Source organism: Paenibacillus sp. OK003 (assembly GCF_900109515.1).
Lineage (GTDB): Bacteria > Bacillota > Bacilli > Paenibacillales > Paenibacillaceae > Paenibacillus > Paenibacillus marchantiae.
In genome coordinates, this window is sequence record NZ_FOBD01000003.1 from 230,687 (window position 1) to 288,357 (window position 57,671).

45 protein-coding genes and 1 pseudogene (1 of these 46 cut by a window edge) are annotated in these 57,671 nt (G+C 41.4%); 37 read left to right on the top strand and 9 right to left on the bottom strand.

Going from position 1 to position 57,671, the window contains the following annotated elements:
- Positions 1-2,241 (top strand): MMPL family transporter, encoded by a 2,241-nt coding sequence (locus BMW94_RS05905; protein ID WP_090995676.1) that lies wholly within the window; start codon positions 1-3, stop codon positions 2,239-2,241.
- Between the two features lie 13 nt (positions 2,242-2,254).
- Positions 2,255-3,130, top strand: coding sequence for a DegV family protein (locus BMW94_RS05910; protein WP_090995679.1), 876 nt, complete (start codon positions 2,255-2,257; stop codon positions 3,128-3,130).
- Here the strand turns inward: BMW94_RS05910 and BMW94_RS05915 are convergent.
- Both BMW94_RS05915 and BMW94_RS05920 read right to left on the bottom strand, forming a co-directional pair.
- Positions 3,115-3,720: a TetR/AcrR family transcriptional regulator gene (locus BMW94_RS05915; RefSeq protein ID WP_175480592.1), complete on the bottom strand. Its 606-nt coding sequence runs from the start codon at positions 3,718-3,720 to the stop codon at positions 3,115-3,117. The two genes, BMW94_RS05910 and BMW94_RS05915, sit on opposite strands and share 16 nt — an antisense overlap.
- A 176-nt stretch (positions 3,721-3,896) precedes the next feature.
- Positions 3,897-5,576, bottom strand: coding sequence for a sensor histidine kinase (locus BMW94_RS05920; RefSeq protein WP_175480593.1), 1,680 nt, complete (start codon positions 5,574-5,576; stop codon positions 3,897-3,899).
- A 190-nt stretch (positions 5,577-5,766) separates the two neighbouring features.
- On the opposite strand from BMW94_RS05920, the gene BMW94_RS05925 reads away from it, so the two are divergent.
- From BMW94_RS05925 to BMW94_RS05955, 7 genes are all read left to right on the top strand, one after another.
- Positions 5,767-7,410, top strand: a complete 1,644-nt coding sequence (locus BMW94_RS05925; protein ID WP_090995689.1) for a type 2 periplasmic-binding domain-containing protein — start codon at positions 5,767-5,769, stop codon at positions 7,408-7,410.
- 50 nt (positions 7,411-7,460) lie between these two features.
- Positions 7,461-10,304 carry an alpha-L-rhamnosidase gene (locus BMW94_RS05930; protein WP_090995692.1) on the top strand — a complete coding sequence of 948 codons (2,844 nt, stop codon included), beginning with the start codon at positions 7,461-7,463 and terminating at the stop codon, positions 10,302-10,304.
- Between the two features lie 106 nt (positions 10,305-10,410).
- Entirely contained in the window at positions 10,411-11,637 is a 1,227-nt protein-coding gene (locus tag BMW94_RS05935; protein WP_090995695.1) for a cytochrome P450 family protein, read from the top strand.
- A gap of 222 nt (positions 11,638-11,859) precedes the next feature.
- Positions 11,860-13,275 (top strand): MFS transporter, encoded by a 1,416-nt coding sequence (locus BMW94_RS05940; RefSeq protein ID WP_090995698.1) that lies wholly within the window; start codon positions 11,860-11,862, stop codon positions 13,273-13,275.
- 445 nt (positions 13,276-13,720) lie between these two features.
- Positions 13,721-14,473 carry an SDR family NAD(P)-dependent oxidoreductase gene (locus tag BMW94_RS05945; protein WP_254790147.1) on the top strand — a complete coding sequence of 251 codons (753 nt, stop codon included), beginning with the start codon at positions 13,721-13,723 and terminating at the stop codon, positions 14,471-14,473.
- Positions 14,474-15,023: 550 nt separating this feature from the next.
- A complete protein-coding gene (locus tag BMW94_RS05950; RefSeq protein WP_090995701.1) occupies positions 15,024-15,599 on the top strand; it encodes a TetR/AcrR family transcriptional regulator in 576 nt (191 codons plus the stop codon).
- Between the two features lie 202 nt (positions 15,600-15,801).
- Positions 15,802-16,842: an NADH:flavin oxidoreductase gene (locus tag BMW94_RS05955; protein ID WP_175480594.1), complete on the top strand. Its 1,041-nt coding sequence runs from the start codon at positions 15,802-15,804 to the stop codon at positions 16,840-16,842.
- Positions 16,843-17,128: 286 nt separating this feature from the next.
- Here the strand turns inward: BMW94_RS05955 and BMW94_RS05960 are convergent, their stop codons facing one another.
- The gene (locus BMW94_RS05960) at positions 17,129-18,886 is read right to left on the bottom strand and encodes a CocE/NonD family hydrolase (protein WP_090995705.1); all 1,758 of its coding nucleotides are present in this window, start codon (positions 18,884-18,886) and stop codon (positions 17,129-17,131) included.
- A gap of 1,233 nt (positions 18,887-20,119) precedes the next feature.
- Here BMW94_RS05960 and BMW94_RS30390 point away from each other — a divergent pair.
- Together BMW94_RS30390 and BMW94_RS05965 are read left to right on the top strand one after the other, a co-directional pair.
- The gene (locus BMW94_RS30390; protein WP_175480595.1) at positions 20,120-20,266 is read left to right on the top strand and encodes a hypothetical protein; all 147 of its coding nucleotides are present in this window, start codon (positions 20,120-20,122) and stop codon (positions 20,264-20,266) included.
- 391 nt (positions 20,267-20,657) lie between these two features.
- Positions 20,658-22,589: a fructose-1,6-bisphosphatase gene (locus BMW94_RS05965; RefSeq protein WP_090995708.1), complete on the top strand. Its 1,932-nt coding sequence runs from the start codon at positions 20,658-20,660 to the stop codon at positions 22,587-22,589.
- A 145-nt stretch (positions 22,590-22,734) separates the two neighbouring features.
- On the opposite strand, the pseudogene BMW94_RS31240 reads toward BMW94_RS05965, so the two are convergent.
- Positions 22,735-23,027: pseudogene (locus BMW94_RS31240) on the bottom strand (hypothetical protein); the annotation flags it as partial.
- Between BMW94_RS31240 and BMW94_RS05975 the strand changes: the two are divergent.
- Positions 23,014-23,379 carry a winged helix-turn-helix transcriptional regulator gene (locus BMW94_RS05975; RefSeq protein WP_090995711.1) on the top strand — a complete coding sequence of 122 codons (366 nt, stop codon included), beginning with the start codon at positions 23,014-23,016 and terminating at the stop codon, positions 23,377-23,379. The pseudogene BMW94_RS31240 and the gene BMW94_RS05975 overlap by 14 nt on opposite strands.
- A gap of 447 nt (positions 23,380-23,826) precedes the next feature.
- Positions 23,827-24,762, top strand: a complete 936-nt coding sequence (locus tag BMW94_RS05980; RefSeq protein ID WP_090995715.1) for an NADP-dependent oxidoreductase — start codon at positions 23,827-23,829, stop codon at positions 24,760-24,762.
- A 292-nt stretch (positions 24,763-25,054) separates the two neighbouring features.
- Here the strand turns inward: BMW94_RS05980 and BMW94_RS05985 are convergent, their stop codons facing one another.
- Together BMW94_RS05985 and BMW94_RS05990 are read right to left on the bottom strand one after the other, a co-directional pair.
- Entirely contained in the window at positions 25,055-25,480 is a 426-nt protein-coding gene (locus BMW94_RS05985) for a MarR family winged helix-turn-helix transcriptional regulator (protein ID WP_090995718.1), read from the bottom strand.
- Between the two features lie 144 nt (positions 25,481-25,624).
- Entirely contained in the window at positions 25,625-26,263 is a 639-nt protein-coding gene (locus BMW94_RS05990; protein WP_090995721.1) for a nitroreductase family protein, read from the bottom strand.
- A gap of 722 nt (positions 26,264-26,985) precedes the next feature.
- On the opposite strand from BMW94_RS05990, the gene BMW94_RS05995 reads away from it, so the two are divergent.
- The 4 genes from BMW94_RS05995 (at position 26,986) to aroE (ending at position 31,798) form a co-directional block, all read left to right on the top strand.
- Positions 26,986-28,005: a LacI family DNA-binding transcriptional regulator gene (locus BMW94_RS05995; RefSeq protein ID WP_090995724.1), complete on the top strand. Its 1,020-nt coding sequence runs from the start codon at positions 26,986-26,988 to the stop codon at positions 28,003-28,005.
- Between the two features lie 441 nt (positions 28,006-28,446).
- Complete coding sequence (locus BMW94_RS06000) at positions 28,447-29,634, top strand: MFS transporter (RefSeq protein WP_090995727.1); 1,188 nt, start codon at positions 28,447-28,449, stop codon at positions 29,632-29,634.
- Positions 29,635-29,677: 43 nt separating this feature from the next.
- Positions 29,678-30,865: an MFS transporter gene (locus BMW94_RS06005; RefSeq protein WP_090995730.1), complete on the top strand. Its 1,188-nt coding sequence runs from the start codon at positions 29,678-29,680 to the stop codon at positions 30,863-30,865.
- A gap of 27 nt (positions 30,866-30,892) precedes the next feature.
- On the top strand, positions 30,893-31,798 hold the full coding sequence (aroE, locus tag BMW94_RS06010) for a shikimate dehydrogenase (RefSeq protein WP_090995733.1): 906 nt from the start codon (positions 30,893-30,895) through the stop codon (positions 31,796-31,798).
- A gap of 163 nt (positions 31,799-31,961) precedes the next feature.
- On the opposite strand, the gene BMW94_RS06015 is transcribed toward aroE, so the two are convergent.
- On the bottom strand, positions 31,962-32,219 hold the full coding sequence (locus BMW94_RS06015; protein WP_090995736.1) for a GlsB/YeaQ/YmgE family stress response membrane protein: 258 nt from the start codon (positions 32,217-32,219) through the stop codon (positions 31,962-31,964).
- A gap of 158 nt (positions 32,220-32,377) precedes the next feature.
- Between BMW94_RS06015 and BMW94_RS06020 the strand changes: the two genes are divergently transcribed.
- The 7 genes from BMW94_RS06020 to BMW94_RS06050 all read left to right on the top strand — a co-directional run bounded on the left by BMW94_RS06020 (position 32,378) and on the right by BMW94_RS06050 (position 40,622).
- Positions 32,378-33,085 carry a response regulator transcription factor gene (locus BMW94_RS06020; RefSeq protein ID WP_090995738.1) on the top strand — a complete coding sequence of 236 codons (708 nt, stop codon included), beginning with the start codon at positions 32,378-32,380 and terminating at the stop codon, positions 33,083-33,085.
- 71 nt (positions 33,086-33,156) lie between these two features.
- Positions 33,157-34,509, top strand: coding sequence for a sensor histidine kinase (locus tag BMW94_RS06025; protein ID WP_254790134.1), 1,353 nt, complete (start codon positions 33,157-33,159; stop codon positions 34,507-34,509).
- A gap of 122 nt (positions 34,510-34,631) precedes the next feature.
- Complete coding sequence (locus BMW94_RS06030) at positions 34,632-35,291, top strand: hypothetical protein (RefSeq protein WP_254790135.1); 660 nt, start codon at positions 34,632-34,634, stop codon at positions 35,289-35,291.
- A gap of 452 nt (positions 35,292-35,743) precedes the next feature.
- Positions 35,744-36,934, top strand: a complete 1,191-nt coding sequence (locus BMW94_RS06035) for a glycine C-acetyltransferase (RefSeq protein WP_090995745.1) — start codon at positions 35,744-35,746, stop codon at positions 36,932-36,934.
- Between the two features lie 37 nt (positions 36,935-36,971).
- Complete coding sequence (locus BMW94_RS06040) at positions 36,972-37,931, top strand: L-threonine 3-dehydrogenase (RefSeq protein ID WP_090995748.1); 960 nt, start codon at positions 36,972-36,974, stop codon at positions 37,929-37,931.
- Positions 37,932-38,903: 972 nt separating this feature from the next.
- Positions 38,904-39,101, top strand: a complete 198-nt coding sequence (locus BMW94_RS06045; protein WP_090898719.1) for a transcription initiation factor TFIIIB — start codon at positions 38,904-38,906, stop codon at positions 39,099-39,101.
- A 687-nt stretch (positions 39,102-39,788) separates the two neighbouring features.
- Positions 39,789-40,622 (top strand): SPL family radical SAM protein, encoded by an 834-nt coding sequence (locus tag BMW94_RS06050; RefSeq protein ID WP_090995751.1) that lies wholly within the window; start codon positions 39,789-39,791, stop codon positions 40,620-40,622.
- Between the two features lie 226 nt (positions 40,623-40,848).
- Here the strand turns inward: BMW94_RS06050 and BMW94_RS06055 are convergent, their stop codons facing one another.
- Positions 40,849-41,205 (bottom strand): winged helix-turn-helix transcriptional regulator, encoded by a 357-nt coding sequence (locus BMW94_RS06055; protein WP_090898713.1) that lies wholly within the window; start codon positions 41,203-41,205, stop codon positions 40,849-40,851.
- 137 nt (positions 41,206-41,342) lie between these two features.
- On the opposite strand from BMW94_RS06055, the gene BMW94_RS06060 reads away from it, so the two are divergent.
- From BMW94_RS06060 to BMW94_RS06095, 8 genes are all read left to right on the top strand, one after another.
- Positions 41,343-41,999 carry an ABC transporter permease gene (locus BMW94_RS06060; RefSeq protein WP_090995754.1) on the top strand — a complete coding sequence of 219 codons (657 nt, stop codon included), beginning with the start codon at positions 41,343-41,345 and terminating at the stop codon, positions 41,997-41,999.
- Positions 42,000-42,010: 11 nt separating this feature from the next.
- Positions 42,011-42,916 (top strand): glycine betaine ABC transporter substrate-binding protein, encoded by a 906-nt coding sequence (locus BMW94_RS06065; protein ID WP_090995757.1) that lies wholly within the window; start codon positions 42,011-42,013, stop codon positions 42,914-42,916.
- Between the two features lie 13 nt (positions 42,917-42,929).
- Positions 42,930-43,700, top strand: a complete 771-nt coding sequence (locus BMW94_RS06070) for an ABC transporter ATP-binding protein (RefSeq protein ID WP_090996284.1) — start codon at positions 42,930-42,932, stop codon at positions 43,698-43,700.
- Positions 43,697-44,323 (top strand): ABC transporter permease, encoded by a 627-nt coding sequence (locus BMW94_RS06075; RefSeq protein WP_090995760.1) that lies wholly within the window; start codon positions 43,697-43,699, stop codon positions 44,321-44,323. Before BMW94_RS06070 ends, BMW94_RS06075 begins: the two co-directional genes overlap by 4 nt.
- A gap of 3 nt (positions 44,324-44,326) precedes the next feature.
- A complete protein-coding gene (locus BMW94_RS06080) occupies positions 44,327-45,325 on the top strand; it encodes a zinc-binding alcohol dehydrogenase family protein (protein WP_090995763.1) in 999 nt (332 codons plus the stop codon).
- Positions 45,326-45,449: 124 nt separating this feature from the next.
- The gene (locus BMW94_RS06085; protein WP_090995765.1) at positions 45,450-45,869 is read left to right on the top strand and encodes an ester cyclase; all 420 of its coding nucleotides are present in this window, start codon (positions 45,450-45,452) and stop codon (positions 45,867-45,869) included.
- 84 nt (positions 45,870-45,953) lie between these two features.
- A complete protein-coding gene (locus tag BMW94_RS06090) occupies positions 45,954-46,922 on the top strand; it encodes a hypothetical protein (protein ID WP_090995768.1) in 969 nt (322 codons plus the stop codon).
- A 627-nt stretch (positions 46,923-47,549) separates the two neighbouring features.
- Complete coding sequence (locus tag BMW94_RS06095) at positions 47,550-48,170, top strand: LysE family translocator (RefSeq protein WP_090995771.1); 621 nt, start codon at positions 47,550-47,552, stop codon at positions 48,168-48,170.
- Positions 48,171-48,473: 303 nt separating this feature from the next.
- Here BMW94_RS06095 and BMW94_RS06100 read toward each other — a convergent pair whose 3' ends face one another.
- Positions 48,474-49,550, bottom strand: a complete 1,077-nt coding sequence (locus BMW94_RS06100; RefSeq protein WP_090995773.1) for a helix-turn-helix domain-containing protein — start codon at positions 49,548-49,550, stop codon at positions 48,474-48,476.
- Between the two features lie 219 nt (positions 49,551-49,769).
- Between BMW94_RS06100 and BMW94_RS06105 the strand changes: the two genes are divergently transcribed.
- From BMW94_RS06105 to BMW94_RS06125, 5 genes are all read left to right on the top strand, one after another.
- The gene (locus BMW94_RS06105; RefSeq protein ID WP_090995776.1) at positions 49,770-51,260 is read left to right on the top strand and encodes a GH39 family glycosyl hydrolase; all 1,491 of its coding nucleotides are present in this window, start codon (positions 49,770-49,772) and stop codon (positions 51,258-51,260) included.
- A 1,208-nt stretch (positions 51,261-52,468) separates the two neighbouring features.
- Positions 52,469-53,878, top strand: coding sequence for an MFS transporter (locus tag BMW94_RS06115; RefSeq protein WP_090995783.1), 1,410 nt, complete (start codon positions 52,469-52,471; stop codon positions 53,876-53,878).
- Between the two features lie 145 nt (positions 53,879-54,023).
- Positions 54,024-56,489 (top strand): glycoside hydrolase family 2 TIM barrel-domain containing protein, encoded by a 2,466-nt coding sequence (locus BMW94_RS06120; RefSeq protein ID WP_090995786.1) that lies wholly within the window; start codon positions 54,024-54,026, stop codon positions 56,487-56,489.
- 131 nt (positions 56,490-56,620) lie between these two features.
- The gene (locus BMW94_RS30135) at positions 56,621-56,824 is read left to right on the top strand and encodes a hypothetical protein (protein WP_139209312.1); all 204 of its coding nucleotides are present in this window, start codon (positions 56,621-56,623) and stop codon (positions 56,822-56,824) included.
- Between the two features lie 20 nt (positions 56,825-56,844).
- On the top strand, positions 56,845-57,671 hold the 5' end (the start) of the coding sequence (locus BMW94_RS06125; protein ID WP_090995789.1) for an alpha-L-rhamnosidase. The gene runs 1,762 nt beyond the window's last position; the window shows 827 of its 2,589 coding nt (coding positions 1-827); the start codon lies at positions 56,845-56,847; the stop codon falls past the right edge of the window.

Consider the following 57,671-nt stretch of genomic DNA (forward strand, 5'->3'; position numbering starts at 1 on the left):
ATGGCAAAATTATTATTTCGACTCGGTGAGTGGTCGGTAAGAAAAAGGAAAATGGTGATCGCAGGAGGATTGATGCTTTTACTGCTTGTGGCCGCCTTGGGTCTTGGCTTGGGAACGTCCTTTACAGGAGAGATGACCATTCCGGGAACCAAATCGGAACAGGCTGGAATCATATTGAATGAAGAATTTCCATCCTCCGGTGATGGTGGACAGATCAGGTTAGTGTTCAAGTCTGAAAAGGCAACACTGGAATCGGAATCGAACAAAAAATGGATTACAGAAGCATTAAAAGTGGTTCAATCGGATTCATCGGTGACATCCATCGTCAGTCCGTATGACGCCGGTACGTTAAGCGCAGACAAGAAGATTGGTTATGCTGATGTTACATACAGTCAGCCAGCCAATGAAGTAACAGAGACTTCCAAAGAACATGTTCTTGGTGTCGTAGAGAGACTGCAGGATCGTGGAATTCAAACGGAACTTGCAGGGAGTGTAGCTTTTTCGGAGCTTGAGATAGGAGGTACTTCTGAAGTCATCGGGGTTCTGATTGCGTTCATGATCCTTGCTTTCACATTCACATCGTTTCTCGCAGCAGGATTACCGATCCTAACCGCAGTTGTAGGACTCGGTATAGGCATGATGATTATCGTTATTGGCTCAAATGTAGTTTCTATGGCTTCATTCTCCATTACACTGGCTGTTATGCTGGCCTTGGCTGTAGGGATCGATTATGCTCTGTTCATCATGTCAAGGTATCGTCAACAACTGGCAGCAGGATTTGAGCGAAATACAGCCATTGCTCAAGCCAATGCAACAGCAGGTAGCTCCGTCGTCTTTGCAGGAATAACCGTTATTATCGCCCTGGTTGGTTTGTCGGTCGTACAGATTCCATTCATAACCATGATGGGATTGGCGGCAGCTGTAAGTGTATTCGTAGCAGTATTAATTGCTGTCATTTTTGTTCCTGCCGTATTGGCAGTTGCAGGAGATCGAATTAGTCCGGCACGGGAGAACAAATGGCTGCGGAAATGGTCTGGTCCCAAAAAAGCAGAGGGAACAGAGAATCGTTGGGGCAAGATTGTAACACGCAAACCTTGGCTCACTGCCATCCTGTGTATCGTTTTATTGACGGTTTGTACTATCCCGTTCCTGCATATGCAACTCGGCCTGCCGGATAGCGGATTAAAATCCACGGAGACAACCGAGCGTCGAGGGTATGACCTGCTTGCAGAAGGCTTTGGAGAAGGATTTAATGGTCAACTGGTTGTAGTTGCTAGAACAGCAAAAACGGAAGATCCACAAGCGGATATTGCCAAAGCAACTTCATATATCAAAAATCTGCCTGATGTGGCAAGTGTCAATCCTTTAATTCCGAGTCCTTCCGGGAAGGCCGCAATCATTACGGTGTTACCGAAGACAGGCCCTCATGATATCAAAACGACCGAATTGGTCCAAACTATTCGTGCGGAAGCGGAACAGGTGATGAAAGATAATAACGTCGAAATTATGGTTACCGGGGGAACGGCAGTCAATATTGATATCTCCGAGAAACTCGACGAAGCATTGCCGAAATTTGCAATATTGATTGTAGGTCTCGCCTTCGTGTTGCTCATGCTGGTTTTCCGATCCATTCTGGTTCCAATCAAAGCCGTACTTGGATTCCTGTTCACCCTTGGGTCAACCCTGGGCGTCATCGTTTTGGTCATTCAAGATGGCTATCTGGCAAATTTCTTTGGCATCCCCGAACCAGGGCCGGTACTGAGCTTCCTGCCAATTCTGGTTACAGGTATTCTCTTCGGACTTGCTATGGACTACGAAGTATTTTTGGTAAGCCGCATGAGAGAGGATTATAACCATACGGGAGATGCAGTGAAATCAATACGAAGTGGTATTACTCATAGTGGTCCTGTTGTAACTGCCGCAGGATTGATTATGATCGCCGTCTTTGCGAGCTTTATCTTTGCCGGAGATGCCATGATCAAATCCATGGGACTCGCACTTGCCTTTGGTATTTTGGTAGATGCATTCATCGTTCGGATGACGCTTGTCCCGGCGGTGATGACCCTGTTAGGGCGAAGCGCCTGGTATTTGCCGAAGTGGCTGGATCGAATTCTTCCTAATATTGATGTGGAGGGAGAATCCGTGATGAAGGATACTCATTCTATCGATACCTCCATTTCATCGAAAAAAGATGAAGAATCGGAAAGTTCAACTTTGATGAGTAAAGAGAAATCAGGTTAGGGGGAGGCGTAGCATGTCGAAAGTACGCATTTTTGCAGATAGTATCTCGGATGTCCCACAGGATTGGATGGACCAATATAATATCGGAATTGTACCTTTATATATTGTTTTTCAGGACAAGTCCTATGTTGATCGAAAAGAAATCAATGCAAAAGACATGTACAATTTGGTTGAGATATACGACCAATTGCCGAAGACAGCTGCACCTCCGCCTGCAGATTTCATTCAAGTGTTCCGTCCGGTCATCGAGAACGGAGAGGATATACTGTTTATCAGTATGTCCTCTCATCTATCATCGACGTATCAGAACGCCATGGTGGCGGCAAGAGAGTTCCCCGCAGGACGGGTAACGGTTGTAGATTCACTGAATGTATCCGCCGGGACAGCCATGAATGTACTTTTAGCAGCGGAAATGGCTTCAGAAGGAAAAAGTGCCCTTGCGATCGCCGAATGGCTTGAGACAGCGCGGCATGAAATCCAGTTAAATGTGCTCGTTGATAATCTCGATTATCTTCACAAGGGAGGCAGGGTTAGCAGCATTCAACATATGCTAGGAAGTATGCTTCGAATTCGTCCCATTTTATATGTTAGACATGGAAAGGTGCTTTCCGGAGTGAAATACAGGGGAAGCAAGGAGAGAATTGTTAAGAAACTTTTACAGGATATTTTGAGCCATATCCATCGCATTGATCACGACCAGATTATTATTGCCCAGACACTGGAAGAGGAAACTGCGGAGTGGATACGTAACATGATTCTAGAAGAGACCTCTGTTCGCAATGTACACATCATCGAAGGCGGCTGCTCCATATGCTCTCACAGTGGTCCTCATAGTCTGGCAATCAGTTTTATCCTGAAGTCGGAGCCTCTTGTTCAGGCTCTCAAATGATCAAGGAACAGTTTTTTTAGGATATTGAACTGCTGCACTTCATTTACTTGGGTCTGGAATGCATCAATACCGTTCAACATCGCCATCTTTTTGGAAAAGTTTCCAAACACATTAATCATGGTATTAATGGTTTCACGAGTATTGCCATCCGTCCGCAAGGACCCGTCCTGTTCACCAAGTTCCGCAAGCTCGGTAAACAGGGTAATCAGTTTATTATAATTGGCCTGATAGATTTCCATATCATCCAGAGGAAGCTTCGACATGGAGACGTAACATTCGAATGCCTCAATTAATTTCGAGTTCCGTTGATGTTCCGCCTGTTGGAAGAAAATAAGTGTATCAAAGATTCTTTCCAGCTTGTCATAACAGGTTCCTTGATCGTGTAGAATACCCTTGAACACTTCGATCTCGGATTGAACAATTTCGGAAGCGACCGCAACAATTAACTGTTCTTTTTTGGGGAAATAACGGAATATGGTAGCGACGCCCAAGCTCGCCTCAGCGGCGATCTCCTGCATCGTTGCTTGTTCGAAACCTTTATTGAAAAAAACGATTTGAGCTGCTTCAATAATACTTGTGCGCCGCTTCAATTTTAGATCGCTGCGCTCGTTTTCAAGCCTTTGCCGGGGTTCTATTGGAAAAACCTCCTTGTTCGATTTAACTCAGACTATGCTAACAAACATGACACTTTTCTGTCAATTAAAAATCAATAATGCCTCATACATCAAAATTCAAGTGATGTATGAGGCATTTTGTATAGACTTTATTATTCAAGTTCTCGATCATTTGTGGGAAGGGACCAGTGAATTCTCACCCGCATACCGCCGAGTGGACTTTGATCCAATTGGATACCTGAATGAACAGGATCATGAATACGCAGACGTTCAGTGATGTTCCATAGGGCACAACCTATGGTATCTACAGGAGGTTCGGCAAGTCTAACCATAAGGGAGTTGATCTCGTCAAGTGTCATCCCTTTTCCATCATCTTCAACAGTAAGAAGGATACCTCGTTCGGTCCGTTCTACCTTAACCTGTATATAACCTGAATCACGCTTCATTTCAATTCCGTGGATAATACTGTTTTCCACCAGAGGCTGGACAAGCAGCTTTGGAATTGGAATAGAACTGAGATCATCGGGCAGGTCGATATGATAGGAGAGTCGTTCCATACGCAGACATTGAATTTCAAGATAATTCCGGACGATACCCAGTTCTTTTTCCAAACGGGTCATCGGTTCATTCAGGCGGGTCGTATATCTGAAATACTCCGCAAGATTCTGGGTCATGGCCGTAACGGCTTCCTCGTTGCCAAGTCGCGTCATGTTATTGATGAAAAACAGGCAATTATAAAGGAAATGCGGATTGATTTGAGCCTGCAACTGCTTGAGCACAGCTTCTCGTGCTATGATTTTTTCTTTATATACTTTCTCGATCAAGTCTTCGATCTGTTCGGCCATGTCATTGAACTGTCCATACAAATAATCAAATTCATTGCCGCTCTGCCTCTTAATCCGATAAGAGAATTCAGCATGCTTCAGCAGTCGAACTCCCTTCAGAAGAACCAGTATAGGAATCTGAACTTTCCGAAAGAGAACAATGATAATTGTCAACCCTGCCATAAATAGCATTACACAGGCGGAGTAGAACCAGATTTGGCTGGTTTTAATGGATTGCAACACCTTATCCAGAGGCATAAAGTCAATAAGATACCATTCAAGTTGTTGCGAATACACATAGTTGACGATATAGTCAGAACCGTTAACGGAGACTGTCTCGGTACCGGAAGCAGGCTTAAGATTAGTGACGACTTGGTCTAAAATAAGGGAGGTCAAGGGATTCGCGTTTTTGCGAGTAATGGATCCCTGATTCGGATGATAGAATACGGCCTCATTCTCTCCCTGATGTGAGTTTTCTACAAGTTCCTCCAGATTGCCCCGAGGGAACTCCATTCGCATAATTAGCTCGGAATTCGTCTTGTATTTATAAAATGCCCCTGAAACAGGATCGATTTTCCACCCTGACTGTGGTGAATCATTCTCAGGAGACCGCATCTGATTTTCCGAAGATACAATCCATTGATTGAGGAGGATGGAGTAGATGGATATTTTGTTACTCCATCCTTCCGAAAGACTTTGAAGTTTCACTCTGGCCTCAACATTCTGAATGAGCTGAACTTGCTCAAATGCACTCATGACGTCGATCGATTGAAGGAGAGCAATTGTATTATCCGTTTCCAGTGTAATGGCAAGCATATTTAACCGATCTATGTTCTGGTCGAGTGTATTTACTACAAATTGAACCCGATTAAGGTTGTTGGCCTCAATATCTTTTTTGACTGTATCCAAGCTGGACTGGACAGAGAAGGTGTACATGATTAATACTGCTGCAAGCATAATCAAAGTAATTGCCACCATGTTCAGGAATGTTCTGTACTTCTGCTTCACACCGTTATTCCCCCTGCCAATGATGTAAATATATCTCATTGTAGGGCGGCTAAAGGAGAAACACAAGTGAAACAAAGAGTAATAGAAGTGTAAGTTAAGATTGAAGTATGGAATGTTGAAATAGCGTTATTTCGATCCCATACTTGTCACGATATGATTAAGATGAAATAGATGAAGGAGAATTTTGAATATGAGCTGGAGGAAAAAATCCCTGCTTCTGTCCGTCCTTTGTTTGGCTCTATTGACGGCATGTGATGAAACAACTCCCCAACAGGAACCTGTTAAACATGAGGTTGTCCTAACCACCGTGAAGATGGATGAACCAACCACCGTATACAAAAACAGCGAAACGGCGTCCGATAACGTACATATACGTTGGGCCAAGAAGACATTGGGGGTGGATATTCGCACACAATGGAGTGCTCCGGTGGAGGATTACGATATGAAGCTTAGATTAATGTTGTCTTCCGATGACCCACTTCCTGATGTATTTTCATCTAAAGTCATGGATACGACGAATCAGTTCCTGACTTCAGGAAAGGTATTGGATGCAGGGGAAGCCTTTGATCAATACGCCTCTCCCACCTGGAAAGCGGCTGTGGCTGAAGTTCCTGAAGCCTGGCAACCGTTCACTGAAAATGGGAAAAGAATGGCAATCCCCATTATTACTGAACAAGCTTCACAAGCTGTACTATGGATCCGTAAAGATTGGCTGGATAAACTGGGACTTAAAGCCCCGCGTAATCTGGATGAACTTGAACAAATCATGAAAACCTTTACTTATGATGATCCGGATGGGAATGGGATAAAAGATACCTACGGCATTGATTTTGCCATCAAGGATCAGTATCTGGCTTCCCCAACAGGAGATATCTCATGGGTATTCGGGGCTTATGGAGCCCTTCCTGAAATATGGGGAAAAGACGATAAGGAACAGTTGATGTACGGCAGCATTCAACCGGAGATCAAAAAAGCACTGTTGAGACTGAAAACATGGCAAAGCAAAGGATATATGGGAAACAACGTTGCATTACAAGATTTCAGTCAAGTTAACGAAAACGTAATTGCCGGCAAGGTCGGAATTGTTGCAGGACCACGATGGTTTGCTGACTATCCGGTGAAGCAGCTCAAAGCCAGAGATTCTCAGGCAGAATTTATTCCTTATCCGATTCCGATGGGCCCGGATGGTACAGCTGGAAGACTGGCGGGCAATTCTTACAGTGCTGCTCTCCTTATTAGCAAAGACATTTCTGAAGAAGCGTTACAGGCATTTTTTAAATACCAGAACTATTTATATGAAGCAACTGTAACCGATGATCCGTTCTTTCTTAGCGCCTATCAAAACGGGTATGACTATGTTCTGAAGCAGGATGGATCTGTTAACAGTGAGAGCAGTACAATTCCGGGGGGGAAAGTAAATACCTCCAAATATACATTGTTTAGCCAATACGCAAGCTACCCCTCACGATTTAAAGACGCCATTTTAAAACTAGGCAAGGGTGAACAACTGAATGCTTATGATCGAGCCGTCTTTTTCAGCATGGGGGTAGACCCGAACAACCCGGATGAGTTGCCGGTTACACAGGCAGACGTTGTTGAGGCAACTCAGGAAAAAATAGACCAACGAAACCTGTTTCAAGGACCGGCGACGAAAATAATGCGATCAAGGAACACCTATCTGCAAAAGATGGAGTTGGATACCTTTAATTCTATTATTTATGGCGAGCAGCCTATAGAGGCTTTTGATGATTTTGTTAAGAAGTGGCTCAAATCTGGCGGAAAACAAATGACGGACGAAGTGAACGAGTGGTACAGGTCAATCCAATCTCAATAATGCAGAACAAAGTTGTGAGAACGTATTCAACGATAATGGAGGGTAAAGTCATGAAAATCACAAATTTAAAAACAAATCATGTATCCAATCCGTTAGGATTCGCAATAGAATATCCAAGCTTGTCTTATGTTGTTACGGAGACTACGGCAACTAAACAGATTGCTGCACAAATAGAAATAGCGCTGGACGAAGCCTTCATTAACATCGTTTTTGACAGTGATATAAAAGAGGACATTGATTCACTCGCATATATACCGTCTCTGACGTTAGCTCCAAGGACCCGATATTACTGGAGAGTTCGGGTATGGAACGAACGTGGTGAAGATGCCATCAGTGAGACAGCCTGGTTTGAAACCGCAAAGCAGGAAGAGGCGTGGACAGCTCAGTGGATTACCCCTGAACTGGACAGTTCAGTCCATCCTGTCTTGAAAAGAAGCTTCGAAATTGCGGGTTCAGTGGTACAAGCCCGTGCCTACGTATGTGGTCTGGGTGTATACGAGATGACGCTTAATGGCGCCAAGGTTGGAGATGAATATTTGGCTCCCCATTATAATGCCTATCACAAGTGGTTGCAGTATCAGACATACGATATTACAGATATGCTACAGCTTGGTACAAACACGGTTGATGTAGGCCTCGGGAACGGTTGGTACAAAGGTCGCTTTGGCTTTGAAGGCGATACAACAGGGGAGCTGTATGGAGACCATTTTGCACTGATTTCCGAAATCATTATTACCTATACAGATGGTACCGAAGTCGTATTTAAAACAGATACGTCCTGGCGAGCTACCCGCTCCCAGGTGTTGGATAGTAACATCTATGATGGAGAAATTTATGATGCTACTCTGGATGTTTCTGAGGAATACCCAGTCAAAGAAACGAATCTAGGCTACGAGCGTCTGATGGCTAGAAAGAGTCTCCCCGTTGTGATCAAGGAAACATTAAAACCGATCGAGGTCCTCACCACCCCAGCTGGGGAGACCGTCATTGATATGGGACAAAACATGGTCGGCTGGCTGCAATTTCGCATTCAGGCACCGCGTGGATCAGTCATCCATTTACAATATGGCGAAGTTCTTCAGGATGGTCATTTCTATCGGGAGAACCTCAGATCGGCCAAGGCGGAATACACCTATACATCAGATGGCAATGAGGCCATCGTTCGACCCTACTATACGTTCTACGGCTTCAGATATATCAAAGTAGAGGGTTGGGTTGGTGAGCTGGATCTGAACGATTTCACTGGATGTGTTGTTTATTCGGATATGGACCGCATCGGATATATGGAGACAAGCCATCCAGGGATCAACCGTTTATATGAGAATGCACTATGGGGTCAAAAAGGGAATTTCCTGGATACACCTACGGATTGTCCGCAACGGGATGAACGAATGGGCTGGACAGGTGACGCACAGGTCTTCTCAGGTACGGCTAATTTCAACATGGATACCTACGCTTTTTTCAATAAATATGGCTATGATCTATGGATGGAGCAGGAGGATCGGGACGGTATGGTCCCTATGGTTATTCCAGTTGGGAGAGTGCAGGGCGGTGGGTCTAGTGCCTGGGGCGATGCAGCCACCATTATTCCATGGAACAGTTACGTTCACTCTGGAGACAAGGGGATTCTTGAGCAACAGTTCGACAGCATGAAGGCATGGGTGGACTTCATCAAGCGTAACGATGACGAATCAGGCGGCAAACGACTGTGGACAGTAGGTTTCCATTTTGGTGACTGGCTTGCGCTGGACGGGGATAATCCCGATTCTCCAATGGGTGGAACGGATACTCATTTTGTGGCTTCAGCGTATTACGCATATTCAGCAGATATTGTAGCGAAGGCAGCCAAAGTTCTGGGGCATGGAGACATCGCGGAGACCTATGCGCAACTGGCACTAGAGGTTAGAGCAGCGATAAAGGATGAATTCTTTACTAGCAATGGACGTCTCGCTGTAGATACGCAGACGGCATATGCGGTAGCCTTGTTTATGAATCTGGTGCCTGAACAATACACTACGCGGATCGAGGAAGACATCCGCATGCGTCTGCGCAAGGACCAGAACCATCTGCGAACAGGCTTTGTGGGAACACCCTATCTGAACCGGGTTCTGTCCGAGCATGGAAGCAACGACATTGCATACACACTGCTGCTTAATGATGATTATCCAAGCTGGCTGTATGCGGTCAATATGGGGGCGACAACGATCTGGGAGCGCTGGAACTCTATTCTTCCGGACGGGAAAATCAGCGAAGATGGCATGAACTCCCTCAATCATTATGCTTATGGAGCAGTTGTGGAATGGATGTATCGGAATATGGCAGGAATCAACCCTGTTGAGGACAAGCCGGGATTCCGTCACGCATTATTGGCACCTCTGCCTGATTTTAGAATCCAATGGGTAAAAGCTCATGTAGATACAGCAGCGGGGCGGTACAAGAGTGAATGGCGATTCGACGAGCAAGGTCATCTGTTCTTCAGCTTCTCCATACCGTTCAATGCAACAGCTACGATAAAACTACCACATGCTCAAATGGAGAATGTGACCCTGAACGGTGTTATCCTTACCGATTCCGGATTACCTGTCACACAGGAAGAAGAGAATACCGTAATTGAAGTGAGTAGTGGTACGTATGAAGTAAGCTATGCTCCATCCAAAGCATACAAGAAAATTCTTAGCACACACACTCCACTCAATGACTTGCTTCGTAATGAGGGAGGCCGCGAAGCTTTAAGTGGATTTTCACCAGTTTTTGCTACGTTGAATCCAGAAACCATTGGGCCAATGGGAGAAGCGAGTATACGTGAATTGGCCAGTTATCCATCCTTCAGCGCACCTGAAGAACAGTTGGATGAACTTGATCGCAAGTTGGCGATGGTTCAGATTGACCAGTGAGTGTAGCAGGGTACGTCAGATTCCAAAATTTGAAAGTCGTATTCGATAATGATAGAATTGATATTGTATTGATATCAAAACTATCATATATTCGGGAGGCGTTGTAATGTTTACCAATGGCAACAAGGGACATTCGAAGTCGGGAGTTGATTTTCTTGATCAATCGTTTATAAATAATCCCTTTCCGGTCTACAAGGAGCTGCGAAACGAAGATCCAGTGCATCGGTTTCCTTTGCCCAGTGGTCACTTTGCATGGATGATTACTCGCTACGAAGACGCCGTAGGGATCTTGCAGGATAAACGCTTTGTGACGAACCCTCCGTTCATGGGAAATGTTGAGGGGTCAGCTCCGCCACATCAAGAGATCATTTCTCGTAATTTGCTTAGTGTGAATCCGGAGGATCACCGCCGTCTACGGAGATTGATACAGAAAGCTTTTACACCCCGTATGATTGAGCGCCTGCGCGGTAGAATTGTAGAAATAAGCGATGAATTGCTTGACAAGGTACTGGCGAGTGGAAAAAGGGAACTGGATCTGATCGAAGATTATGCTTTTCCCCTTCCGATCATGGTTATATGTGAAATGTTGGGGGTTCCTCTAGAGGATCAGGACAAATTCCAGGAGTGGTCCAATACCATCATGGAGGGATTCAACAATCCACATATGAACGAGAAGAGCGATGAGGTCATGAAGGCATTCGTAGACTATCTGCATGTGTTGATCACAGAAAGACGCCAACATCTTCAGGAAGACCTGATTAGCGACCTTATCAGCGTGGAGGAGGAGGGAGATGTTCTTTCGGAGCAGGAACTATATGCCCTTGTCTTCGTTCTAATCATTGCAGGCCATGAAACAACCGTGAATCTGATCGGGAACGGTATGCTGGCGTTGCTGGATAACCCGGAGCAGAAGCAATTGCTCTTAAATGATCCTGAATTGATTCATCCAGCCCTGGAAGAGATCCTTCGGTATAACGGACCGGCTGAAGTGAGCAACATACGCTGGGCCACTGAAGATGCAAAGTATGGCGGAAAACATATTCGACAAGGGGATATGCTTTTTGTTTCGTTTTCATCTGCAAATCGTGATCCACAGCAGTTCCCGGAGCCGGATACGTTTGATATTACACGTAAGGTGAATAATCATATTGCCTTTGGAAAGGGCATACATTTCTGTCTTGGAGCACCCTTAGCGAGACTGGAAGGGGAGATTGCTATTCATGCGTTACTGCGTAAAATGCCTGATATTCGTCTGAACACAACAGAGGAATCATTGGAATGGCGCCCAGGCATGATTATTCGCGGATTAAAAGACTTCCCGGTTTCATTCTGATTTACATTAAATGAGAAACGTACTTATTCATATTGAATGAAGAGAAGCCACGATAATTGTGGCTTCTTTTTTTATAAGGTACTCAACTCCGATATTGTATTTGGATTACGTTATTTCATCTTAACAACGCGTTATATCCGTATTCCTGTATGGATCTTACAATAAAGATATGAAAGCGAATTCATTACTTATCCATCAAGAGTATATCGGAGGGGAAAAGCTATGGGAGTTGCAGTAAATGACCAACACATCACATCTCACACAGACACACCTCATCAACCTCAACGTGAAATTCCGACTAAAAGACTGATCGGAGATTCCATGGGAATGTTTGGGCTGAACATTTCAAGCGGATTGCTGGGACTAATTACGTATTATTACACGGATGTTGTAGGTGTATCGGCAGCAATTGTAGGAACTGTTCTATTGGTTACCAAACTGCTTGATGCAGTTGCAGATGTGGGCATGGGCGTGCTCGTAGACCGGACTAAATCCAAGTATGGGCAAGCACGTCCGTGGCTACTCTGGATGAGCATTCCGATGTTTGTATCGTTGTTACTGTTATTTTCAGTTCCGGATATCAGCGTCACTGGTAAAATTGTATATGCCATTATAACAAATCTGGTATTTTATATTATGGTGTATACACCTACATTCATACCCTACTCAAGTTTGATGGCCCTGACTACACGCAACACCTATGAAAGATCTTTAATGGGTATTATCAGATCAAGTAGCGGTTATTTAGCAGGAATGGTTGTGGCGATTGCTTTTCTTCCTATTGTCAACGCTATGGGTGGTGGCAGAAGGGAATGGACTATATTAGCCGGTGTTTTCGCATTCATGGCCGCGGCAGGAATACTCATCGCCTTTTTCTCCAACAGAGAGAAATATAACAATGTACAATTGGATGAGCTTGGCGTTTTTCAGGAGAAAATTTCACTAGTCCAAGGTTTGAACATGTTGATCTCCAATAAATACTGGCTTTTGATGTTCACTGTTGGTACCTTTTCTCATATTTTGTTCGCATTAGGTGTCGCTGCAGGAACCTATTACGCCAAGTACATCTGGGGAGATGTGAATCTGGTTGCGATTATGGGAGGGATAGGTCTAATTCCGGTCGTGATCGGTTTTAGCTTGTCGGGACCCTTTATCAAAAAGTTTGGCAAACGCAACACAGCTCTTGGTGGTGTTATCATTGGTTTGATTGGAGCAACGGCCAGATTGATTGCACCCGAGAGTATTATGCTAGGACTTGTGTGTTCGATATTCCAAACCCTGGGTACGATTCCTCTCATGGCAGTTGGGGGAGCACTCACCACGGATACGATTGAATATGGAGAATGGAAGTTCCGTAAAAGAATAGTTGGGTTAACGAATAGTGTTAATGCCTTTGGCAACAAGGTGGGTACTGCTTTGGGAGCAGCCATGATTGGATGGTTGTTAGCCTTAGGCGGTTACGTGGAACAGGCGAGCGAGCAGGGGAATGCAGCTAAACAAGCTATTATTGCATTGAACATTTATGTACCTATTGTAGTAATGGCAGTGATTGCAATCTGTCTGTTCTTCTACAAACTGGATAAAGAATTCCCTAAAATCCTCAAAGATCTTGAAGAAAGAAGAACCGCCAAAATTTGAATTGAGAACGCTTCAATATGCTATTAATGAAAATAGCAGAAGAAGCACTGGAATGGATTCATTTCAATGAGAATTGCAAATTTCTACATTTAATGATATCTTAATAATCATATTGATAGCTATGCTATCAACTTAAATTTTACACACATCATGTATCGGAGGATGAAGAATAATGGCCTACAATGAAAATATTAAAATCGGGGATTTACTGAATAATGAAGAGGCGGTAGCAATTCTAACTAAACATCTACCCGAGTTTATTAACTCTCCTACATTTAAGATGGCTTCCAATTTCACACTAAATCAGTTGGTAGCGGTTCCTCAAGTGGATATTCCTGAAGCTACATTGGTAGCTTTAAAGAATGATTTGGCTGGTATTTCAATTGTGTCAGGAGAAACTCCGAAAACAAAACCTGCGGTTGCTGCAAACAAGCAATCTGATTCCCTGGCAGGGAAAGTCATTACAATCACGGGAGCAGGCAGTGGAATAGGAAGAGCAAGCGCCATTCTGATGGCAGCCAGAGGAGCCAAGCTGGTTCTGGTCGATTATAATACTGTAACAGGACAAGAGACACTGGAACTAGTAAAGGAGCAAGATGGCGAAGCCATTTTTGTACAAGCCGATGTTTCCAAAGAAGATGATGTCCAGAATTATATCCAGCAAGCTGTTGATACGTATGGAAAAATTGATGTAGCTTTTAATAACGCCGGAATCATCCAACAATTCCAAAGTTTCCATAGCATGAGCTTGGAAGACTTTAATCGAATCATCGATGTCAATCTGAAGGGCATATTCCTCGGAATGAAACATGCACTTCGAGTGATGGACGAACAAGGATACGGTCATGTCATTAATACTGCATCTACAACAGCCATTCGCGCTGAACACAGCTTGGCTGCTTATACAGCCAGCAAACACGGCGTTGCCGGTTTAACCAAGGCAGCTGCACTTGAATACGTCCGAAAAGGAATTCGAGTTAACGCGATCTGCCCTGGAGGAGTAGCTTCCGCTTTGACAGCTGCTGTTCCACAAATGCTGCAAGACAGCGGTTATATGCCAGAAGAGTTTCCTAATATGAGAATTGGACGGTATGCTGAACCAGAGGAACTCGCTGAAGTCGTTGCATTCCTGGCTTCGGACGGATCAAGCTATATGACAGGTTCCATTATCGTGGCTGATGGTGGCCTTACCCTTTAAGAATTCTAAATGGACACTAAATTAGAAATGATGAGATGGTTTAGAATGACTTCGAACTTATCTAGCCTTAGTCCATTTATAGAAATACTCCAAAAAGCCAAGCCCACAGTAAATCGAATGCTGAGTTCGATGCTATGGGCTTGGCTTTTCATATGGATATAGTGATAGTTAAGCACTCAACTCCGATTATTGGCGACGAAGAGCAAACAGCACCCCAACCAGGAAAAACAGATTCGTAGATAAATTGACCCTCAAGAGCAATGAATTTGATAAAATTGACTGCGTCTAAAAAAATGATTTATTATTTTATCAAGTGATAGAATATTGTATCAATTACAGGGTGGGAATTACTCAAATTGAAGAGGAGGAACGAATCATGTCAGCCTAAATGGAAGTATAGTCCACAGATATGATATGGAATAAGGGGGATGCTAAAAACTTAGAGAAAGATGGGCTAACTCTGTAAAGTTGAATATCACCATCCGCTTTCAAATAGGATGTAAAATGATCAGTTATTGACCATGCAGTCAATAACTGATATATTAATCCCATGAGCAGACCAAGAGAATTTGATGTCGATCGTGTATTACACCAGTCTATGGAAGTGTTCTGGAATCAAGGCTTCAAAGCAACTTCTTATGAGGACCTTACGCATACTACAGGAGTGAAAAAGCAAAGTTTGTACTGTGTTTTTAAAGACAAGCGATCGTTGTTCCTGAAGGCGCTGGCACTTTACCGTGAACAGGTTATAGCGAAACTGAAGGAGATTGAAGCCTTGGATTCGTCTCCCGGTGATAAATTGGATGCCTTACGATATTCCCTTTTAGACGATAAAACTAGCTGCCAAGGGTGTCTAATTGTGAATGCATCACTCGAATTCGGAACAGATGACGAGCAGGTCACACGCGAAGCTGAGCTTATGGTAGAAGAGGTTCAACTGGTATTAGAGAAGATCATACGTAGTGGCCAGGAACAACAGTTAATTACCAACCGGTATACGAGTATAGAGCTTGCATCTTATCTAAATAACACCATTCTTGGTGTGAGAGTTATGGAGAAATCAGGTTCATCCCGTGAACAGATCGAGACGGTTCTGCGTACGTCATTTGGCATGATCATGTCTTGATCTTTTTTTTGTGAAATTCTTGACTGCGAAGTCAAGAATTTGAAGGCGGATTAATACACCACGAAACCTTGAAGGAGGTGGGGCCGTCCGATAAAAATTGTGTATGATTCATTTGGAAGTAACGTCTAGCTGTTAACCAGGCTGGTTGCTGTTTAACATCTCCTAAGTCAACTTATATAAAACGAAATATATGGAGGTTATTATGAATTATTCTCAATCCGTAGAAGCATTGTTCCAACCGATAGAGTTAGGTCACTTGAAGTTATCCAATCGGATCGTGATGGCGCCGATGACGCGTCAATTTTCTCCAGACGGTATCCCGGGTTCGAATGTTGCTGGCTATTACCGCCGCAGAGCGGAGAACGCAGTGGGGCTTATTGTGACGGAAGGGACAATAATTAATCACCCGGATGCATCCAATCAAGCCAATGTGCCACACTTTTATGGCGAAGCTGCAATGAATGGCTGGGCACATGTTGTATCTGAAGTACATGAAGCTGGCGGTCGAATTATTCCACAGATCTGGCATATGGGAGCCAAAGGTCATGTGAATGATTATTCGGAAGCTGAGATTGCTACAATCGTTCAGGAATTCGCCCAAGCAGCCTCAGAAGCGAAACGCGTTGGGTTCGATGGTGTTGAAATCCATGGAGCACACGGCTATCTGATCGACCAATTCCTGTATGAGAAAACCAACTCTCGTACGGATCGTTACGGTGGAGATATGATGGCTCGCACACGTTTTGCAGTTGAAGTGATTGAGGCTTGCCGCAAAGTAGTCGGACCGGAATTCCCGATTGTACTGCGTTTATCTCAGTGGAAGACAGATGATTATCAGGCTAAACTGGCTGAAACACCGGAATTGCTGGAGCAGCTTCTCGCACCATTGGTTCAAGCTGGAGTCGATATCTTCCACTGTTCCACACGCCGTTTCTGGGAGCCGGAATTCGAAGGGTCTGATCTGAATTTTGCTGGATGGACCAAAAAACTGACTGGTAAACCGACAATCACCGTTGGATCAATTGGCCTTGATGGTGACTTTACAAGTCTGTTCACAGAAGGTAAAGGCGCAAGTAACGTCGGTATCGATGCATTGGTGCAACGACTTCAGAATGATGAGTTTGATCTGGTTGCTGTAGGACGTGCGCTTCTGGTTGACCCTGAATGGGCTAAGAAAATTCAAGAAGGACGTACCGATGATCTGGTTCCATTTACAAGAGAGGCGATGACCGTACTTACTTAATTGAAGTTATACTCATTGGGAATATGTATGTTATAAAGAAAAGCAGTGACAGACCAACGAAGCGGTTGGACTGACCCCATAACGTGAGACAAATCAAAACACCTTCAAGAGAATGAAACCTTGTCGTAAGATAGGGAGATCATCTTGGAGGTGTTTTCATATCTGAGGCTTGTGCATGGCTTGGAATTCTCAGCTTGTTTGATTTAGCGTACGTTTTTCGCGTTTTGTTGGCGGTCCCCCCAATGGGACATGCGAACTGCGTTTCTCAAGGACGGACGACTAGATATTATTTTCTAAAAGGGAGCTGCAAATACGACTCATACTGTCCGCCGCAGTGAATAATATGCTTACCATGATTTACCGGTGGTGCGGCAGGTGTCCCCGGCATTATGCCACCAACTTCATCCTTGGCGCTTACAATAAAGCGAAGTTGCTCTCCCGGATAAAGGAGCATTCCTATTGGGAACATCTCAATTTCAATCTCTACAATTTCACCCTTGTGGAGTTTTTCTTCACGATCAAAAGTATATGCAGGCACCTCATTCGTACTTTTTTCTTCATCAAGGTGTCTCATTGATACACGGAGACGACCATTGCTTCCTTTATATCTTAAAACACTTCCGCCGCGGTCTGTTAGATCATGCATCCTTGCAGTCATATTTGGAATTACAAACTGCTGAAGGTGATTACCATGTTTATCAAGCTTATAGAGATATACAAGTATATCCATATCATCGCTTCCATCAACTTCAACATATAGTTTTGCTTTAGGATAACCGACAAGTTCTGTCTTTTCCTCTGCTTTATAGAGGAATGATGCCTGTGCAAGAGATGCCTCACTGTCATACATTGCAGGTATATCTGTTTGTCCAAGTGTTTCTGAAAGAGTACGAGTAACTCCATTAAGATACATCTTCTTGTACACCGTTCCTTCTGGTGGGAACGTTCTAGCCTCAATGCCCTCATAATGTCCACCTTCAAAATCATGAAGCGCATACCGCACCACAGGTGTTTTCTCCCAGCCATTATCTATTCCCTTTAGGAAATGGTCGAAGAATTTAAGGCGGTCTTCCTGCTGTTCTTCCTTGTAGAAATCCGGCCATTCCTGATTGTCATGGATACGAAGCCATTTGTTTTCCTTTGGCATATTTCTCCAAGCACGAAATGTGCCTGGAGTGTGCAATGTATTGCTGTAACTTGCTACAACATATGCAGGGCAAGTTATATTCTCGAATTTAGCAATTTTATCCTCCCATAAGTCGCAGTTGGCAAATGGATATTTAAGCCCTTCATCATGTACATCTTCTCTCCTAACAGGTTCACCGGCATGTACATGGTTAACCTGCAGACGAGATGCAAAGTTTACATCAAGTATACCACCGCGACGAATGAGGTCACGATAAGCATCTCCCAAGCCTTCCTCCGGATTTATTGCTGCAAGGTGAGGCGGCTGTTCAGCAGCAATGAACCACTGGGAAAACGCAAGATACGAAGTACCGCTTGTAGCGACCTTTCCGTTACACCATTCCTGTTCTGCAAGCCATTCTATCAGATCATAGCAGTCACGAGCCTCTTGTGTACCAATCATATATATATCGCCTTCCGAATGTGCAATTCCTCTCGGATCAGGATTGCAAACTGCATAACCATGATTGCACCAGTAAGCGGGGTCACTGCCTTCGAACTTATGAAGACCTGAAAGTTCGGAATCAGGTATACCAATCATACCAAAAAGATTTGTGTATCTTGGGGCTGTACCGGCTGCCTTTCCATAAGGACTCCAAGAAATAATAACAGGAACCTTTTCTGCTCCAGAGGGGCGGAAAACATCAGTGTAGATGGTAACACCATCTCTAAGTTTTACCGGTACATCTTTTTCTAAAATCACATCACACGGCAATGGCATAAAACGTTGATCTACTTGATAGCCTTTCTTTAGCTCCACTGTACCCGGGTTAAATTGGCTCAGTATACCGTGCTCAACTCCATCGTCGATATATTCAAATGATGGGTTGAATAACATCATTTCTTTTACTTTATCCATAGTTTCTTTCTCCTTAAAATTTAATTATTTAGGCAATTGCGAAATCATTGAATTCATTGATTTAAAGAAATTGCATTCTTTGATTTATTGTAAAATTTTCTCTACGTTAGTTGATATCGTCCCCGTTCATCAAAACGTTATTCGCATTTTAGAGAACCTCGTTTGGGGTAGCCGAAGAAATGTATGGAACCCATAAGTACCCTTAAGCTCAAAACAGTATTTTCAACTTTGCATGAAAACTCCGCTTATTTTATATCGAATTTTGCTTGGTTTTATATCCGTTTGAATTTTGCCTGTATTCCCTCCTAGATGATAAGTTCTAATAAATGAACAACCTGTTGTTTATTACAATTCAAATTATAAAATTGGAGAAGTCCATGTTCAATAATTAAAAATGGCAAATGTGTTGGTTACGGAACACCTTTAATCATTGTGTTGGATAAAATTAAGGAGGAATTTACTTGCGTAATATTAACCCTGATTTACGTGTCATTCGGACAAAAGAATCCATTCGACAAGCACAGATTTACGTCCGTAAAGGTATACCTTTATGGACGGCAGAGAACGGAAAAATAATATTAGACTGATGATGCCTCATTAAGCTAGGCAGGATAACACAACAACGGGAAGAATACATTTAAGGAGATGTATGAGGACATACCTTTTAGTGAATTCAATTGCGAAAGCTGGACGATGGAAGAAATACTCAAAACGTAATTATGAAATTTATACTCCAGAACAAGAAAAGCAATGGGGAACCTTGGTTATCTTGATGCGCTAAAATATTTAGCTATCGGGAAACGATAGTTAGTAAAAGCAAACTAGCTGCCGATCATTATGGTCGGCTGTTTTGTTAAGTTAACAGGACACGCAGGTTAGACATAGGATGAAAGTATTACTATACTTCAATTTATAAGCCTTATTATGTATCTCTCTTCACCGTTTGACAGTTGCAGTGGAATATGACGATGCAGTCAAAGGTGCCTTTGTTTAGTCTACAACTTTATTTTCCGAGTCTAATATTTTATTTTATTTGAAGACAAGGAAAAAATCCTTTTACAAACATTGTCAGTGCGTTATAATACAATCACCAGGTGGATTACCCAACAAAAAAAAGTTGAATATTGTGATTAATCACTAAAGTCTACCATGTATATTTAGGTTGGGTTATCTCCTTTTCGCTCGTCATAATCTTGAGCCGCTTATTACATAATAAATATCGGAGGTATTGTTATGGTCAAGAAGAAAATTTCCACAGCCCTCAGCGCAGCTTTAATCGTTTCTATGCTGGCTACTGGCGTAATAGTCGCTATCCAAGGTCAGACAACGTTAGAAGTAGCGAAGTCAGCAGGGGATAAAAAGGTTGAAGTTATTAAATAGTTAATGAAAAAATTCAGACCTAGATGAAGTAAGAATAGAAAAATAAATTATTAAAGAATCGTGTTGAGGGACAAGAACATAATCCCATTGGATGTCGCTATTTTAGCGGCTTTTTTTGTTTTATCGGTACATTTCTTATTTCAATATAACTATAGAACAGTGTTTCATTCAAAACAATGAAATTTGTTCATATATGAGGAACTGGAGTATGATGGGGGAAGGCAAGGCTGATCATCACCATATAAATAATTTTATTTTTATTGTTAACCATACAGGTAAAGAGTTACCAAGAACCTAATGTTTTTCTTTTTAGCTATTGTTCTAAAAATTGTCCTTGGAAATTTCCTGTAAAATCAATGCCACATAACTTCCTTGAAGGGGGATATCTGTTTTGGATGAGCAGTTTCTAGATTTATTGGCCGAGAAATATGATACAGAAGAAAAAATCATAACAGAGATCATCAACCTTGAAGCGATCTCCAATCTTCCGAAGGGAACCGAGCATTTTGTCAGTGATTTGCATGGGGAGTTCCAGGCTTTTCAGCATGTATTAAGAAACGGTTCGGGTACCGTCAAAGAGAAAATCAAAGAATTATTCCGGGAGGATTGGACGGATCAAGAAATCAATGATTTTGCGGCGTTGGTTTATTATCCGGAAGAAAAAATACAGCTGGTTATAGGGGAACTCAGCAATAAACAGGCTTTGAACCAGTGGTATAGACAAACGATTGAACACATGCTTAAGCTTATTTCTTATGCCTCTTCCAAGTATACGCGCTCGAAATTGCGTAAAGCTCTGCCGGAGCAGTATGTATATATTGTAGAAGAGCTTCTATACAAGACGGATTCGACCAACAATAAGGATCCTTATTATGAGGAAATATATCGGCAAATTATATCCTTGGGCCAGGCGGACAAGCTCATTATCGGCCTTGCTTATACAACCCAGCACCTGGTGGTTGACCATCTTCATGTGGTTGGAGATATCTATGACCGGGGGCCGGACCCCGACAAAATTATGGATACGCTAATCAACTACCATTCTGTAGACATTCAGTGGGGGAACCATGATGTCCTTTGGATCGGTGCCTACGCGGGTTCTCTGGTCTGCCTTGCAAATATTATCCGAATCTGTGCCAGATACGACAATCTGGACATCATTGAAGATGTGTACGGAATCAATCTACGCCCACTGCTAAACTTGGCGGAGAAATACTATGAAGACAATCCGATCTTCAGACCTAAGCTACAGGCTGGCCATAACATATCGGAGCAGGAAATTCTGCAGATCACCAAAATTCACCAAGCCATTGCCATGATCCAGTTTAAACTTGAAATCCCGATTATCAAGAGACGCCCCTACTTTAATATGTCTGAAAGACTTTTGCTGGAGCAGATTAATTACGACAAAAATGAAATTAAAATCTGCGGGAATACGTACCAGTTGGAAAACACCTGTTTCGCCACCGTAAATCCGCAGAACCCTGAACAATTGCTGGAGGAAGAACGCCAGGTGATGGAAAAGCTGCTGTTCTCCGTTCAGCATTCCGAAAAGCTGGCCAGACATATGAATTTTCTTATGAAAAAAGGTAGCCTTTATTTAAAATACAACGGGAATTTGTTAATCCACGGCTGTATTCCTTTGGATGAAGAAGGAAATATGGAGGAAATGCAGATTGAAGACAAGACATATTCGGGCCGTCAATTGCTTGATGTCTTTGAAGATTATTTACGTTACGCCTTTGCCCATCCGGAAGAGACAGAGGATCTGGCGACGGATATGGTATGGTACATCTGGACAGGGGAATGTTCCTCGCTCTTTGGAAAGAGAGAAATGACCACTTTTGAACGGTATTTTATCCAAGATAAAGAAGCACATAAGGAGAGAAAGAATCCTTATTACCATTTACGTGAAAATGAAGAGATCTGTCGAAAAATCTTGCAGGAGTTTGATTTGAACCCGGATCATGGACATGTCATTAACGGCCACACGCCAGTCAAAGAAAGTCGTGGAGAGAGCCCTGTTAAAGCAAACGGAAAAATGATCGTGATTGACGGCGGTTTTTCCAAAGCCTATCAATCCACAACGGGCATTGCCGGATATACCTTGTTGTACAATTCGTTTGGCATGCAGCTCGTCGCCCATCAGAAATTTAATTCAAAAGAAGATGTGTTATGTAACGGAACAGACGTGTTATCTCTAAAAAGATTGGTGGACAAAGAACTGGAGCGGAAGCTGGTGAGGGAAACCAATGTCGGGGATAAGTTGCTGCAGAAAATCTCAAATCTGAAGGATCTACTAGACTATCGCTACATGAAATGAAACGATTGCTAAAAGTACACACCCGGATCAACCGTTTGAGTGCAATTTGATGTAGACGCTCGTATTGGGCAGGGTAGTAATAATTCCCTGCCTGTGCGAGCCTTTCTTTTACGTTTTTATAGAAGCTAATAAATAGGTTCGTTGTTTATTTTTTAGCCATTCCCTGTTTGTTTAAATATGCTAGCATATAAGGTGCTTGGCTTCTTTCGAGATGTTCCTCAATATGATCTGTCCAACCCTTAACTTTTTTCACTGTAAAAGGGGCAGCCACAGGCCGGTTTTGGTAATTTCATTAATATTAATCCTCACTGCACCTATATATACACCACCAAGTCCCATAGACTCTGCTGCTTCCTCGATATAAGGCTGATTTGCAGAAAGTTGCATTACCTTTTTCCGAAGATTTGGATCCGTAATCCGAATAATTGAAACAACTTGTGAACCCATAGATGGATTTGAGAAAGAGTTCATCCAAAGGGAAAGAGAACTTTACAGTATTGCTTATACGCAAAATATACTTTATGGTCGTTGGAAATATCTAATAATTTGGTTTTTGAAGACCCAAAAACGCCGCCACAGTGAAATTAAAGTTTTTTTGAACAATATCTCTCAAGGTTCGCTCACAAAGCAACTTCGAGAGCTAGAAGCTGATGGGGTAGTTAAGCGCGAAGTTTATCCTGAAGTCCCTATGCGGGTTGAATATTCGCTAACAACCAAAGGCACTTTACTTCTTCCTATAATTGAATTGATGGGGAAAACCCTTACAATGATCGACCGTTTAGGGGAGTAGGCTGAGGTATCTAATTTTGAGAAACGATATTACGAATTGCAGCAAAAGCTGACAAACAGTATTACAAAAACGGATTCGATAAATTGGTCATTAATGGCGGCAAGGTATTCTTAACCCTTAGCCTAATTAACACCTCTTTAGGAGATAGAAGTGTGGCACAATCTAGGTGAGCACCTCACTTTTAATAAACTCAGAAACTGTTGAGGGACAAGAACATACTCCCATTGCCGATTAGGTAGATCTCTAAAATTTATTTTGAGCTCATTCAGTACTTTACATGCCCATTAACTATACACGAACAAACATTTTAATTTGATTATTTTTTGCATAATTTTATCCTAGTAGTTAAAAATAAGTAAGGATAATATTCATGAACGCTCAGTGAATAGATATAAATAATTGGGAATAGCACGTAAAAGGCTATTAGCTTAAAGGAGTGTTATAAAAATGAAAGCAGTTGTGATTAATCAATATGGAAGTAAAGAAGAGTTAGTTGAGCAGGAAGTGAATAAACCAAGTCCAGAAGCCAATCAAGTAGTTGTAAAACTAGAGGCTACATCCATTAATCCAATCGATTGGAAATTAAGAGAGGGTTACTTGAAAGAAATGTTTGATTGGGAATTTCCTATTATCTTAGGTTGGGATGCAGCTGGAGTCATATCTGATATTGGTTCAAACGTTACGAAGTGGAAAGTGGGGGACCGAGTATTCAGTCGTCCAGAAACAACTCGTTTCGGTACGTATGCTGAGTATACAGCAGTTGATGAGCAGCTACTGGCAAAACTACCCGATTCAATCTCATATGAGCAGGCTGCGGCTGTACCTTTAGCAGGTTTAACAGCATGGCAGGCATTGTTTACTCATGGCCATTTAAAAGAAGGTGAAACTGTACTTATTCACGCTGGCGCTGGTGGTGTAGGTATTTATGCCATTCAATTAGCAAAGTATGCCGGCGCTCATGTTATTACAACAGCAAGTGAAAAAAATCATGAACTTCTTTATTCATTAGGTGCTGATCAAGTCATTGATTACAAAAAGGAAAACTTTGAAGAAATTCTAAAAGATATCGATTTAGTGTTCGACACGATGGGTGGAGAAGTAGCCGAGAATAGCTATAAGGTGCTTAAGCCAAATACCGGAAGACTGATTACCATTGTTGGTGAACCCAATCATGATACTGCTAAGTCTCACAATGTATCGGCAAAGGGGATTTGGCTACAGCCAGATGGTGATCAATTGCAGAGAATGGCAGATCTGATGGAACAGAAAAAGATTAAGTCGATTGTAGGGGCAACATTCCCGTTTAGTAGACAGGGTATTTATGATGCACATGCTTTGAGCGAAACTCACCACGCTGTAGGCAAAATTGTCATAACGTTTTAAAAAGGAGACTGGGGAAAAAAACGATAAACATTAAAATAGGCAACTGTCGAGGGATAAGAACTTCCTTAGTATGTGCGGAAAGCCAGCTGTTGATAAAATAAAACAAACCGTCGTGTAATGAAACACCCTTCGGTTTGTTTTGACCTTGCCAGAATATATATCTATTGTCTATAAAAAAAGTAACCTGGAACGTTAGACAAAGCCTATCCAGTACCGGACGATTCCAAACAGCTTTGCATCATGAATCTAGAAGAGGTTAGCTCCCAAAAAAATGTTAACTGTCATTGTAAATTTACAGATCTTTCAGATTAAATTGTATGCGTGTAAGCATGTCGGTCATCATTGCAACTTCTTCTTCACTGAAATCCAGTATCATCTGATGGACGAACTGGTTTCGATCCTGTTTGAAATTGGCGATATGCGTTAGCCCTTGTTCTGTTAACCGGACGAAGGTTTCCCGATAATCGTCGGGGTTTTTTCTTCGTGACACCAAACCGTCTGCTTCCAGTTGCTTCAAATGGCGTGTAATAGCAGCACTGTCAATATGAATGGCCTTCTGCAAATGGCTTTGTGTAACTTCTTCATGAAGATAGAGATGATACAGCAGAACGTATCGTGAGGAACTGATCCCCGTACAACGTTCAAATTTAGGTTTCAGCTGATTGCTTATGTTTTTAAGTAATATTAATAAGGTTTCTTGTTCCAGCGAACAATCCATGTTTGCCCCTCCTTGAATGGTGCCGAATGTCTTGGAAAGCATCATGATAACAAGGGCAGATTTCTTCCAAGACATTCAGCAGCTAAAGGCAACTATATCACAATGTGGAGACTACTCGCACTATCGCATGAAGACAGTTTTGATTTAAGCCCAAAACGTGGTCTCTTCGGCTGGCATGCGGTAGGAGGTGTATCCCTCGCTTGTAGCTTTTCCAATTGTCAGTAGCATGACTGGTACATAGCGTTCTTTATCCAAGCCAAACACCTCGGCAATTTGATCTTTTTCATAACCGCCGATTGGATTGGTGTCATACCCATGCGCACGGGCAACCAGCATCAATTGCATAGAAACCAGACCGGCATCAAGCATAATGACATCGTTCATTTCAGCATCGGACATGTTGTTATAGATCGGTTTGAATGCGTTCAACTGAAAGTCCTTAACATCTTGTGGCATTAAGCCATGCTCAACAGCTTTTCCATAGATGTTTTCTGCATAATCGAAATTGTTTTTGTCCGCAAACACGGCAATGACAGCAGAAGCTTGAGCGACTTTTTCTTTGTTGAAGCGGGACAGTGGGACGAGTTTTTCTTTTCCCTCTGGAGTATCCACCACAAGGAAGCGCCAAGGCTGCATGTTGATGGAGGAAGGGGCAGTGCTAGCTTCATTAATGATTTGAGTCATTTCTTCCCTGCTGATTATTACGGATGAATCGTATGTCTTAATGGAACGGCGTCCGTAAATAATTTTGTTAAAATCGTTTGTTTGTTGGTATGGTTTCATAATAATTAACTCTCCCTTTATATTTTGTTGAGGCATCAATGTTTGACTAGTCAATTGTTGATAAGTCAAATATAATCGAAATCTAAGTCCGTTTCAATAGTTTTTTTTGTGTAAAAATATTACAATAATTACTTATGCTATAATATCTTCTACTTGCATAGTTAAACAAGATAGGGCTGGAGTTGATCTAAGGTCAGACTTTTTTCACTGTAATGCCAAATCTCATAATGCCCGAATGGTAAAAGATCGAATTGAAAATTTGATGGGGTGTTTTATGAATCTTGACCGGTAGCCCTTCCCATGAGAAGGGGAATTATTGTGGAGGGACCAGAACATAGTCTGATTTGTGATTAGATGTATATCTAATTAGTAAGAGACTATTTGGTAAAGAGAGTGGAGAACAATCAGCATAAAAGTGAGAAAACAGTTTGTGTTTACTTAAACTAACTGTATTATCTGCACCCAGGCTGTTACGATCAGATATAATAGAAAATGGTTATTAGTCAAATTATATAGTAAAATTCATATTATAGAGTATAAGTGAAGTAAATAAATTTCAATGAAGCATCTTTTTTTCATTCTGGATTTCAAAAGTATACAGTGCTCTAGATTATTTGATCAGCGCAGTTACTAATTACAATATGTGGTAGGCTGTTTCCTAACCCTAAACTATATACTCTTTGACTTTGACAATATACTTAGAAAAAAAGTTGGTGAAGTAGATGAAAAACACAAATTCAAAAAAACGAGTAACCCTGAAGGATGTAGCGGAACACGCAGGTGTTTCTACAACGACTGCTTCGCTAGTGGTTAGAAATAATCCCAGAATTCCACAAGTCACTCGTGAAAGAGTTTTAAATTCGATTGAGGAATTAGGTTACATCTATGACAGGGTAGCTGCAAATATGCGCTCACAAAGTTCAAATTTGGTTGGAGTGATTGTGACCAATATTGCAAATAAGTTCATTTCAGAATTTCTGATTGGAGCACAAAACAAACTTGAGGAATTCGGATACACCGTATTACTCGGTACAACTTCTGACAATGCAACAAAGCAGCAAAATTTAATCTCTACTATGGTAGAACATAGAATTGACGGTCTGATTTTAAATCCTTCCTCCATCAGTTTAGAAAAGACCGTCAAACAATTAAATAATCTGAAAATTCCTCTGGTACTAGCTAACCGGGAATTGTATAACATTAGCGCTGATTATGCAGGTATCGACTATGAAGAAGGAGCATACCTGGCTATATCGCACTTAGCAAAAAAAGGACATCGAAGAATTGCATTTCTAGGTGGTGTCAAAGAATCTTCGACATGGACAAAAAGGATGGATGGATATCGTAAGGCCTTCAAAGACCATAATCTAGAACTCGAAGAGAGTATCATAATAGCTAGCGACCCTACCAGCGAAGGAGGAGAGGAAGCTGCGAGGGTATTATTAAATTCCCCAAATCCTCCTTCAGCCATTTTTTGCTTTAGTGATTTGATTGCTTTTGGAGTCATGAAGGTCTTAACTAAAGAGGGAATCGTTGTTGGTCGTGACGTAGATATTGTCGGATTTGATAATATACCTGACGCAGAAAATTACCACCCGCCTTTGACGACGGTCTCATCCTTTCCTAAATCGATAGGCATTCAAGCAGCCAAGCTTTTGCATAGCAAGATTATTGGTGAGAGTGAAGGACTTCAGCGTGTGATTCTTAAGCCAGAGCTGGTCATAAGAGATACATCTAAATAATAATTTTCTTTCCAAAACCAAATTATTGATGAAACTGAAAAACACCTCGAGTGAGAAAAGGATCGTGATCTAACGTTCCAAGTATCGCTAGAAGGTGTTTTTTTGATTTTCACATTTTAATACTTAAAATAGCCCCATTAGGACACAGAATATGATTACTAAAAAACAAATGTGAAATTTATCACAATATTGACACATTTTTTTATGAGGAGTATAGTAAGTTTTGCGCACGATTTAGTATATCGATATACTTGATTTATTCCATATAATAAGAGGTATGATTTGTTTTATTTCATTTTATTTTGTACATCGATATACCGTGATTTATGCATCAAGGTATATTTCCTAATATAGGAGTACAGAATTGTATCCATTAGGAGGCAAAGCAATGTAATTATTAATCGAGTTGTTGAACTTGTATTTTGGCAAAGGGGACAACAAATGAAATATCCGCACCTAAAAATGGGATTAGGGATTTACCTAAGTTATTTACTATTGGGAATGGTCAATATCATGCTCGCTTCAAATATGAATTTTTTATCCGAGCGACTACATGTTGCCAAAACAGATATCAGCTTGCTTATCTCTGTTGTTGGAGTTGGCCACTTACTAACAATAAATATTGCAGGTAAGTTATCCGATCGTTATGGAAGAAAGCCTTTGATCATTGCAGCTACTTTGCTATACGCTGTTTTGCTTGTTGGAACACCATTAACAACTCACTTTCAGATTGCGCTCTTATTCGCTTTTTTAGCCGGAATAAGTAATTCGCTTCTGGATTCCGGTTCTTACCCAGCCTTGAATGAAAGCTATCAAGAAGCAGCAGGCACTGCAATTGTGTTAATAAAAGCATTTATGTCAGTAGGAGCTATCATTCTACCGGCTTTAATAACATTTTTAATGTCTAAAGAATTATTTTTTGGTTATGCATTTTTCATTCCTGCCATTTTGTTTGCTTTTTTAGGTATGTATTTTGTAACCATTCGCTTTCCTGGAATGATTGCGCAGAACCCACACAAGGAAAGAAACGAGAAGCATTCCAGTGAGCAGAGGGCTGACTTGTATAGTTGGAAAGAAGGTTCTGCTCTGGTCATCATCGGTTTTTTTTCTGTATCGTTGTCAACAGTTATTCAGACATGGCTGCCCACTTATGGTAACCAAGTCTTACAGCTAAATGAAAAAAATGCAGTGGAGTTGCTTAGTTTTTACAGCATGGGCGGATTAATTTGTATTTTGGTGCTTGCTTTCTTATTGAAAAAGTTCATTAAACCTATTACGGCAATGGTCGTTACACCTGGAATAGCAACCGTCTTTTTAGTTGTACTGCTGGCATTTCGTAATCCAGTCCTTGCTCCGTTTATTGCTTTTTTTCTTGGGCTGTTCACCTCAGGAATGTATCAATTAGCTATGACGGTCATGATTGATTTATTTCCAGCTAGAAAAGGGGTAAGCGTATCTTACGTAAGTGCTTCTGCTAGTGTAGCTTTTATGGTTATTCCTTTTATCACGAGTTTACTCGTTAAACATATAGGAGTATCTGCTGTGTTTTATTTTGACTTATGTATTGCTGTGATGAGTACATGTCTAGCGCTTTATTTATCAAAGCAAATGAGATCATTTTCAAAATAATGTTTCACTAAATATTTGCTTGTAATAAAAGGAGGGAAAGCAAATGAAAAATCCATATATTAAAACGTCCCTTGGCATGTACTTGAATTACTTTATGCTTGGGATGATCAATATCATTATCGCTTCAAATATGAGTGCCCTATCAGATAACTACAATCAACCAGTTGAAAAGATCAGTTTGCTTGTTTCTGCAATTGGTATCGGTAAGCTAATAGCTCTATTCTTTGCCGGCCGGTTGTCCGATAAAATCGGTCGTAAACCAATCATCATTACAGGAAGTTTTCTGTATTTACTGTTCCTAGTTGGTATTCCTTTAATGTCAAGCTATCCCGTGGCCTTTGTATTGGCCATCACTGCCGGAATAGCAAATTCATTACTGGATTCAGGAACATATCCAGCATTGATTGAATCATTTCCTAAGAAATCTAGTTCGGCTACGGTTTTGGTCAAAGCGATCATGTCCATCGGAGCCACGTTACTGCCATTCATTCTTGCGTATCTAGTTGCCAACGATATCTCTTGGGGCTGGTCATTTTATGCTTTGGGAATCTTGTTCCTCATCAGTGGAATTTATTTGATCTTTATGCCGTTCCCAGCGTTTAAGTCCAACTCAAAAGATGAAGTAGACAGTGAAGTCTACAAAAATCGTTTCAAGGAAGAACCGAAGTTTTGGGGAGAAGGATTGGCAATTATCCTTATCGGTTTTACTTCCACAGCATTGTTTGTGGTTTGGCAAACATGGCTTCCAGAGCTGGGGTCTAAATTTATTGGATTGAGTGAGAATGTCTCGGTAAAACTTTTAAGCTATTTTAGCATTGGCGCATTGGTGTCGGTACTTTTGCTTGCAGCTTTACTAGACAAGCTCATAAAACCAATCACTGTGATGATCTTATATCCAACGATAGCCTTCTTATCCATGCTGAGCTTGTTCTTTGTTCAATCGTATCCAATTGTTATTATAATGACGTTTATCTTGGGATTGTCGACTTCCGGTACCTTCCAATTGGCTATCACTGTAATGACACAATTCTTCGTCAAAAACAAAGGAACGACAACATCTTATGTAAATATAGCAGGAAGTGCTGCTTTTATATTGGTTCCCTTCATATCGAGCTTCTTGGTGGGACAGATCGGTATTTCCATGACACTTGTTTTTGATATGGTCATTGCATGTTTGAGTGTATTGCTTGCAGTATTTGTACTTATCCGAGGAAAAAAAGTGTTTCAATAAAAATTCAACTCGTAAGGAGTCTTTCAAATGAATAACTACGATAAAAATCTTGCCAAAATTGACGCAACAACAACTTTAGTTGGATTACTTGCTACACCAATCGGACATAGCGTCTCCCCCCAAATGCACAATGTGGGTTATACGATCAGTGGGTTGAACTATGCATATTTGGCTTTTGAGGTTGGACCAGAGAAGTTGAAAGAAACCGTTGAAGGTATGAAAGCAATGGGAGTTGCAGGATTCAATGTGTCCATGCCCAACAAAATTGATGTTATTCAGTATTTGGACGAGCTGGATGATACCGCTAAATTCTCAAGAGCCAGTAATACCGTCGTAAATAAAAATGGCAAGTTGATCGGATATAATACGGATGGATTAGGTTACGTAAAAAATCTTGAAGAACATGGAGTCGAGTTAAACGGGAAAAAAGTAACTTTAGTCGGTTCTGGTGGTGCTGCAACACCGATCGCTATTCAGCTGGTTCAATCAGGCATTAAAGAGATTAGTATTTTCGCCAGAAATGACAAATTCTTCTCCAAAGCAGAAGAAAATGCAGCATATATTAACAATGAGATGAAACACTTCGGCGTGAAGGCTAACGTTTTCCCTTTGGAAGATAAAGAAGCATTTCGTAAAGAAATCGCAGAAAGTGCTATTTTAGCGAACGCTACGAGCTTGGGCATGAAACCATTAGACGAATTAAGTATTGTTGATGATACTGAAGATGTGTTGCGCAAAGATTTAGTAGTAACCGATGTTGTATACAATCCTCGCAAAACAAAACTGTTAAAACAGGCCGAAGCTGCTGGAGCCAAAGCGATTAACGGTCTCGGTATGGTGTTATGGCAAGGCGCACTTGCTTACAAACTATTTACAGGAGAAGATATGCCAATTGCAGAGGTGAAGGAGAGCGTATTTGGTACAGAAATATAAATAGAAACTAGGGTAAGTGGATATATAAAAAAGGACCGTAAGTGTTCATCTTCCATCGATGAATGCTTGCGGTCCTTTTATGTTTATCCTGTACCTTTGTGCCCTGGCAGCATCTTGATAAAAATATCTAATGAACAACGGTATCGGTTTCCGCCTCTCTTTGTTAACATCTTCGGAACGCTCCGCCGCGTGCCAGAGCGAAGAAGATGAGCAGGGCAATAATCGAGCCAACGATGGCTGGAATAATATGAAATCCGCCAATCACCGGCCCCCTTGGTCCCAGCAATTCCGTTCCTAACCAGGAACCGATAAAACCCGCAATAATGTTTCCAAGTATACCGCCCGGTACGTCCCGCCCAATCAAGTTGCCGCTTAACCAGCCAATAAGTCCACCAACAATGAGTACCCAGAGCAGATCCATGGATTGTTCTCCTTTCTTCGAGTTTATTACAAGTTATGTTCGGCTCAGTGGAATATACCTCATCTTCCAGTTGGTGGAGGAATCTAAAGTGTGTGTGCTAAGATGGGTTAATAGATGATTGAAGCTGGTGAAAACAAGGCTAGATAGGGGGTGTACAGTTGAAGAAAATCCTAGTCATTGATGATGAAATCGCAATTCGAGATTTAATTGAGCTGGTGCTAAGGCGAGAAAACTACGATGTGCAGACCGCAGAGGACGGCAAAACGGGCTTGCAGCTGCTCGACTCTTTTCAACCCGATTTAGTGGTACTTGATCTGATGCTGCCTGACTGCTCCGGATATGACCTGTGCAAGGAAATCACCATGAAACGTGCCGTTCCTGTGATCATGCTCTCTGCCAAAAATGAGGTAATCGACAAGGTGTTGGGACTAGAGCTAGGGGCTGAAGATTACATGACCAAACCCTTTGACAATCGTGAATTGCTCGCTCGGATCAAGGTGATTCTGAGAAGAAACGAGAGCAAGGAGGAATCAAGTGAAGGAACAGAAATGAAATCTACACGCATCATTCATGAAGAGCTGACATTTGATCTGGAAAGCCGAAGGGTGCTGAAAAACGGTGTACCCGTGTCTTTAACGGCCAAAGAGTTTAAAATTCTGGAAACGTTACTCAAAAGGCCAGACAAAATCTTTACCCGGGATGAGCTGCTGCAGATCGGATGGGGATATGACTTTATGGGAGACAGTCGCAGTGTGGATATGACCATCATGCGATTACGGAAGAAGCTGGAGGATAACGCGGACGAACCGAAGTATGTCAGGACGATCTATGGATTTGGCTATCAACTTGGAGGTGGCGAAGCCTGAAGTATGCAACCCGGTTACTGCTGAATTATTTATTTTTCTCTGTGCTGTCCTTTGGCATCATCATTTTTGCGGTGAATAAAGCCATCGATTATTACAGCTTCATTACCATTGAAAAACAGATGATGGAGAAGGCGGATCTGTCCGAGTTGTCCTTCCGTGAGGTATTGGCACAGCATAGATCATCGACAGGAGAGCCGCAGACAAAAGAAATCGTCAGACTTGCTCTGGAGAAGCTGAAAACTTCAGGCAAGGAAGTACGTATCTATGATAGCTCCAAGCAGTTGATGGGCTTGGCTGTGAATGGCATCATCATTAATGATGGTAAACCTGTTATTTTTGAAAAGAATATTGAGAAAGCCCTGAGCGGCAGTTATGCCTACAGCGTAACGGAAGATCATCTGCTTTATTTTGCCACTCCCATTCAGGATCAATTCTACGAAAACGCTTATGTGTATGAGTTCGTGGAGGACATTTCCTACTTTTATGCGATTATGGATCAAATCCGTTATATCTTGTTTGCGGGTGCAGGCGGATTTATTATACTGATTACGTTATCCAGTCTGTGGATTGCCCGCAACACAACCAAGCCGATTAAACTGTTGCTTGGCGCTGCGCAAAGTTTCTCTAAACAGGAGTTTCGGAGAGTTCAACTCAACCGGAAGGATGAGCTGGGCATGCTGGCAGATGGGCTGGATTCCATGGGGCGGCAGCTTCATGATTACATTCAGTACCAGAAACAATTTGTCTCCAACGTATCTCACGAGTTAAAAACACCCTTGGCAGCCATTCGTGGTTTCTCTCAATACTTGGTTGAAGGGGAGAACGAGAACAAGGAGCTGCAAAAAATCTATGCTCATCTGCTGCAGGAATCGGACCGGCTGACACGCTTGATTAATGAACTGTTGTTGTTATCCCGATTCGACAAAGCTGGTTCTAACGAACTGGAATTTGAAAAGACGGAAATGAATGAACTGATTCAGGAAGTCACAATGAATATGGGAGCCAAGGCTAAGGATAAAGGGATCGAGATCAGAGTCAGTCAAGCGGAGGAAGAACCGGATGATGAGGGTACGACAAGAGTTTACGCCAACGTAAATCCAATGCTGATGTCCCATGCGATCTCCAATCTTGTGGATAATGCCATCAAATATTCAGACAGTCCATCGCTAATCGAATTGACGTTGGAACATACGCCAAGCGAGGTAGTTATACGGATACGTGATCAAGGGATCGGTATCGCGGGCGATGAGTTGGAGAGCGTGCAGGAACGTTTTTACCGGGCGAAAAATGCAAGCACAGCGAACGGTTCGGGTCTTGGAATTTCCATTTGCAAAGAGATTGTAGAGCGGTTTAATGGATATATCGACATGGAAAGTCAAATCGGGGAAGGTACGACCGTTACGATTGTTTTGCCTCGTGTGTAAACACGCGATTAACGTGCGTAAATAGTTAACGTTACAAGATTGATACAATTCTGTTATGAGACTAACAAATGCTTTTTTTATAATCACTTCATAAGAAGAAATCACACATTTATGGAGGGATCATGATGAAATTGATAAACAAAGCTACAGCTGTTATCCTGCTGAGTATTTTACTAACGATGGCACTGACGGGCTGTCAGTCCAATGGTGCCAAGTCGCCAGAAGCGGCGCAGAACTTGGCTGATAAAAACACATCAAACGAACAGAGTGCTGAAGCTATTAAGGAAGGTTCGATGGAGAAGGAAGGCAATGTGGTGCTGAAGGAGCTTGCTTTTGTCTATAATGAGCACACCATTGCAATTTCGGATACAGCGAATGAAGATCAGATGGAACAGATGCTGGGCAAACCGGATCACCTGAAATCTCATACGTACAGTGCCGATGATGGAACAAACATGGATACGTTAATCGGTTTTACAGAAAAGGTTTATACGTATCCTGGTCTGGAGGTTAAAACAATCAGTATACCGGAGGGGAAACAAGACTCCATCTTTCATATCGAAATTACAGATCCTAAGTACGCGACAGTGCGGAACATTAAAGCAGGAGATAGCCTGGATACTCTCAAAAACGCCTACCCTGAGGGGAAGCTGCATGGTGATGGCTCCCCTAATGAGGAGGATGACTTCCGTTACGAGCCATCCAATTATGTGGATGTGATGTCTTTTCATATCAAGGATGCCAAGGTGGAGAGCATTCAGATCTACAGCCTTCTGGATTAATATTTAGTATCGATATTGATAAGCCATTCATACGATTCAAATACCTGCCTGAGAGAGGGGCAGGTACTTTCTTATAAAACGAATTTGGCTTGCTTCATCGCAGTTTCGATCTCTTGAAAGGATGCTTTGAATCTGTCATCAATCTCCCTGCAAATATTCGTTATGAATACTTCATCAAAAAAGTTTTCTGTTATTGGTCTAATCGGTATGGTATCGCAAACTACCGAGCAGCAAAAGATATAAGCAAAGATTTAGTAGCGATTGCTTCCGGGAATGGGGGAAGCAATCGCTATGTTTTTGTGCGGATATTTTTATTTTTTGTCCGCCACATGTGTACAATAAATAAAAAAGATGATACATTGAAATTAGTTTAATTCCTTTTATAAAAGGGTTTTTTGAAGAAATACTATGTCTCCTGTACGAGGACATACGTATATCGAGGAGGGAATGGAATGTCAAGTCAAGCATTGGACCAATTTCTAAGTTCGAACATCGAAGATCTAAAGACTAAAGGTCTATATAACGTCATCGATACGCTGCAGGGTGCAAATGGTCCTGTTATTCGTATCGACGGAAAGTCCCTAATCAATTTGTCTTCCAATAACTATTTGGGACTTGCAACAGATCACCGCGTGATTGATGCTTCAGTTAAGGCGTCGCAGACATACGGGGCAGGCGCAGGGGCTGTGAGAACAATTAATGGTACGATGGATCTTCATATTGAGCTTGAAGAAAAACTGGCCCGTTTCAAAAAAACGGAAGCCGTTATCGTGTATCAATCGGGATTTAACTGCAATATGGCTGCTATATCCGCGGTAATGGACCAGCATGATGCGATTTTATCAGATGAGCTGAACCACGCTTCGATTATTGATGGCTGCCGCCTGTCGAGAGCCAAGGTGATTCGCTTTAAGCATTCGGATATGAATGATTTAAGACAGCAGGCGAAAGATGCCAAGGAATCCGGTCAGTACCGTAAAATTATGGTCATCACCGACGGGGTTTTCTCCATGGATGGTGATATAGCAAAGCTGCCCGAAATCGTGAAAATAGCAGAAGAATTTGATCTGATTACTTATGTGGATGATGCCCACGGTTCGGGCGTTCTCGGAGCGGGTGCGGGAACCGTGAAGCATTTTGGATTGTCCGACCGCATTGACTTTCAAATTGGTACTCTTTCCAAGGCGATCGGCGTTGTCGGCGGTTATGTGGCGGGTAAAAAACAACTGATTGAATGGTTGAAGCTGAGAAGCCGTCCGTTTCTGTTCTCGACATCGCTACCTCCGGCTGCAATCGCTGCTTGCAGCGCTTCTGTCGACATTTTGATGAATGACAAAGAGCTGATCGAGAAGCTGTGGGAGAACGGCAATGATTTGAAAAATGGCTTGAGCCGGATTGGATATAATGTAGGCCAAAGCGAAACGCCGATCACACCTTGTATCATTGGCGATGAAGTAACCACCCAACAGTTCAGCAGACGGCTCTATGAAGAAGGCGTTTACGCCAAGGCAATCGTGTTTCCGACGGTTCCGAAAGGAACCGGGAGAATACGCAACATGCCGACAGCTGCCCATACCAAGGAGATGCTCGACCAGGTGATCTCCGTTTATGAGAAAGTTGGCAAGGAAATGAAGCTGATTTAGCTGCATTCGCGGGAGTATATTTCGGGAGGAATGTCTTATGAACAAGATCTTGGTGACCGGAGCACTGGGCCAAATCGGTTCTGAGTTAGTTGTTAAATTACGTGAAATTTATGGTGCGGATCACGTTGTTGCTACGGATCTCAGGTCATCAGCCCACGAAATTACCCGATCCGGGCCATTCGAGCTGCTGGACGTGACGAATGATAAGGCGATGTTCGAAATCGCCAAGCGGTACCAAGTGGATACCGTCATCCATTTGGCTGCGCTGCTGTCGGCTACCGCAGAGGAGAAACCGCTGCTTGCCTGGAATTTGAATATGGGCGGATTGATGAATGCACTTGAAATATCCAGGGAGCTCGGCTGCCAATTTTTCACTCCAAGCTCCATTGGATCTTTTGGGCCTTCGACTCCGAAAGACAATACCCCGCAGGATACGATCCAGAGGCCCAATACGATGTACGGCGTGAACAAAGTGTCCGGCGAACTGCTTTGTGATTATTATTTTCACAAATACGGCCTGGATACTAGGGGGCTGCGATTCCCGGGTTTGATATCTTATATGACGCCTCCCGGCGGAGGAACGACGGATTACGCCGTGGAAATTTATTACGCAGCCGTGACGGCTGGCCGGTATACATCGTATATCGCCAAGGACACAAACATGGACATGATGTATATGCCGGATGCCCTGAACGCTATCATCGAATTGATGGAAGCGGATTCTTCCCGGTTGATACACCGAAATTCATTTAATGTCACCGCAATGAGCGTGGATCCGGAGGCGATCGCTGCAGCGATTCGGGATGAGTTTCCCGGCTTTATCCTCGATTATGACGTTGATCCGAAGAGACAGGCGATTGCCGATAGCTGGCCGCATTCCATTGATGCGACGGCAGCGAAAACAGAATGGGGATTTCATGCCCGGTACGACCTGAAGGCCATGACGAAGGATATGCTTTCACAGCTAAGCGAGAGACAAATGCTTCGCAAGGCTTAAAGTGATTATGAATTCGCTGTGCAAAGCGAGTAGATATACAAAAGAAGCTGCATCATGAGGTTTGGCGTTACCCGGACCTTTGGTTGCAGCTTCTTTTTTCATCCTCAATCCAGACATTTCCGTGGTCTGTGGCTTATCAGATAAAGAACACGGCATAAAGTTTGCAACAGGACGGACCGAGGCATGCAAAATTAAAACACAGAAGTGAAAGAAAGGGAGCTGTTTATGTCGCGGGACAAGAACATGTTCTCATTGCGATAGGCGTTTATCTAATCGTTATTCTGCCTGTTAGTTCATTTATAGATATAATGCAGATGTACAATGACACAAAGTTACCAAACAAGAGAACCCTTTGAGCCACATTAATAAAAGAATAAAATGATAGTTTCATTAATCAAGCAAGGAGTGTGCATATAATGGGTCGTTTTCGAAAGAAACAAAAGATAATTCTTACGTAGTAATTCCGTCAGAAAATGTAACTAAGATACAATTTGGAGATCCGTGTTATATTGGTTATCAAGTAGATGGGCAAGAATTCTGGGAATTAACGGGTGTCTCTTATACGACTGAAGTATCTTCGTTAGAAGTTCGTAAATACCAATACCATATGGCAGGACATCTGCATCATGCCTTATTACCGCTTAGCAAGCTGCTATAAGTTAATTTTGTATTTTGAAGAAGGAAGGGAATAACCTTGCAGGGTACTACTTGACGCCTATAGAAATAGTAGCGATCCGTTGGGTTGTAGCACATTTTTTAAGGTAGTTCCTTTGTTACATGACAGTCTAATTGAAATGGGTATTAAAGAAGGTGTGACTCATATTACTGATAATATAGTTTCAGATGATACGATTTCACACGTTGACCTAATAGCCGTTCACAAAAAAAATGGGCTTTACGTTGATAATAGAAAGTTACATATGGTCTATATAGAAGCAATGATAAGATTAATTTCATTGAAGGAGGTTCGAGATGAGAAACGAAGAATGTTGTCCTGAATGTGGAGGAACAAAATTTGGGGAGGGCAAGTCGCACGGCGAAGCTAGGGTATATCCTATGAAAAAGATGCTAACATTAGGATCAGATGTTACTCATGTAATTTGTATAACGTGTGGATTTATTTTAAAAAGTTTTGTTAAAGAGCCACATAAATTTGAGGATAATAAATAAAAAAGTACTGCAAGAAAGGGGACCAACAGATCAAGTTCTAACTCTGCTCAGTTAAATAAAGACTAAAGGGCATAATTGCATGAAAGTAGGGAACTTTAAAAAAATTCAGTCTTTGTTGTCGAGGGACAAGAACATGATCCCATTCAAGTCGCTATTTTAGCGGCTTTTTTATTTTATCGGTACAAGTTCGTGTCCCAAGCCAAGGACAAGAACTTGTACCGATTACCGTATTGAACAAGAACATGTTCCTACTCCCGATTAGATGTATATCCCAAAAAAGCACATGTAGTTAAAACTTGAATAGGCAGCATTGGAGGGACGGTTTTACATTTTTTACAATACCTAAATCTAAAAAAATAGGAAGGAACCTTTTATAATTGTTACCAGCTAGGAAAGTTACCAAGCCGTTGTACCCACAGATAAGACACAGGTTCAGAATAAGGAAATTCTTTTAAAAACAATACTTTAATCTTTCATGACAACAAAACAACTGTTTTTAAAACGGTTGTTTTGTTGTTAACACCCAATAGTTACATTCTGGTTCCTATCTAATAAAAAGGTGCCTACTTTTCAAGTAGCATGAGAAATTTTAAGATAAAAAGAAAGGCGGTTCATGCATAGTGTGATCGTTCAATTAATCGATTAAGTGGGAGATTAAACGAAAGTAATTGAGGGGATGGTAGCGTCATGCCAATTGAAATCAAAGACATTGTGTCTAAGAAAATATTAAGTGAAGTAAAAGGTTATCTAGATATTGGTTTTACTCATTCACTAAATCCCTATACGGGTTGTGCATTTGCTTGCGAATACTGTTACGTCAGAGAAATGCCTATTCAAAAGTTTAAGGATATTCCTTGGGGAATGTGGGTGGATGTCAAGAAAAATGCAGCAGAAAACTATCTAAGGGAAGTCTCTCTTCTAAGACGTAAAAATAAACCCATAAGTATATTCATGTCATCAGCCACAGATCCTTATCAACCTGTAGAGCAGAGGGCAAACATTACAAGAAGCCTATTGGAAGAAATGGATAAAAACCCACCAGACTCACTTCAAATTCAAACTAGAAGCCCTCTGGTTGCCAGAGACCTTGATATACTACTGAAATTAAAGGAAAAATGTCGAATTCTGGTTTCAATGACAATCGAGACAGATCGTGAAGATGTGAAACGAATTTTTTCACCCTATGCTCCTGGAATAGATTTAAGAGTTAAAGCCTTGAAAAAGATGAATGATGCAGGGATACATACACAAGTATCTATTTCCCCAGTGCTACCTTTTTCACCTAATTTCGCTAACATGATACAAGGTATAACTGATCGAATTTGGATTGATAAGCTACTGATTGGTGATGGTCAAATGGGGATGAGATCTGAGCGTATAGGGATGCCAAAATTATTTGATGCGAACGGGTGGGACAAATGGTACGAGAAAAGCATTCATCTGAAAGTGGAAAAATATTTTAAGGCAAGGTTCCCATCTGAAATCATTCATGTATCTAAAAACAGCGCATATCCATTTTGATTTTATGAAGCCATTCAGTTTATGAGGATCTTGCCCGTTTTTTCTTCATGCAATAGAAATATTTGCAGCTGCTGTTCGAAGATCAACTTTCTCTTACGAATCAATAGAGGACGCATGAGTCCTCCATTGACTTAACTTGAAGATGAAAATACAGGGTTTATGATTCCATGGGAATAATAGAGGAGCTTATTTTATTTTGAAATGACGGTGGATTAACACTTCGACTTCATTCACTCTGATGAATATCGTCTGGAAGTTCATCATTGAGTTTCTGGTATCCAAGGCCCCATGTTTCCATAGAGAATATAATTGGCTTCAGTGAATTTCCTAAATCACTTAAACTGTATTCGACTCTCGGAGGAACTTCTGCAAACACGGTACGAATGACAATTCCATCCTCTTCCATTGAACGTAAATTTTCAGTGAGAACCTTTTGACTGATCTCCGGGATACTTTTACGAAGTTCTCCGAATCGTTGAGTCCCCTTCAAAAGATCCCTCATAACTAATAACTTCCACTTGTTACCTATCAAGCCAACTGTCGTTGCCACAGGACACAACGGCAACTCTTTTTTTGAAATCACTACATTATCGCCTCCAATAGTTACTATTAGGTTCCTATATAACAAAAAGGTGCCTACTTTCAAAACGAATACATTGCTTATATTATAATTCTGTCGATGAGAAAAGCAAATGAAAATGAATGAAAGGAGGAGGGAGTTTGCAAGAAAGTTTATGGATGCAACTGAGTGACTATTTTTCGAATCATATGTTAACGTTCTTGAATTCTTGGAAAGAGCATTTAAAGATCAGTTTATTGGCATTGATGGGTTCTACACTTATCGGGATTGCATTAGGTACCTTATCAACTAAATACAATCGTTCCGAAAAATGGATCATCTCGTTATTCCAAACATTACGAATCGTTCCCAGCCTAGCGATCTTACTTCTGTTGCTTCCTATCATGGGTATTGGAATTAGGCCAGCCCTTTTTGCTCTCATTATTTTAGGAATCCCTCCTATCTTAATGAATACAGTATCCGGGTTACAAGGTGTGTCCATGTCTCTACTTGAATCTGCACAAGGTGTAGGGATGTCTGAACGACAAATTCGATGGAAAATCCAATTTCCAGTGGCTGGACCATTGATATTGACAGGGATTAAAACCGCTGCGATTGAAATTATCGCCAGCGCCACTTTGGCTGCCAAAATTGGAGCTGGTGGATTAGGAGAAATTATTTTTACCGGTTTAGGACTCAATCGAACGGATTTACTTTTAATTGGTGGTATTTCAGTAGCGATTCTGGCTATTGGTATAGGATTTATTTTAGATCTGTCTGAACGTGTATTGTTTAGATATAAATTCTTGCAAAGGTAGGGTCAACACAAATGAAAAAGAACATAAAGAAAAAATTGGGTTTAACCATCTCAATCACACTTGTTTTGTCCATAATTTTGAGTGCATGTGGTAATAAAACGAATAATCATGGATCTACTATACGAATTGGTTCAAAAGACTTTACTGAGAATTTAATTGTCGGGGAGCTATATGCTTTGGCTTTGGAGAACGCGGGATACCAAGTAGAGCGTGTTCCTAATATTGCGGGTTCCATCATTCATTCATCGATTGTTAATAACGATATCGATATGTATCCAGAGTATACAGGTACGGGGTTGTTGGCCGTATTACAGATGGATTTGATGACAGATCCGGATGAAGTGTATACAAAAGTCAAGGAAGAGTACAAAAAGCAATTTAATATCTCATGGCTCGATTATTCAAAAGCAAATGATGGAGCGGGTCTCGTTATTCGAACGGAAGTATCACAAAAATTAGGGATCAAGACCATTACTGACTTGCAAAAACATGCCGGTGAGATTCGATTTGCTTCCCAAGGAGAGGTTGACCTGCGCGCTGACGGTATTCCAGCATTGGAGAAAGTGTATGGCAAGCTCAATTGGAAATCATCCAAAGTATATGATAACAGTTTGAAATATGAAGTGCTTAGAAACAATGAGGCTGATGTTGCGCCTGCATATACCACTGAAGGTCAGTTGGTGAACAAAGACGAGTTCACCCTATTGGAAGATGACAAACAAGTATGGCCACCTTATAACTTGGCGCCTGTTATCCGTGATAATGTGCTCTCAACGGATCCCGGCATAGCTGAAGTGATCAATAAGGTTAGTTCGGTATTGGATACAGACACCGTAACCGCACTAAACGCAAAAGTGGACGTAGACAAAGAAGAATATGAAGATGTGGCAAAAGAATTTTATGATTCCATTAAATAAGGATGGCGTTAACATGACTCCAACAGCAATCGAATTCCATGATGTGAGCAAAACATATTCAGATTCCAATGCATATGCAGTTGATCATGTGAACTTGTCGATAAGTGAAGGGGAGTTTATAACCATCCTCGGCTCCTCTGGATCAGGAAAGACAACTTTATTGAAGATGGTGAATCGGCTTAACGATCCTTCCCACGGGATTATTAAAATTTTTGGCGAGGATATCGCTCGAGTTGATCCTGTAAAACTTAGAAGAAAAATTGGCTATGTTATACAGCAAGTAGGCTTGTTCCCCCACATCAATATTGAACAAAATATTGCTACCGTTCCTCGTCTTTTGAAATGGGACAAAAAGAAAATCGAGGAACGGGTGCAAGAATTGTTAACTTTAGTTGGGTTAGATTCAGAGAACTTCAAACGACGTTATCCTTCACAATTGTCCGGAGGACAGCAACAGAGAATTGGTCTTGCGCGAGCATTAGCAACCGATCCCAATATTATGCTGCTGGATGAACCCTTTGGGGCCTTGGACGCTATTACGCGCTTAAATCTCCAGGATGAACTCTTAAAGATTCATGGGGGAATGAAAAAAACCTTTTTGTTCGTGACTCATGATATTAATGAAGCATTCAAGCTGGGAACCAGGGTTATGATTATGAATCAGGGTAAGGTTTGTCAGTTTGATACCCCAAGAGAAATTGTAACTCATCCTGCAGATGATTTTGTATACTCACTCATTCAATCTTCGAAGGAGCAAGAACGCTTCTGGGGGAACTTAACATGATCGACTATGCCATTAAGCATCCGGATAAGTTGGGAAATGCATTATTGGAGCATGTGGAGATCCTCATTTTGACCATGCTGCTCTCTGTGATCATTGCAATCGTCTTAACCATCTTAGCTCTGGCCTCTGATAAGATATCTAGATCACTCATTTACTTGTTTTCAATCTTGTATTCCATTCCGAGCTTGGCTTTGTTTGCAATCATGATCCCTGTGACCGGATTGGGGAAAACGACAGCCATTACCGTGCTCATTGCCTATAACCAATATATCCTTCTACGTCAGTTCATTGCAGCTTTGAATCATGTTGAACCATCTGTTATTGAAGCTGCTACAGGGGTCGGTATGAGCCGATTTCAGATCTTACTTCAAGTCCAGGTACCCTTAGCAATCAAGCCTCTGTTTAGAGGCATTCGACTTGCTTCGGTAACAACCATTAGCATGGCAACCATCGCTGCCTTCATTAATGCAGGAGGGCTAGGTACGATATTAAATGATGGATTACGGACCATGAATATCGATAAGATTTTGTGGGGGGGCTTATTGTCAGCAGGACTTGCTATTGTGACGAACGCAATATTCATGCTGTTTGAGAAACGAATACATTTGAGATCGGAGAGATAAATAATGAAGGCAGTTGTATTGGAAAGGGTCTGTACCCCAAAAGAACTACAGATCACTGAAGTACCTATTCCTATAGTCAAACCTGGGTGGGTACTTGTAAAAATCAGGGCGTTTGGAGTAAATCGCTCCGAAATGTTCACTAGACAGGGGCATTCACCGTCCGTTCAATTCCCGCGTATTATTGGGATCGAATGCGTAGGGGAGATTGAAGACCCTTCAGATAGCACATTTATAAAGGGAACGACCGTCGCTTCATTAATGGGAGGGTTAGGCCGTGCATTTGACGGGAGTTATGCTGAATATGCACTTATACCTTCGGACCAAGTGTATCCTATTTCTAGCGATATGAAATGGACTGAACTTGCAGCGATACCGGAAATGTATTATACCGCGTATGCATCCTTATTTGAATGTCTTCAATTGACTTCAGGGGAGATGCTACTTATTCGTGGTGGGACAAGTTCCGTAGGTTTAGCAACACTTCAGCTAGCTAAGAGTGTAGGAGCAACAGTCATATCAACGACTCGAGACAAAGAGAAATTTGCACTTCTCCAAGAAGCTGGAGCAGACTATGCACTGCTCGATAATGAACATTTGAGACAACAGGTGTATGCTATTGCTCCAAATGGGGTAAACAAGGTTCTAGAGTTGGTTGGTACAACGACTGTAAAAGAGTCCTTGCAATTCATCTCAGAACGAGGGATTTGTTGCATGTCAGGAATATTAGGAGATGAATGGACTCTTGATACCTTTGAACCTTTAGTGGATATACCCACAGGTGTATATTTCACAGCGTTCACAAGTGAAGTTATCAAAGAAAGTACACTGATCTCTTTATTTGAGCATATCCAAAAACATGGTATAGTCCCACCTATTGCCCGAGTCTTTACACTCGAGGAGATTGGAAAGGCACATCTTTTAATGGAAAGTAACACCGCAAACGGTAAGATCGTTATATCCAATGACATTGTAGAGACGAATGATAACTTCTCTGCAACCTAAAGATAAAATAATAGTTACAAAAAGGTTCCTATGCAACATTAAGGTGCCTACTTACCAATTATCTAAAGTAGAGATAAAATTTAAGTGAGGGCATACGATCACGAGAATAGAAAGGGGTTTAAATATGACGATTACAGAAAACAAACAATTGATGTATCGTTTCACGAACTTCATTAATACGGCAAGCAAAGAACTTGCTGAAGAATTGATTGCTCCAGATGCTGTTTTTTATGTACCTATGCAAAAAGAACCAATGAATGGTCCAAGTGGTTATCTCTCCATAATTCATATGATGAGATCTGGTTTTTCCGATATACAATGGACTGTTAAGGAGCTGGTAGCAGAAGGGGATCTAATAGCAGCTCATTTTGTCATGAAGGGCACACAAGACGGAATGTTTCTCGGGTTTCCACCAACGGGAAAAAAAATTGAAATAAATGCAATGAATTTTTATCGGATCTCTAATGGCCAAATTATTGAAGAGTATGGTCAACCCGATATGCTTGGCTTGCTCCAACAAATAGGGGCAATTCCAAAAGCATAATTACATCACCTCTTGTAAATAAATGAAGTGATCTCAGAAAATGTCGCTATATGTCGAGGGACACAAAGAAAGGTCTAAAGTAATATGTATGATTTTACCGCAAGCAAAAAAAATATTAATGACTATGAAAGCTCGAAGATACTTACCCCAGAGATTGGAGATAGGGAAGAACTCGCTCAATTTAGAGGATCTCTGTTGGCGCTGTTTGGAGAACCCGATTATAAAACATCCGATGCAGAGAATGCCTTTCAATACACTATCACAGCAACAGACAATGTTCAAAATTCTTATGAAATTACAGTTTATCAGGGACCTAGCGGACTTGCGATAGAAGGTAATGAAAATGAAGCCTCTGTTCTTAATGCAGCTCAATTTTTTGTTGGATATGTAAAGAAAGCAAGGCCTGCTGACTTCGATGAGAAATTAGTCTATGAAGACACCGGATACATAATAGAATATGGGTGTAAGAATGGCGTTTGCTATTATAAAGAGTCACCTCAAACTACAACTACTTTAAAATCAAATAAAATTAGGCTCGCTGATTTAACACCGGGCCAATTGAATGAAATCAATGAAATTGATTTCACAAAGATAAAAGACCCCAATGACTCATGGTTCTGGAAAGAGGATTTATTAAATTTCTCAACAATAGACTTTCCGTTGATTCGTGACTTAATGCGTAAGGACCTAAGTTTGGTTTTAGGAAAACCGATAGGTCTTGATGAAGTGATGCAGATGGGGAGCGATGAGGGTTTTGATCTGGAATTCAGTTCAGAAACTCCTGAGATGGCATTAAACGCGTTAGCAGAAATCTGGGCATGGAAAACAACTGCGGGTAAAGCGTCACAAAAGAGACGCCTTGATTGTTCTTCATTTGCTTGGACAATTTCACGAGCAGTTTATGGATTTTATGGAGGGAATTTAAATAGCAATCACGCTTTAGCTAATGCATTGTATGAGGAGTATGAAGATAGAATCACATCTCAGGAAGATACACTTCGATTCTTCTATGCATTACTTGAGCTCTTCAAATTTAAACGACTAAATGAATAATTCATCATTAAACTAACGGGAAACGTTAGCTTAATAATACTAAGAAAGCAGCTGATCCATGTGATCGGCTGCTTTTGTTCAACTAATGGGCAGAATACTTTAAATACATTTTCAATGGGGAGATGTAACTAATACCGAAAAATCACGTTCATTATTCTAGAGTAAGGGGGCTTTAAAGATATCGGACTAAAACTAGCGGTTGAGGACAAGAACGTAGTCCGATTACCGATTAGATGATTGACTACGTGAGGGTGGTGGGTCTTTTTTTGAATGTCTGAAACCCTAAAGGCTGGTTTATGGCCAAAGAGACTAGTTGAATTACTATGACCCTCCATTTGAAATGCACAGATGCACATTTCGAATGGAATTATTTGAGAAGATCGCTGATGGAGAACTAGCCATACTTTCTTATTTGCAAAAGTCTGAGTTGAAGTATCTAGAGGAATTGAAACGCTGATTCATACTTTCGATCCATTCAATTTAACAATAGCCATAAGGTAACAACCGCATATCAATAGGATAAGCTCACACCTCGTAACAAAAGAAGCTACAGGCTGAAATCAGTAGCATACGGGTAAATCTAAATATTGATATTTGGATTGTAACGCTATATGTAGGAGGCACAGCATGAATGACATACTCGCTTTTTCAATCTTGCTGATCTTCATTGTAATGGCACCAGGTGTCGATTTTGTATTAATAACAAAACGAACCTTGACAGATGGCAAGAAGGATGGTTTCAAAATTGCATTAGGTCTAATTAGCGGAGCTCTAGTGCACACAATGGTAGCAGCTCTAGGACTTTCCATTATATTAATGAAATCGGCTGTAGCCTTTGAAGTAATCAAATACGCTGGCGCTGCTTATTTGATTTATATGGGATTGTCTTCCTTCATTAAGCGAAAGAGTGATTTAAATCAAGATGAGCCGGATAATTTAAAAAGATCGGCATTTGTGCAAGGGTTGGTTTCCAATGCTCTTAATCCGAAAGTAGCTATCTTTTTCCTTACTTTTCTACCTCAATTTTTGACACCTGACCTAAATGCGAGTGTACAATTCCTAATCATGGGTTCCTTTTATGCAGTGCTTTCAATATTATGGTTTTCAACCATCGTATTTTTATTAAGTTATGTAAGGAAATGGCTAATGTCCCCAAAGGTTCAAAGTATTATAGACAAAACTACCGGAATGGTCTTGATTGCATTCGGGCTAAATATGATTTTCAAAGCACAAAAAACGGGATCGTAGAGTTAGGAAGGGGGCTCTTGGAGCTACCTTTTTTGTATAACAATCTAGATTACACATCATTATCCCATAAAAGGGTATCCACTCGCTTTGATTGAAAGCGAGTGGACACCCTTTTTGATTTAGTATAAAAATGTTTAAACGATTTTAATCATGAGTTATATCATATGATCAAGAGTTGTGGCGATTTTTCACAATAATAAACTTAAGACATTGGTTAGTCCGAAAAAGCAAAAATGAGATCATAGGTTTTTGGCCTTGACAGTCGACTTAATAAGCATGGTTTAATATGAGACCTAGTTGGTATTACAGCTCAACCTTGTGCTGCACGCGGTACTTCGAAGGTGAAAGACCAAAATGGGTCTTAAAAGTTCGGCTAAAATGAGACACATCGGTAAAACCGGTGAAATCAGCAATTTCTTCGAGTTTCAGATTGGATTCACTTAAATACTGAACCGCTTTTTTTAATTTCACATCAATTAACAGCTTGGAAAAGCTAGAACCTGACACCTGTTGTATAATCCGGCAGATGTACTGCTTGCTGAGATGCATGTATTCGGCAGCTGAAGCGAGAGTAGCGGATCTAAAATCTTTTCTTATATGATTCATAATTCCATTGAAATGCAGTTCAATATTTGAAAGTGGAGTTGGGGTTTCAATATCAGATTGATTGTGACGAAACAAGAAACTAAACAATAACTTCAAGTAGCATTCCATAATATTATTACGGAATTCATCCCCCCACATGTATTCGCTAAATAGACGAAGCATGGTTTCCCTTACATCATCATTATTGCTAGTATGAAATAGGATATAGTTCGAGTCCTGCTTGGTTTCATCGAAAAGTACTTTATTAAAGAAACTAATCAGGGGAGGGTTATGGTGAAATAGTTCAAAAAAAACAGATTCTATGTATCTACGTCTTATCATCACGTAAATACAAATACTTCCATCTAACATTTTTATTGAATGCATTGTATCGGGGGGCATAACAAATAAGTCTCCGTCTGACAACTGAAACGTCTTATTTGGCAAGGTAAGAATCCCGCTACCTTTATGAATATAGATGCATTGAAAGTAGTTATTGGAGTGCATGAGATCAAGAGAGAAGTTTATATGTTTGGTTATGGCCATATTCAGATCCTCTAAAATAAGCAGGTTCTCATCGATCTCCGTTAAACCGGTAATGTATTTAGGGGTTTGTTCAGAATATTGGGGCCAATATATGCGAATCAATTTATTTTTCTTAATATAATTACTGGATAAAAATTTTGTGTATGTCGAATATTCCTGCAAGGCTAGTTTACCTTCAGAGTTTTCTTTGTAAAATTCCTCTAAACTTGTTAATACCTGAAGTATGTGATCCATCTTTTCTGTCAGCACGGTAACCTCCTATGTCACATTTCTACTTGAATCTAGTCTATTCTATTGTTTCATATTCTTCAACTTGGAGTGTAACCGAAGTTAAGTGAATGCTATGTTTCATCTTATTCAAGGTTACTGGCTAATCCTATCAATTAACCAATTACATAAATAAAGTTAAGATGCATGTGTAGTAATATTCTTTTCCTTACAATAATTAATTAGAAAGTGGTGCTAACAATGAAAGCGAATTTTACAGTTAACCTCACGGGGAATACAGAAGCATTCCCTCATTATTGGGAGCTATGCGTAGGAAGTTGTCACGCCTACACTGCCCTTCGCGCGGATTATCAGCGTATGTTGAAGAGAGCTCATGACGAACTAGGATTCAAATATGTTAGGTTCCACGGTTTACTGGATGATAATATGTCAGTTTACACAGTTAATATGCTCACGGGACAGGAGTTATACTCTTTCCATAACATTGATGTTATCTTCGATTTTCTTCTCAGCATTGGGATGAAGCCATTTATAGAGCTTGGGTTTATGCCTTCTGCATTGGCATCCGGTGAGCAGACATGCTTCTTATACAAAGGGAACATTACTCCACCAAAAAACTACGATAAATGGTTTGAATTATTGAATACGCTTACGAAGCATTTGGTTGATCGCTATGGTATCGATGAAGTCCGCACCTGGTTTTTTGAAATCTGGAACGAACCGAATTTGAAGTACTTCTGGGCCGGCACCAAGGATGAATATATGAAGCTCTATGATTACTCGTCTCGTGCAATCAAACAAGTGGATTCCTTGTTGAAAGTTGGGGGACCGGCTTCTTCTGGAAATGCCTGGATACCGGATTTTATTGCATACTGCGAAGAAAACAAGGTGGCAGTAGATTTTATTTCAACACATCATTATCCTACAACCGATCCGTTAAGTACGCATCATGAAGTGGACATTGAAGCCATAATGAAAATGGATGAAGAAGAGAAAATGCTGGCCTTCGCAGCGTTGATGAATCCGCACTATGAGCGTGGAGTTATGGCTGTTATGACGCAAAAGGCGAAGCAGGAAGCCGGTGAGCTTCCGCTTTATTATACGGAATGGAACTCGGCTGCATTCCCGTATAAGCAGGATGATCCCTATGCAGCAGCTTTTATTGTGAAAACTTTGACCGACAATGTGGGCCTTGTTGAAGGATATTCGTTCTGGACGTTCTCCGACATATTCGAAGAATCAGTTCAACAATCGCTGCCTTTCCATGGCGGGTTTGGTTTGCTGAATATTGATGGTGTTCCAAAACCATCTTACCATGCCTTCAGAGTAATGCATGACTTAGGGAATGAACGGATTCCAACAGAGACCTGTGAAGTTGAAACCCTGGAGCTTCTTGCAACCAAGAAAAATGCCGGACTTTCTATGGTGCTTTACAATCATAACGCACCTGAAGCGGAGATCGTAGGTGCTCAAGTGTGTATTACATTCCTAGGCGATTTAACCGGAAAGAAGGCTTCGATACAGATTATCGATGAGTACCATGCAAATCCGAAGCGCAAATGGGTAGAGCAGGGCTCCCCGGAATACCCTACGAAACATCAATTGGAGGAATTGTTACAGGCTTCCGAGGTGATCAGAAAGCCTGTTGAGTTGAAGCAACTTCCAGGTGGGGAATGGTATCTGGAGCTAACCGTTGAACCGCATAGTGTAACATCTATCGATATTGAGTAAAAAGCGGTGCATTGTAAATTCATGCCTGTATTGCTCACCATTCAAAAACAGTCGCTATTTTAGCGACTGTTTTATTTTATCGGTACCAGTTCGTGTCCCGAGTTAATTGATTACAGCTCAACCTTATGCTGCGCTCGGTACTTCGAAGGTGTAAGGCCAAAATGAGACTTGAACGTGCGGCTAAAATGAGCACTAAATAAACGAAGTATGGTTTCCCTAACGTCTGAATTATTTCCAGTATGAAAAAGGATATAATTTATATCATCGTTGGTTTCATCCAGAAGAGCCTTGTTAAAGAAACTGACCAAGAGGGAATTGTGATGAAATAAATCAAAAAAAAACAGAGTTTATATATTTACGTCTTATCATTACATAGATGCAGATGCTTCCTTCATCTATCTTTACTGAATGTTTAATATCAGGCGGCATTACAAATAAGTTTCCCGACGATAATTTGGAAAGTTTTATTTTGCAAAGTAAGAACTCCAGCACCCTTATATATATAGATACATTAAAAAAATTGTTGGAATGCATGAGGTCCAGCGAAAAATTTAAATGTTTGACGATAGCCATGTTTAGATCCTCTAAAATGAGCAGGTTCTCATCTAATTCTGTAGAATCGGTAATGTATTTTGGGATCACAGAATTAATACTGTGGCCAATACATGCGAATCAGATTATTCTTTTTTATGTAATTAATGGATAAAGAAATATATATAAGCGGAATATTGATCTGGTTGTAAACGGCCTTCAGCACTCTCCTTATAAAAATCCTCTATATTAGTTAATACATGGAGTATATGATCCATCTTATCTATGTCCATAATACACTCTCCCCATAACACTTCTGACTATAGTCAAGTCTATGTGTTTCACTGCATTTAAAGTTGGTAAATGGTAATGCATTTATTCAGAAATAAGTTATTGCAGTTACAACAAAGCTGGTTGAGAAAGGTTAAGACTACTATTGAACCGTCCTAAATCAGTGGCATTTTTGTTTCATATTATTCAATGAAAGCGTTAATATTATTCATTTCAGTGATCTTTATATGCTACTACAATAGTATTAACGATTTAAGTATTAATATTCTTAGAGAATTTTGAAAGGGCATACAAGAGTGGAGTGATATCAATTTTAAGGAATTAGGAACATGTATAGCTCAGGTTATGGTTCATTCTAAGAGGTATTCACAAAAGGGGGATATAACATGTTTGCAGAAAGTAAAATAAATGAAGAACATCCTGTCGATCCGTCAAGTGACATCCCGTTGCAACTCCGCAAAGGACAGTTAGTCGGAGATAGTATGGGAGTGGCAGGAGGTGCACTAATTTCTTTAATTTTTTCTTCTTTTGCAATGTATTACCTAACTTCAGTTGCACATTTAGATGGAATTATGTTAGGAACACTGGTATTGGTAGGATCAATAATTGGTGCTGTTTCAAGTTTTGTTACGGGAATCCTAATTGATAAATTTAACTCGAAATATGGAAAGGTCAGACCTTGGGTGCTGGTATCCATTCTTCCAATGGCTGGATCTCTGCTTCTCTTGTTCTCCATCCCGGAGAGTCTTGCAATCTCGACCCAAATGGCTTGGGCAGGTATATGTATCGTCTTGTTTAACATCGGAACTTCCATGTATAGTTCCGCCTCAGGATCACTCATCCCGATGGCAACCCGGAACCCGCTCGAAGTTACAAAAATGGGTTCTTCACGTGCGCTGGGCACCATGGGGGGAGCCATGCTTGTCTCCTTGGGCTACGTGCCGCTGGTTGAACTGGTAGGAGGAGATCGGAGAGCTTATTTAATTGTAACCGCTATCATTGTTATCCTTGGTTCTTTATTTATCTTCAATCAATTTCGAACCTCACGTGAGAATGTTAAAACCGTTAACCGCGATGCAAGCGGATTTGAGAAGAAAGTTCCGTTCAAGGATGCTATATTATCCATTCTTAAAAATAATTATTTTCTCGCCGGTTGGCTGATTCTTTTTGCCTCAACTACTATGCTTGCAATGAATAATGCGAGTACAGTCTACTACGCTCGATATATTCTCGGGAACATTAATATGCAAAGTTTGCTTACGATGGTGAGTATTGTTCCATCTTTGCTCGTTTTAGCTGCTCTTCCTATTCTGGTCAAAAAAATGGGAGTGCGATTGGTTATTTTAATGGGAACCGTTTTTGCCATCACAGGAATGTTAATTCGCCTAATAGACACAACCAGTATACCACTTGCTTGCATAGGATTTATCCTTTCCGGAATGGGGGCACTTCCGATGTCTGCTCTCGTTACAGCCCTTATCAACAGCACGATTGATTACGGTGAATGGAAAAGCGGTATTCGGTCACCCGGCATGATGATGAGCTTAGTGGGGATGGCTGCACTTTTAGCAAGTTCACTTAGTATTTCCAGTATCGGTTGGATATTGGGAGCGACCAAATATGACGGATCGACAGCGCAGCAGTCTGAATCGGCCATTCAAGGCATATTAACTATTAGTATTTATTTACCGACTATTCTGGCATCTATTGCTTTCATATGTGTGCTTTTTTGGAGACTGGAAAAGCAACATCCTCAGATTGTTAGTGAGCTAAGAGCAAGAAATGGAGAAAATTAAGGTTTACCTGCAATCTGGTGATTGACTGAAAATTATAATAAAAACAGCGTGTATCTAGAAGGTTAATGTAACGCTTGTGACTATAATGATGTCACATATGACAGATCTACTATCAAAAATTTCTAGTTAAGAGGTGAGAGAATCGATGATCAGAACTTCCTTTAACAATAATTGGACGGTTGGACCCAAAGCCGGTTTTTTCTCTGAGGTTGTAGCTTCAGCGACAGCTCCAAAAGAGATCACACTTCCGCATGATGCGATGATTTGGAACAAAAAGCTTAAACCAGAGGAGGGTGGCAACGTCGCAATCGGTTTTTTTCCAGAAGGCAGTTACGACTACAAGAAGAATTTCTTCGTTCCGCTGGAGTATAAAGACAAAAGGGTAACCATCGAATTTGAGGGCGTATACATGAATGCAATGGTATACATTAACAGTGAATTTGCTGGACAACATCCGAATGGATATACCAATTTTTATGTTAGTGCGGACCGTTTCCTGAAATACGGCGAGGAAAATGAGATCAAGGTCGTTGCTATGAACCTTAGAGATTCCCGCTGGTATTCCGGAGCAGGTATTTACCGTAATACGAAGCTTATTATCGGGAATCTAGTGCATATCGCCTTGGATGGTATAAAGATTGCCACTCCTGAAATCAATAATGAACGTGCTGTAGTAACCGTAGCAACCGTACTCCAGAACGAAGGACACAATACACGAACGCTTTACGTTAAGACGACAATTGTAGATTTCGGCGGCTATGTAATTGCCAGTGAAGTTTCTCCTATTACGACTTTTGCTGGTGAAAGCGCTACACTTCGGCAACGACTCTACGTAAGAAACCCAAAGCTCTGGAGTGTTGATGCCCCCCATTTGTATCAATGCAGATCAAGCATCGTGGCAGAGGACGGGGAAGAACTGGACAAAGAAACGAACACCTTCGGTATTCGATCGTTGACGTTAAATCCGGATCAAGGTCTTTGTATTAACGGGGAAACGGTAAAGCTGCGTGGGGCATGCATTCACCACGACAATGGCGTTATCGGTGCTGCTACGATTGACCGGGCCGAAGAACGTCGGGTCGAAATTCTGAAGGAAGCAGGCTTCAACGCGCTGCGCAGTTCGCATCATCCAATGAGTAAAGCACTGCTTGATGCTTGTGATCGTATAGGAATGCTTGTGGTGGATGAGAGCTTTGACATGTGGACCACAACGAAGGCTGACCACGACTATGCACTACATTTTCCAGTTTGGTGGGAAAAAGACATTCAGGCAATGGTCGATAAAAATTACAATCATCCAAGTGTCATCATGTATACAATTGGTAACGAGATTCCAGAAACCGGAAGAAGAATCGATTCGGCATGGGGCCGTAAAATCGTTGACAAAATCCGATCCCTTGATAGCACGCGTTATATAACCAATGCTATAAATTTTACGGTATCCGTCCTGGATGAGCTTTCGAAATGGATGAAATCCCAGAAATCGGATCAGCTTGAGAAGAGCGAGAGCAGTAACGAAGGTATTAACACGATGATGAATAATTTGGGTGAGCAGATGGCCATGATCGTAGCTAGCGATTTTGCGAAAGAGAAAACGGCAGAATCATTTGCCTGTATTGATATTGCAGGATATAACTACGGGGAAGCACGCTACAGCATGGACATGGAGCTGTTTCCGAATCGCATTATTGTAGGTAGTGAGACTAAACCGGAAGAGATAGATAGACACTGGGAAATGGTAAAGCAACACAGTCAAATTATTGGTGATTTCACTTGGACGGGCTGGGATTACCTGGGGGAATCAGGGATCGGTAGAGTTGTCTATGAACCCGAGGAATTGGCAACGGGTATCGTAGGAGGTTATCCGTGGTTCACTGCCTGGTGTGGAGACATTGATATTATTGGCAATAGACGGCCGGTATCCTATTATCGAGAAATTGTATTTGGACTACGTAAAACCCCGTTCATTGCAGTTCAGCGCCCTAATCATTTTGGAAAACAAATGTTTCCGATGATGTGGAGTTGGAGCGATTCCATATCAAGCTGGTCGTGGGACGGCTACGAGGATAAACCGATTAAAGTCGAGGTTTACTCGGATGCTGAAGAGGTGGAGCTTCTTGTAAATGGTGTATCAGTAGGCCAAACACGCGCAGGCAAAGAGAATCGGTATAAAGCAGAATTTGAGACTGTCTATGTCCCAGGGGAAGTTGAAGCGATTGCTTATGACAACGGTGAAGAAATCGGTCGTATGAAGCTCCGTTCCGCTGTCAACGATGTGATATTGAAAGTAAAAGCCGATCGGACAGTGATTTCTGCATCGGACAACGATTTGTCGTTTGTTATGATCACCCTGCAAGATAAGCAAGGAAATCTGTACAACACCGCTGACCGCAAGGTTTCAGTTTCAGTTACAGGTTCGGGTATTTTGCAGGGCTGCGGTAGTGCCAACCCAAAATCGGAGGAGAACTTTTTTGATGGCGCATACACGACTTTTGATGGTAAAGCTTTAGCAGTTATACGCCCGATTGGAGCAGGATTGATTAAGGTGACCGTTTCAGCAGAAGGCTGTGCATCACAAACTGTACAGATTAATGCCATAGCCTTAGATTAGCAAAGGGCCAAAGGAGAAAAAGATGAGAACACAATTTGAAATGGAAGAAGAGATAAAAAAATAAGTTTTTAGAATTTGCCCACAAAAAGTCACCTGTGTAATCCTTAAAACCAGAGTGATTCATCCATAAAATGCTGAAGAATAAAGGAAATTTAGGGGCGTTTAGCCCCGATTGGCTTTACGAAAAAGGTTTAGAGAGAAGAAATCCTGTTATTGCCGTTTTGGGAGATTACGAAACGGCGTTTAGTCCTAAAACAGGAACACAACCTGTATATCAATCGTTCCAAGGTACTGGAACAATTGATATATTGGAATTCGAATTTAAGACAGTTTGAGCCAGAAGGGAGCAACTGAAATGCTAAAAGCTATACTGCTGAAAACAGATTATTTAACTAATCCCGTAGGTATTGATATTGTTCGACCGGAATTTGGGTGGAATTTGGCGGGAGACAGCAAGAAACAGACCGCTTATGAAATTATAGCAGCGCATACGAAGGATGAATTAGATAAATCATCTTATGTCTGGAGTAGCGGGAAAATAAGCTCGGCCAGTATGACCCATATTCCCTATGGAGCGGATGTCTGCAGTAGAGAACGGATCTATTGGAAGGTTCGTGTCTGGGATGAACATGATGTAGCCGGTGAGTGGAGTGAGACAGCATTTTTTGAAATGGGCTTGCTGGAAAGACAGGATTGGAAAGCAGAGTGGATTTGCGGTGACTACGAACCAAAACCGAAAGAACGGTATCCAGTCGAAGAGTTTAGTAAAACATTTCAGATTCCGGCATTTGTGAAAGCCAGAATGTATATCACCGCTTGTGGTATTTATGAAACGAGTCTCAATGGAGTGAAAGTAGGAGATCTGGTTCTCACCCCTGGCGTGACCAGCTATGAAAAGCGTATACAGTATCAGGTCTACGATATTACAAAGCAATTACAGAGCGGTGAGAATAAATGGGACATATCATTAGGTGACGGCTGGTTTAGAGGGAAACAGGGCGTATTCGGCGCCACCAATGTGTTCGGAACCCGAACCTGTGCTTTAGGGCAGATTGAAATAACGGGAACAGACGGAACAACGACTTATATCGGAACAGATGGAAGCTTCAGGTGGTCAAATGACGGACCTGTGCGTTTTAATGATATGAAGGATGGAGAGACAATTGTTGCTACTCTTTCACC

Coding starts and splice junctions, on each gene's coding strand:
- BMW94_RS05905 (WP_090995676.1), top strand. CDS start 1: ATGGCAAAATTATTATTTCGACTCGGTGAGTGGTCGGTAAGAAAAAGG.
- BMW94_RS05910 (WP_090995679.1), top strand. CDS start 2,255: ATGTCGAAAGTACGCATTTTTGCAGATAGTATCTCGGATGTCCCACAG.
- BMW94_RS05925 (WP_090995689.1), top strand. CDS start 5,767: ATGAGCTGGAGGAAAAAATCCCTGCTTCTGTCCGTCCTTTGTTTGGCT.
- BMW94_RS05930 (WP_090995692.1), top strand. CDS start 7,461: ATGAAAATCACAAATTTAAAAACAAATCATGTATCCAATCCGTTAGGA.
- BMW94_RS05935 (WP_090995695.1), top strand. CDS start 10,411: ATGTTTACCAATGGCAACAAGGGACATTCGAAGTCGGGAGTTGATTTT.
- BMW94_RS05940 (WP_090995698.1), top strand. CDS start 11,860: ATGGGAGTTGCAGTAAATGACCAACACATCACATCTCACACAGACACA.
- BMW94_RS05950 (WP_090995701.1), top strand. CDS start 15,024: ATGAGCAGACCAAGAGAATTTGATGTCGATCGTGTATTACACCAGTCT.
- BMW94_RS05955 (WP_175480594.1), top strand. CDS start 15,802: ATGAATTATTCTCAATCCGTAGAAGCATTGTTCCAACCGATAGAGTTA.
- BMW94_RS05960 (WP_090995705.1), bottom strand. CDS start 18,886: ATGGATAAAGTAAAAGAAATGATGTTATTCAACCCATCATTTGAATAT.
- BMW94_RS30390 (WP_175480595.1), top strand. CDS start 20,120: ATGGTCAAGAAGAAAATTTCCACAGCCCTCAGCGCAGCTTTAATCGTT.
- BMW94_RS05980 (WP_090995715.1), top strand. CDS start 23,827: ATGAAAGCAGTTGTGATTAATCAATATGGAAGTAAAGAAGAGTTAGTT.
- BMW94_RS05985 (WP_090995718.1), bottom strand. CDS start 25,480: ATGGATTGTTCGCTGGAACAAGAAACCTTATTAATATTACTTAAAAAC.
- BMW94_RS05990 (WP_090995721.1), bottom strand. CDS start 26,263: ATGAAACCATACCAACAAACAAACGATTTTAACAAAATTATTTACGGA.
- BMW94_RS05995 (WP_090995724.1), top strand. CDS start 26,986: ATGAAAAACACAAATTCAAAAAAACGAGTAACCCTGAAGGATGTAGCG.
- BMW94_RS06000 (WP_090995727.1), top strand. CDS start 28,447: ATGAAATATCCGCACCTAAAAATGGGATTAGGGATTTACCTAAGTTAT.
- BMW94_RS06005 (WP_090995730.1), top strand. CDS start 29,678: ATGAAAAATCCATATATTAAAACGTCCCTTGGCATGTACTTGAATTAC.
- aroE (WP_090995733.1), top strand. CDS start 30,893: ATGAATAACTACGATAAAAATCTTGCCAAAATTGACGCAACAACAACT.
- BMW94_RS06015 (WP_090995736.1), bottom strand. CDS start 32,219: ATGGATCTGCTCTGGGTACTCATTGTTGGTGGACTTATTGGCTGGTTA.
- BMW94_RS06030 (WP_254790135.1), top strand. CDS start 34,632: ATGATGAAATTGATAAACAAAGCTACAGCTGTTATCCTGCTGAGTATT.
- BMW94_RS06035 (WP_090995745.1), top strand. CDS start 35,744: ATGTCAAGTCAAGCATTGGACCAATTTCTAAGTTCGAACATCGAAGAT.
- BMW94_RS06040 (WP_090995748.1), top strand. CDS start 36,972: ATGAACAAGATCTTGGTGACCGGAGCACTGGGCCAAATCGGTTCTGAG.
- BMW94_RS06045 (WP_090898719.1), top strand. CDS start 38,904: ATGAGAAACGAAGAATGTTGTCCTGAATGTGGAGGAACAAAATTTGGG.
- BMW94_RS06050 (WP_090995751.1), top strand. CDS start 39,789: ATGCCAATTGAAATCAAAGACATTGTGTCTAAGAAAATATTAAGTGAA.
- BMW94_RS06065 (WP_090995757.1), top strand. CDS start 42,011: ATGAAAAAGAACATAAAGAAAAAATTGGGTTTAACCATCTCAATCACA.
- BMW94_RS06070 (WP_090996284.1), top strand. CDS start 42,930: ATGACTCCAACAGCAATCGAATTCCATGATGTGAGCAAAACATATTCA.
- BMW94_RS06075 (WP_090995760.1), top strand. CDS start 43,697: ATGATCGACTATGCCATTAAGCATCCGGATAAGTTGGGAAATGCATTA.
- BMW94_RS06080 (WP_090995763.1), top strand. CDS start 44,327: ATGAAGGCAGTTGTATTGGAAAGGGTCTGTACCCCAAAAGAACTACAG.
- BMW94_RS06085 (WP_090995765.1), top strand. CDS start 45,450: ATGACGATTACAGAAAACAAACAATTGATGTATCGTTTCACGAACTTC.
- BMW94_RS06090 (WP_090995768.1), top strand. CDS start 45,954: ATGTATGATTTTACCGCAAGCAAAAAAAATATTAATGACTATGAAAGC.
- BMW94_RS06095 (WP_090995771.1), top strand. CDS start 47,550: ATGAATGACATACTCGCTTTTTCAATCTTGCTGATCTTCATTGTAATG.
- BMW94_RS06105 (WP_090995776.1), top strand. CDS start 49,770: ATGAAAGCGAATTTTACAGTTAACCTCACGGGGAATACAGAAGCATTC.
- BMW94_RS06115 (WP_090995783.1), top strand. CDS start 52,469: ATGTTTGCAGAAAGTAAAATAAATGAAGAACATCCTGTCGATCCGTCA.
- BMW94_RS06120 (WP_090995786.1), top strand. CDS start 54,024: ATGATCAGAACTTCCTTTAACAATAATTGGACGGTTGGACCCAAAGCC.
- BMW94_RS30135 (WP_139209312.1), top strand. CDS start 56,621: ATGCTGAAGAATAAAGGAAATTTAGGGGCGTTTAGCCCCGATTGGCTT.